This window comes from Sphingobium sp. JAI105, from assembly GCF_015752145.1.
GTDB classification, from domain to species: Bacteria; Pseudomonadota; Alphaproteobacteria; order Sphingomonadales; family Sphingomonadaceae; genus Sphingobium; species Sphingobium xenophagum.
On sequence record NZ_JADOUC010000001.1, the window covers coordinates 1,952,501 to 2,008,524 of the forward strand.

The 56,024-nt window shown below is 64.9% G+C and carries 57 protein-coding genes (2 of these 57 running past the window's edge); 24 read left to right on the plus strand and 33 right to left on the minus strand.

Annotation, left to right across the window (positions count from 1 at the left end; all coding sequences use genetic code 11):
• Positions 1-867, plus strand: the 3' portion of a protein-coding gene (locus IWY39_RS09355; RefSeq protein ID WP_019053484.1) for a lipopolysaccharide biosynthesis protein. 621 nt of this gene lie to the left of the window's left edge; the window shows 867 of its 1,488 coding nt (coding positions 622-1,488); its start codon lies beyond the left edge, outside the window; it ends in the stop codon at positions 865-867.
• 46 nt (positions 868-913) lie between these two features.
• On the opposite strand, the gene IWY39_RS09360 is transcribed toward IWY39_RS09355, so the two are convergent.
• The gene (locus IWY39_RS09360; protein WP_017182995.1) at positions 914-1,342 is read right to left on the minus strand and encodes a CBS domain-containing protein; all 429 of its coding nucleotides are present in this window, start codon (positions 1,340-1,342) and stop codon (positions 914-916) included.
• Between the two features lie 71 nt (positions 1,343-1,413).
• Between IWY39_RS09360 and IWY39_RS09365 the strand changes: the two genes are divergently transcribed.
• Together IWY39_RS09365 and IWY39_RS09370 are read left to right on the plus strand one after the other, a co-directional pair.
• Positions 1,414-1,725, plus strand: a complete 312-nt coding sequence (locus IWY39_RS09365; protein ID WP_019053483.1) for a hypothetical protein — start codon at positions 1,414-1,416, stop codon at positions 1,723-1,725.
• Positions 1,706-2,083 carry an acyl-CoA thioesterase gene (locus IWY39_RS09370; protein WP_017182993.1) on the plus strand — a complete coding sequence of 126 codons (378 nt, stop codon included), beginning with the start codon at positions 1,706-1,708 and terminating at the stop codon, positions 2,081-2,083. The genes IWY39_RS09365 and IWY39_RS09370 overlap by 20 nt, the downstream gene beginning before the upstream one ends.
• A gap of 4 nt (positions 2,084-2,087) precedes the next feature.
• On the opposite strand, the gene IWY39_RS09375 is transcribed toward IWY39_RS09370, so the two are convergent.
• From IWY39_RS09375 to hisS, 6 genes are all read right to left on the minus strand, one after another.
• Positions 2,088-3,596, minus strand: a complete 1,509-nt coding sequence (locus tag IWY39_RS09375; RefSeq protein WP_107125883.1) for a DUF4139 domain-containing protein — start codon at positions 3,594-3,596, stop codon at positions 2,088-2,090.
• 95 nt (positions 3,597-3,691) lie between these two features.
• Positions 3,692-5,092, minus strand: coding sequence for a DUF4139 domain-containing protein (locus IWY39_RS09380; RefSeq protein ID WP_107125884.1), 1,401 nt, complete (start codon positions 5,090-5,092; stop codon positions 3,692-3,694).
• 129 nt (positions 5,093-5,221) lie between these two features.
• Entirely contained in the window at positions 5,222-6,160 is a 939-nt protein-coding gene (locus IWY39_RS09385; protein WP_107125885.1) for a DUF4167 domain-containing protein, read from the minus strand.
• 291 nt (positions 6,161-6,451) lie between these two features.
• Positions 6,452-7,294 carry a peptide chain release factor N(5)-glutamine methyltransferase gene (gene prmC / locus IWY39_RS09390; RefSeq protein ID WP_107125886.1) on the minus strand — a complete coding sequence of 281 codons (843 nt, stop codon included), beginning with the start codon at positions 7,292-7,294 and terminating at the stop codon, positions 6,452-6,454.
• 23 nt (positions 7,295-7,317) lie between these two features.
• Positions 7,318-8,409, minus strand: coding sequence for a peptide chain release factor 1 (prfA, locus tag IWY39_RS09395; RefSeq protein ID WP_017182988.1), 1,092 nt, complete (start codon positions 8,407-8,409; stop codon positions 7,318-7,320).
• Positions 8,409-9,701, minus strand: coding sequence for a histidine--tRNA ligase (hisS, locus tag IWY39_RS09400; protein WP_229380739.1), 1,293 nt, complete (start codon positions 9,699-9,701; stop codon positions 8,409-8,411). The genes prfA and hisS overlap by 1 nt, the downstream gene beginning before the upstream one ends.
• A 138-nt stretch (positions 9,702-9,839) precedes the next feature.
• Here hisS and IWY39_RS09405 point away from each other — a divergent pair, with 138 nt between their 5' ends.
• The 3 genes from IWY39_RS09405 to ggt all read left to right on the plus strand — a co-directional run bounded on the left by IWY39_RS09405 (position 9,840) and on the right by ggt (position 14,286).
• Positions 9,840-11,771 carry a M61 family metallopeptidase gene (locus IWY39_RS09405; protein WP_107125887.1) on the plus strand — a complete coding sequence of 644 codons (1,932 nt, stop codon included), beginning with the start codon at positions 9,840-9,842 and terminating at the stop codon, positions 11,769-11,771.
• A gap of 35 nt (positions 11,772-11,806) precedes the next feature.
• Complete coding sequence (ppa, locus tag IWY39_RS09410) at positions 11,807-12,346, plus strand: inorganic diphosphatase (protein ID WP_017182985.1); 540 nt, start codon at positions 11,807-11,809, stop codon at positions 12,344-12,346.
• Between the two features lie 239 nt (positions 12,347-12,585).
• Positions 12,586-14,286 carry a gamma-glutamyltransferase gene (ggt, locus tag IWY39_RS09415; RefSeq protein ID WP_107125888.1) on the plus strand — a complete coding sequence of 567 codons (1,701 nt, stop codon included), beginning with the start codon at positions 12,586-12,588 and terminating at the stop codon, positions 14,284-14,286.
• 86 nt (positions 14,287-14,372) lie between these two features.
• On the opposite strand, the gene IWY39_RS09420 is transcribed toward ggt, so the two are convergent.
• The 10 genes from IWY39_RS09420 to IWY39_RS09465 all read right to left on the minus strand — a co-directional run bounded on the left by IWY39_RS09420 (position 14,373) and on the right by IWY39_RS09465 (position 18,237).
• On the minus strand, positions 14,373-14,864 hold the full coding sequence (locus tag IWY39_RS09420; protein WP_107125889.1) for a hypothetical protein: 492 nt from the start codon (positions 14,862-14,864) through the stop codon (positions 14,373-14,375).
• 54 nt (positions 14,865-14,918) lie between these two features.
• Positions 14,919-15,335: a SufE family protein gene (locus IWY39_RS09425; RefSeq protein ID WP_017182982.1), complete on the minus strand. Its 417-nt coding sequence runs from the start codon at positions 15,333-15,335 to the stop codon at positions 14,919-14,921.
• A gap of 147 nt (positions 15,336-15,482) precedes the next feature.
• Complete coding sequence (locus tag IWY39_RS09430) at positions 15,483-15,716, minus strand: hypothetical protein (RefSeq protein WP_017182981.1); 234 nt, start codon at positions 15,714-15,716, stop codon at positions 15,483-15,485.
• A 28-nt stretch (positions 15,717-15,744) separates the two neighbouring features.
• Positions 15,745-15,996, minus strand: a complete 252-nt coding sequence (locus IWY39_RS09435; protein ID WP_017182980.1) for a hypothetical protein — start codon at positions 15,994-15,996, stop codon at positions 15,745-15,747.
• A gap of 26 nt (positions 15,997-16,022) precedes the next feature.
• On the minus strand, positions 16,023-16,334 hold the full coding sequence (locus tag IWY39_RS09440) for a hypothetical protein (protein WP_017182979.1): 312 nt from the start codon (positions 16,332-16,334) through the stop codon (positions 16,023-16,025).
• 24 nt (positions 16,335-16,358) lie between these two features.
• Positions 16,359-16,649, minus strand: coding sequence for a hypothetical protein (locus IWY39_RS09445; RefSeq protein WP_017182978.1), 291 nt, complete (start codon positions 16,647-16,649; stop codon positions 16,359-16,361).
• 36 nt (positions 16,650-16,685) lie between these two features.
• Positions 16,686-17,066, minus strand: a complete 381-nt coding sequence (gene pspC / locus IWY39_RS09450; RefSeq protein ID WP_006953513.1) for an envelope stress response membrane protein PspC — start codon at positions 17,064-17,066, stop codon at positions 16,686-16,688.
• Between the two features lies 1 nt (position 17,067).
• Entirely contained in the window at positions 17,068-17,349 is a 282-nt protein-coding gene (pspB, locus tag IWY39_RS09455; protein WP_017182976.1) for an envelope stress response membrane protein PspB, read from the minus strand.
• A 4-nt stretch (positions 17,350-17,353) separates the two neighbouring features.
• Positions 17,354-18,022, minus strand: a complete 669-nt coding sequence (gene pspA, locus IWY39_RS09460) for a phage shock protein PspA (protein ID WP_017182975.1) — start codon at positions 18,020-18,022, stop codon at positions 17,354-17,356.
• Positions 18,023-18,063: 41 nt separating this feature from the next.
• Positions 18,064-18,237 (minus strand): hypothetical protein, encoded by a 174-nt coding sequence (locus tag IWY39_RS09465; RefSeq protein WP_167539642.1) that lies wholly within the window; start codon positions 18,235-18,237, stop codon positions 18,064-18,066.
• Between the two features lie 185 nt (positions 18,238-18,422).
• Here IWY39_RS09465 and pspF point away from each other — a divergent pair, with 185 nt between their 5' ends.
• Positions 18,423-19,442: a phage shock protein operon transcriptional activator gene (gene pspF, locus IWY39_RS09470; RefSeq protein ID WP_107125891.1), complete on the plus strand. Its 1,020-nt coding sequence runs from the start codon at positions 18,423-18,425 to the stop codon at positions 19,440-19,442.
• 112 nt (positions 19,443-19,554) lie between these two features.
• Here pspF and IWY39_RS09475 read toward each other — a convergent pair whose 3' ends face one another.
• Positions 19,555-20,433, minus strand: coding sequence for a 3-hydroxyacyl-CoA dehydrogenase NAD-binding domain-containing protein (locus IWY39_RS09475; RefSeq protein ID WP_107125892.1), 879 nt, complete (start codon positions 20,431-20,433; stop codon positions 19,555-19,557).
• 169 nt (positions 20,434-20,602) lie between these two features.
• On the opposite strand from IWY39_RS09475, the gene IWY39_RS09480 reads away from it, so the two are divergent.
• From IWY39_RS09480 to pal, 6 genes are all read left to right on the plus strand, one after another.
• Complete coding sequence (locus IWY39_RS09480; protein ID WP_019053468.1) at positions 20,603-21,073, plus strand: YbgC/FadM family acyl-CoA thioesterase; 471 nt, start codon at positions 20,603-20,605, stop codon at positions 21,071-21,073.
• Positions 21,070-21,777, plus strand: a complete 708-nt coding sequence (gene tolQ, locus IWY39_RS09485; protein WP_107125893.1) for a protein TolQ — start codon at positions 21,070-21,072, stop codon at positions 21,775-21,777. The genes IWY39_RS09480 and tolQ overlap by 4 nt, the downstream gene beginning before the upstream one ends.
• Positions 21,778-21,880: 103 nt before the next feature.
• Positions 21,881-22,339 carry a protein TolR gene (gene tolR, locus IWY39_RS09490; protein ID WP_017182968.1) on the plus strand — a complete coding sequence of 153 codons (459 nt, stop codon included), beginning with the start codon at positions 21,881-21,883 and terminating at the stop codon, positions 22,337-22,339.
• A gap of 6 nt (positions 22,340-22,345) precedes the next feature.
• A complete protein-coding gene (locus IWY39_RS09495) occupies positions 22,346-23,326 on the plus strand; it encodes a cell envelope biogenesis protein TolA (protein WP_107125894.1) in 981 nt (326 codons plus the stop codon).
• On the plus strand, positions 23,323-24,657 hold the full coding sequence (tolB, locus tag IWY39_RS09500) for a Tol-Pal system beta propeller repeat protein TolB (protein ID WP_107125895.1): 1,335 nt from the start codon (positions 23,323-23,325) through the stop codon (positions 24,655-24,657). The genes IWY39_RS09495 and tolB overlap by 4 nt, the downstream gene beginning before the upstream one ends.
• Before the next feature lie 118 nt (positions 24,658-24,775).
• The gene (gene pal / locus IWY39_RS09505) at positions 24,776-25,285 is read left to right on the plus strand and encodes a peptidoglycan-associated lipoprotein Pal (RefSeq protein WP_107125929.1); all 510 of its coding nucleotides are present in this window, start codon (positions 24,776-24,778) and stop codon (positions 25,283-25,285) included.
• 111 nt (positions 25,286-25,396) lie between these two features.
• Here the strand turns inward: pal and IWY39_RS09510 are convergent, their stop codons facing one another.
• The 3 genes from IWY39_RS09510 to IWY39_RS09520 all read right to left on the minus strand — a co-directional run bounded on the left by IWY39_RS09510 (position 25,397) and on the right by IWY39_RS09520 (position 29,288).
• The gene (locus tag IWY39_RS09510) at positions 25,397-25,891 is read right to left on the minus strand and encodes a MarR family winged helix-turn-helix transcriptional regulator (RefSeq protein WP_107125896.1); all 495 of its coding nucleotides are present in this window, start codon (positions 25,889-25,891) and stop codon (positions 25,397-25,399) included.
• Between the two features lie 100 nt (positions 25,892-25,991).
• Positions 25,992-26,294 (minus strand): hypothetical protein, encoded by a 303-nt coding sequence (locus IWY39_RS09515; protein ID WP_026002359.1) that lies wholly within the window; start codon positions 26,292-26,294, stop codon positions 25,992-25,994.
• Positions 26,295-26,405: 111 nt separating this feature from the next.
• Positions 26,406-29,288: a M16 family metallopeptidase gene (locus tag IWY39_RS09520; protein ID WP_196871425.1), complete on the minus strand. Its 2,883-nt coding sequence runs from the start codon at positions 29,286-29,288 to the stop codon at positions 26,406-26,408.
• A gap of 333 nt (positions 29,289-29,621) precedes the next feature.
• On the opposite strand from IWY39_RS09520, the gene clpB reads away from it, so the two are divergent.
• Positions 29,622-32,201 (plus strand): ATP-dependent chaperone ClpB, encoded by a 2,580-nt coding sequence (gene clpB, locus IWY39_RS09525; RefSeq protein WP_107125898.1) that lies wholly within the window; start codon positions 29,622-29,624, stop codon positions 32,199-32,201.
• Between the two features lie 37 nt (positions 32,202-32,238).
• Here clpB and IWY39_RS09530 read toward each other — a convergent pair whose 3' ends face one another.
• Both IWY39_RS09530 and IWY39_RS09535 read right to left on the minus strand, forming a co-directional pair.
• On the minus strand, positions 32,239-32,490 hold the full coding sequence (locus tag IWY39_RS09530; protein ID WP_017182960.1) for a hypothetical protein: 252 nt from the start codon (positions 32,488-32,490) through the stop codon (positions 32,239-32,241).
• Positions 32,491-32,565: 75 nt separating this feature from the next.
• On the minus strand, positions 32,566-33,873 hold the full coding sequence (locus IWY39_RS09535; RefSeq protein WP_231377502.1) for an aspartyl/asparaginyl beta-hydroxylase domain-containing protein: 1,308 nt from the start codon (positions 33,871-33,873) through the stop codon (positions 32,566-32,568).
• A 66-nt stretch (positions 33,874-33,939) separates the two neighbouring features.
• Between IWY39_RS09535 and IWY39_RS09540 the strand changes: the two genes are divergently transcribed.
• Complete coding sequence (locus IWY39_RS09540; protein WP_231377503.1) at positions 33,940-34,992, plus strand: hypothetical protein; 1,053 nt, start codon at positions 33,940-33,942, stop codon at positions 34,990-34,992.
• Between the two features lie 82 nt (positions 34,993-35,074).
• Here IWY39_RS09540 and IWY39_RS09545 read toward each other — a convergent pair whose 3' ends face one another.
• A complete protein-coding gene (locus IWY39_RS09545; RefSeq protein ID WP_107125901.1) occupies positions 35,075-38,074 on the minus strand; it encodes a TonB-dependent receptor domain-containing protein in 3,000 nt (999 codons plus the stop codon).
• Between the two features lie 395 nt (positions 38,075-38,469).
• Here IWY39_RS09545 and IWY39_RS09550 point away from each other — a divergent pair, with 395 nt between their 5' ends.
• Positions 38,470-39,012, plus strand: a complete 543-nt coding sequence (locus IWY39_RS09550; RefSeq protein WP_107125902.1) for a hypothetical protein — start codon at positions 38,470-38,472, stop codon at positions 39,010-39,012.
• Between the two features lie 5 nt (positions 39,013-39,017).
• On the opposite strand, the gene IWY39_RS09555 is transcribed toward IWY39_RS09550, so the two are convergent.
• Genes IWY39_RS09555 through xseA form a run of 3 tightly spaced genes read right to left on the minus strand, consistent with a single transcriptional unit; the run spans position 39,018 to position 41,580 of the window.
• Positions 39,018-39,857, minus strand: a complete 840-nt coding sequence (locus tag IWY39_RS09555) for a M23 family metallopeptidase (RefSeq protein WP_107125903.1) — start codon at positions 39,855-39,857, stop codon at positions 39,018-39,020.
• Positions 39,854-40,066, minus strand: coding sequence for a DUF2093 domain-containing protein (locus IWY39_RS09560; RefSeq protein WP_107125904.1), 213 nt, complete (start codon positions 40,064-40,066; stop codon positions 39,854-39,856). Before IWY39_RS09560 ends, IWY39_RS09555 begins: the two co-directional genes overlap by 4 nt.
• 20 nt (positions 40,067-40,086) lie before the next feature.
• Positions 40,087-41,580 carry an exodeoxyribonuclease VII large subunit gene (gene xseA, locus IWY39_RS09565; protein WP_026149768.1) on the minus strand — a complete coding sequence of 498 codons (1,494 nt, stop codon included), beginning with the start codon at positions 41,578-41,580 and terminating at the stop codon, positions 40,087-40,089.
• A gap of 7 nt (positions 41,581-41,587) precedes the next feature.
• On the opposite strand from xseA, the gene purD reads away from it, so the two are divergent.
• Entirely contained in the window at positions 41,588-42,865 is a 1,278-nt protein-coding gene (gene purD, locus IWY39_RS09570) for a phosphoribosylamine--glycine ligase (protein WP_107125930.1), read from the plus strand.
• 65 nt (positions 42,866-42,930) lie between these two features.
• Positions 42,931-43,470: a hypothetical protein gene (locus IWY39_RS09575; protein WP_019053454.1), complete on the plus strand. Its 540-nt coding sequence runs from the start codon at positions 42,931-42,933 to the stop codon at positions 43,468-43,470.
• A gap of 33 nt (positions 43,471-43,503) precedes the next feature.
• On the opposite strand, the gene IWY39_RS09580 is transcribed toward IWY39_RS09575, so the two are convergent.
• The 5 genes from IWY39_RS09580 to IWY39_RS09600 form a co-directional block, all read right to left on the minus strand.
• A complete protein-coding gene (locus IWY39_RS09580; protein WP_231377504.1) occupies positions 43,504-44,415 on the minus strand; it encodes an acyltransferase family protein in 912 nt (303 codons plus the stop codon).
• 328 nt (positions 44,416-44,743) lie between these two features.
• Positions 44,744-45,538 (minus strand): 3'(2'),5'-bisphosphate nucleotidase CysQ, encoded by a 795-nt coding sequence (locus IWY39_RS09585; RefSeq protein ID WP_017182949.1) that lies wholly within the window; start codon positions 45,536-45,538, stop codon positions 44,744-44,746.
• Positions 45,525-46,871, minus strand: coding sequence for a TldD/PmbA family protein (locus IWY39_RS09590; RefSeq protein ID WP_107125905.1), 1,347 nt, complete (start codon positions 46,869-46,871; stop codon positions 45,525-45,527). The genes IWY39_RS09585 and IWY39_RS09590 overlap by 14 nt, the downstream gene beginning before the upstream one ends.
• Positions 46,872-46,913: 42 nt before the next feature.
• Entirely contained in the window at positions 46,914-47,831 is a 918-nt protein-coding gene (nudC, locus tag IWY39_RS09595; RefSeq protein WP_181316827.1) for an NAD(+) diphosphatase, read from the minus strand.
• The gene (locus IWY39_RS09600) at positions 47,818-48,900 is read right to left on the minus strand and encodes an A/G-specific adenine glycosylase (RefSeq protein ID WP_107125907.1); all 1,083 of its coding nucleotides are present in this window, start codon (positions 48,898-48,900) and stop codon (positions 47,818-47,820) included. The genes nudC and IWY39_RS09600 overlap by 14 nt, the downstream gene beginning before the upstream one ends.
• 26 nt (positions 48,901-48,926) lie before the next feature.
• Between IWY39_RS09600 and IWY39_RS09605 the strand changes: the two genes are divergently transcribed.
• The 6 genes from IWY39_RS09605 to IWY39_RS09630 all read left to right on the plus strand — a co-directional run bounded on the left by IWY39_RS09605 (position 48,927) and on the right by IWY39_RS09630 (position 55,140).
• Complete coding sequence (locus tag IWY39_RS09605; protein ID WP_107125932.1) at positions 48,927-49,469, plus strand: DUF721 domain-containing protein; 543 nt, start codon at positions 48,927-48,929, stop codon at positions 49,467-49,469.
• A gap of 45 nt (positions 49,470-49,514) precedes the next feature.
• A complete protein-coding gene (locus IWY39_RS09610) occupies positions 49,515-50,180 on the plus strand; it encodes a thioredoxin domain-containing protein (RefSeq protein ID WP_017182944.1) in 666 nt (221 codons plus the stop codon).
• Between the two features lie 45 nt (positions 50,181-50,225).
• Positions 50,226-50,960 (plus strand): thioredoxin domain-containing protein, encoded by a 735-nt coding sequence (locus IWY39_RS09615; RefSeq protein WP_026002353.1) that lies wholly within the window; start codon positions 50,226-50,228, stop codon positions 50,958-50,960.
• A gap of 116 nt (positions 50,961-51,076) precedes the next feature.
• Complete coding sequence (locus IWY39_RS09620; protein ID WP_107125908.1) at positions 51,077-54,520, plus strand: chromosome segregation SMC family protein; 3,444 nt, start codon at positions 51,077-51,079, stop codon at positions 54,518-54,520.
• Between the two features lie 109 nt (positions 54,521-54,629).
• Complete coding sequence (locus IWY39_RS09625; RefSeq protein WP_017182941.1) at positions 54,630-54,902, plus strand: BrnT family toxin; 273 nt, start codon at positions 54,630-54,632, stop codon at positions 54,900-54,902.
• Positions 54,883-55,140: a BrnA antitoxin family protein gene (locus IWY39_RS09630; protein ID WP_107125909.1), complete on the plus strand. Its 258-nt coding sequence runs from the start codon at positions 54,883-54,885 to the stop codon at positions 55,138-55,140. Before IWY39_RS09625 ends, IWY39_RS09630 begins: the two co-directional genes overlap by 20 nt.
• Here the strand turns inward: IWY39_RS09630 and IWY39_RS09635 are convergent.
• Positions 55,137-56,024 carry the 3' portion of a phospholipase D-like domain-containing protein gene (locus tag IWY39_RS09635; RefSeq protein ID WP_107125910.1) on the minus strand. 588 nt of this gene lie beyond the right edge of the window, so only the last 888 of its 1,476 coding nucleotides appear in the window; its start codon lies off the right edge, out of view — the gene reads right to left on this strand; the stop codon is at positions 55,137-55,139. The genes IWY39_RS09630 and IWY39_RS09635 overlap by 4 nt on opposite strands.

Here is a 56,024-nt window from a genome sequence, read left to right on the forward strand (position 1 = left end):
ACATTCGATTTTCGCGGCACTGGCGCGATGGTCGCCTATGGTGCTTCGCTGCTGGGCGGCCAGCTCTTCTGGATCATCCAGAGCCAGGCGGATATTTTCATCGGCGGGCGCGTGCTGGAGCCGCACCAGCTGGGCCTTTATGCCGAAGCGCTGTTCCTGACCCAGATTTTCGTCAGCAAGTTCATCCCGCCGCTCAACGACGTCGCCTTTCCCGCCTATGCGCGGATGCAGAAAGACCCATCGCGTGTCGCCTGGTCCTTTTGCAAGGCGGTGCGGCTGCTGCTGCTCATATCCTGCCCGGTCTATCTGGGCATGGCCGTGACCGCAGAGCCTTTGGTCGAAACATTGTTCGGGGCGAAATGGCTGGAGATGGCCCCCTTCGTCGCGGTGCTGGCGCTGGCCATGCCGTTCATGACGTTGCAGGTGATGTTCGCGCCGGTCAGCAATGCGCTGGGCCGCCCCGGCACGACCGCGCGAATCGCGGGCGTCGGCGCGGTGCTGATGCCGGTCGCCTTCCTCATCGGCATCTCCTTCGGCGCGATCGGCCTTGCCTGGGCGTGGCTCGGCGCGTTTCCGATCCTGACGATCGTGACGGCGCGGCTGGCCGGGGCGCCAATGGGCCTGCGCCTGATCGATCTGGTGCGGGCCGCTGCGCCGGGGCTGGGCTGCGCGATCCTGATGGCGGGCGTCGTGCTGGCGGTCGATCGCATCCTGCCGCCGCTGGCTGCGCCGGTGCGGCTTGCCGTGCTGGTGCCGACGGGGGGCATAGCTTTCCTCGCCGCGTTGATGCTGTGCGCGCGGGGCACGCTGATGGAACTGGTCGCGCTGGTGATTCGCCGCGCGCCGCCGGTTCAGGCGCCCGCCTGAGAATGTGGCTCGACAGGCGCGCAAGAGCGCGTGTCGAGCCCGTCTTTCAGGCGGTCTGGATATAGTCGCGCAGCGCAGCCGCTTCCGCCTCGATCCGGTCGATGCGGAACTTGACGAGATCGCCGATCGAAATCAGCCCGATCAATTCGCCGCCGACGACGACCGGCAGGTGGCGGATGCGCCGCTTGGTCATCAGCGACAGGCCCGCCATGACCGGCGTGTCGTCGTCAATGGTGATGGCAGGGGCGGTCATCACTTCCGCAACGGGACGCTCCAGCGCCGCCGCGCCTTCGGTCGCGACGCGATAGACCAGGTCGCGCTCGGAAAATATCCCGACTACCTGCCCGTCATCCACCACCGGCACGCAACCGATCCGCTGTTCCGCCAGCAGCGTCACGACGGACAGCACGCTGTCGGTCGATCGCACCTGGATGACGTCACGCCCCTTGCCCTCCAATATCGCCGCGATGGTCATGACCGCTCTCCTTTCCTGGACATTATGTCTCAATGCTTGATGATCACATTTTCGTAAGCCAAAGAAAAGAGATGACACGCAAACAAGCCCTCGACGATCCACAAATTGCCGCAGCCGCATGGACGCGGTTTCGCCGCATCATGCTGTGGATGGCCGCGGGGGGCGCGGCCTGCGTGGCGGCTTCGCTCATCTTCCTGCGGCTATGGGCCGGGCCGATGCCGATCCACATGATCATCGCCACGATTTTGGGCGTATGGTTGACCTTCATGCTGGGAACCGGCCTGATGGCGCTGGTTTTCCTGTCCAGCGGCACCGGGCATGATGAACAGGTAATCGACCGGATCAAGGATGAGGTGCCAGAGCATGACCAAGACGCGCGGTGATGTCGTGTTGCGCGTGATGCCGCGGCTGGCCGACATCAACGCCAATGGCCATATTTTCGGCGGCTGGGTACTCAGCCAGATGGACATTGCGGGCGGCATCATCGCCCATCGGATCGCGCAGGGCGCGGTTGCGACCGTGGCGATCGAAAGCATGAAGTTCATCACCCCCATATTGCTGGGGGATGTCGTGTCGGTCTACGCCCATGAGGAGCGGCGAGGCCGCACGTCGGTCGCCATCCGCATCGACGTGGTGGCGGTTCGCGGACCGCAGGAGGAGCAAGTGGATCTGACCAGCGGACTGTTCACCTTCGTCGCGCTGGACGAAAATCACCGGCCCCGCCCCCTGCCCGACGCCTGAAAGCTCAGCGCGGCAAACGCCGCGTATAGGTCAGGTCGGCCTTGCCATTGGCGGGGACTGTGACTCGCCAGATCCATGCATTGCCGCGCCGCTCCATGTCCTTCGGGCGGGGCTCTATGTCGTGCGGGATGGTGACTTCGGCGGTCACATCGAACGGCCGGGCGTTGCTGAGCGCGATCGTCCAGTCCGGGCGCTCGCGCGTCGAACCCGTCGGCCGCACCGCGATGCGGACGTCCGCGCTTTCAGCGAGGTCATAGTCGATCCGCTCGTCCGCCGCCTTGTCGCCAATGTCCGCCTCCCCGGCCAGCAGGCGCATATCGTCCACCTGCTCGAAAACCGCGACGCGCCCTGACGGCATGGGCAGGCCAAGGCCATCATCCTTGCGATTCTGTAGCCGCAACCGCAGCGTCATCGGCCGGGATTCGCCCGCGTCCAATGCCCCGCTGACCGTCGCTGCGTAAAGGCGCTCGACCTTGACGCCGGGCTGGCGCAGCAGCGCGACCTGCTTCTGGCTGCTGGCGGCGACCGTCACGGACACGGGCACGCGGTAGAATTTCAGATCGCCCAGATCCTCCTGTTCCGCCACGACAGGCGCGGGCGGCGGCGGAGCGGCAACAGCCATCGGCGAAAGGACCGCTCGGGTCGTGCGCTGCGCCGTCACCATGATCTCCTGCGCGCCGTCCGCCATCATTGCCGGGGGCATCTCGACCGGAAACAGGTTCCAGCGCGGATGGGTGCTGGTAATGTCCATCGGCCAGCAGGTCAGGCGCAGCGGGCCGCCGGTGGGCCGTGGCTGATCCCCGCGTGGCTGGCGATGGGGCTGTCCGGCAATGACGTTGAGCTGGGCGCCGGCAAAGCCGGTGACGCCGCCATTGGCGACCGTCAGCCACGCCATCAGGTCCAGCCTGCTGCCATCCCCCTGCATGTCGGCGACATAGGAAGCGGACCAGTCGAACCCTTCGGCCAGATAGGTGAGTTGCAACGTCGCGCGGGTCGCCCGGTCGCTGGTCGCAATCACCGACAGCGTCGGACGCGGCGACAGATCCTTGGGTGCCTGTGGGTAGAACATCCTTTCGGGCAGGCCGCTGCACCCCAGCGCTTCATAGCCCTGTGCTGTGTGGACAATCACACCGCCGGTCGGCCCGGCGCTCAGTATCGCCTCCTGCTCGGTCACCTTGCCGGTGGCGCGGTCGGTGCGGCGCAGCGTGACGCGGCGCTTGAGATAGGCGTCGACCAACCCCGCGGGCGACAGCAGCCGCGCATCGCGATTCTTCTCCCGCACGCCGTGCGGCATGCCGGTCAGGATGGCGGTTTCGGGCATCAGCCCTTCGGCCACCCCTTCGAACCGGACCACCGATTCGCCCTGCGGCAGATCGACCGTGCGGGTTTCGGTGACCAGTGCATAGCCGCGCGGCCAGTCACGATCGATCGCGCCAGCCGCGCGGCCCGGCGCGCGATAGACGGTGACCGATACCGAATCGATCCGGGTGGAAATGACGGTATCGGCCTGCACCGATGGAGCAATGGCACAAAGAGACAGCGTCAAAAGCCAACCCGCGAAGGCCGGAACAGGCGCCCAATATCGCAAAAGCCGCACTACGACCCGCTTCAGTAGCGCGATTCGAAAGTGACGGTCAGGTCGACCGACCCGTTGGCCGGGACCGGCACGCTCCATTCCATCCGGTCGGCCGACACGCGCCGCCCTTCCACGCTCTGCGCGGTGACGCGGGTGTCGCCCCACAGCCCGCCCTGCGCCAGATCGATCGTGATCGCTTCGGGCCGGGCGTTGGTCAGCGTATAGCGCATCCGTGTTTCCCAGCGCGATCCGCCCTTTTTCATGCGCTGTTCGACCGTTGGCCGGACCTTGACGTCGAACGCCTCGCCCGTGCGCAGCGCCATCGACGATCCCATCGGCGTATGGTCGATGCTGTTTTCGCCGATGAATTGCGGATCGCCGCGCGCGTCGCGCATATAGACGCGGATCGTGCCCGCGGGCAGTTGATCGCCAAGCCCGCCCTGTTTGGATGTCGAGAATTTCAGCACGCTCGACGCACTCAGCGGTTCGGCTGAACTGCCGAGCCAGGGGTTGAGATATTCATAGGTCGCCCGCGCCGGCGCGCCCTTCACGTCCAGAAAACTCACCTGTTTCTGCTGCGCGTTGGCAATCGTCGTGCGGCGCTCCAGCGGATAGAGATAATAGTCGCCCAGCCGTTCGCGCGGGCCGCTTTCCGTTCCCGCCTGGTCGATCGCGCCGCTGCCCGATTGCCACCAGTTGCGGCGACCGCCCCCATTGGCGGGATTGCCTGCGACCAGGATGGTCCGCGCATTGTTGAAGGTCGTGCCGGTATTGTTGGTCAGCGTGACCCAGCCCTGCATGTCCATCGCGCCCTTGGCCGCGTCGAACAGCGCGACATAATCGGCGGTCCAGCCCATATTGGGGGTCAGGTAGGACAGGCGGGTCGGCACCGTGCCACCGCGCGCCGCATCGACCGTGACCGACAGGGTCGGCTTGGCGCGCAAATTGGGCGGCACCCGATCGAATATCACCCGCACCGGCAGGCCATCGTCGCGCAGCACCTCGATCCGTGCGCCGATCTGGAGCACGATGCCGCCATTGGCCGCGAGTATCTTGGCCCGCTCGCGCGTTTCCGCGCCGGTCGCGGGATTGGTGCGCACCAGCGTCACCTCCTGCCCGACGGCCTTGTCCATCAGCTTGTCGGGCGACAGCAGATCATAGTCGAAATTCTGTTCGACGATCGCGATGCCCGGCCCCGACAGGGTGACGGTTTCAGGCCGGATGCGCGCCGACACATCGGGAAATTCGATGCGGTTGCGCCCCTGCGTCATCGCCAGTTGCCGGTCATCCTGCACCAGCGACTGGCCGCCATTATAGATGGTGACCGCAACATCGCCCTGGGCCGAAGCCCCGGTCGGATCGGCGGCGTCCTGCGCCAGCGCGGCAATGGGGAGGGCACATAGAAGCGGCACGAACAGGCGAAGGGTAGTCATGGGGCCAAGTCTCTCCCAACAATGTCGTCGCCTTGTGCCGCAAGCGGCCCGACTTGGGAAGCGGGCATGAAAAAGGGGACGGCGCGCTTGGCGTCGTCCCCTTTTTCATGCCGGATGCGGCGAAGCGGCTTATTCGGCCGCCTGCGTCGTCGTGGCGCGGGGGCGGCGGGTGCGCTTCTTGGGCGCCTCCTCGCTGGCTTCGCTGTCATTGTCGGCCCGCGCGATCGAGGGCGGCAGGATCGCCATGTCCAGACCCTCGGTCGCTTCGGCGGCTGCCGGTTCGACGATCTTGCGCGGACGGCCACGGCGCGGACGGGGCGCTTCTTCGCTCTGCGGCGCGGGTGCCTGCTGGACGGGCGCAGCCTCTACGACCGGCGCTGCGACAGGAGCAGGCGCGGGCTGTTCGACCTGCGGCTGCGCTTCGGCAAAGACGGGCCGGTCGCGACGCGGACGGTCACGGCGCGGGCCGCGATCTTCACGCCCACGATCGTCGCGCCCACGATCCTCACGACTATCGCGTGATTCGTCCTGACGGCGATTCTGGTCGCGCTGCGGACGATCGCCCTGATCGCGCGCGGCGCGGTCATTGTCGCGCGGGGCACGATCCTGATCGCGCGGCGCGCGGTCATTATAGTCCCGCTGGCCCCGGTCGGGCTGTTCGCGCGGGGTGCGATCATAGGAGGCAGAATCGGTGCGGAATTCGTCGACACCGTCGGCGACGCCGTCGAAATCGTCGCCATCCTCGTCGAAATTCTCGTCCGGGCGGCGGTGACGCTGCGGCTGATTGGCCTGCTGCTCTTCCTGCCGGGCGCGATTGTCGGCCAGGACGCGGAAATAATGGTCGGCAAATTGCAGATAATATTCCGCATTCACCCGGTCGCCCGCCATCTGGGCATCGCGCGCCATATTCTTGTATTTCTCAAGAAGCTGGGCCGCATTGCCCCGCGCGCGGTTGTCGATGCGGTTACCGCTATCGCCCCCGCCGCGATTGCCACCATTATTGGGACGTCCATTGTTATTATTGTTCCGGCCGCGATTGCGGCGACCGGCCTGCCGGTTGTTGATCAAGACATGATCCTTGCGTTCGCTGTCATCATATTGGCTGAAAACTCTGTTCCGTCGCCATCCCCAAGCACGGCCCGCACATCAGGCCGGATACGGCTCCGCAGGGCATGGCCGGTTCAAAGGGCCAGTGCCTCAAGATGCCAGCGGCGCCGGGCAGCAGCGCCGTCATGACTGTCAGGAGCGTAGAAAATGGCTTTTTCTATCAATGGCCTAAACTAACCATATCACGATATAGTGCCATCCCTGCTGTCGATGTAGAGACTTTCGCTGGAGAAACCAAGCAATTTCCGCTTGTCACGGCGTTAATTGCATTGCGCCTGTCCCTTTGGACATGGTTGCGACCAGACAACGATCATGCCCGGCAAGGTCTTGCAGCGCCCGGACGGCCAGGCCCACGTCGCCCAGCAGCGCGGAAACCGCATCCTTCTGATCATAGCCGATTTCGATCGCGGCCATGCCGTCCGGCGCGATCAGGCGGGGCAGGTCGGGCACGATCCGGCGATAATCGTCCAGCCCCTCAACCCCCGCGAAGAGCGCGCTGTCCGGCTCATGCAGCACATCGCCCGCCAGCGCGAGGCTGCGCGCGATATAGGGCGGGTTGATCAGGATCAGGTCGAAGCGCCCGTCAATGCCCTGCGCCCAGTCGCCGGGGCGGAAGGTCGCGCGGCCCGCCAGCCCCAGCCGTTCCGCATTGCCTTGCGCCACCGCCAGCGCGCCGGGCGACGCGTCGATGCCCAGGCCATGGGCATCGGGCCATTCGCTCAGCGCCGCCAGCAGCAACGCGCCGGAGCCTGTGCCAAGGTCGAGGATGGATCGCGGCGCGCGCGCCGTGAAATGGGCGACCGCCGCCTCGATCAGCGTTTCGCTGTCCGGGCGCGGGATAAGGACGTCGGGGGTGACGGCCAGGCTGATCGTCCAGAAATCGCGAAAGCCCGTAATATAGGCAACCGGCTCCCCCGCGACGCGGCGATCCGTCAGCGCCGCAAAGCCGGGCGGGACGCGCAGGTCGCGCTGGCGCAGCAGCAACGCGTTGCGGGAAAGACCCAGCGCATGGGCCATCAGCAATTCCGCGTCCAGGCGCGGCGTGTCGCTGGCGGCGCTGATCCGGGCAGTGGCGGCGCGCAGGGCGTCGGCCATGCCCCCGTCCCCTGCGATGCCGCTCAACCGATCCCGTCCAGTTGCGCCAGCCGGGCGGCTTCATCCTCCGCAATCAGCGCGTCGATCACTTCGGCCAGCCCCGGCCCTTCCAATATTTCCGGCAGGCGATGCAGCGTCAGGTTGATGCGATGGTCGGTGACGCGCCCTTGCGGGAAATTATAGGTGCGGATGCGTTCGGATCGGTCGCCCGATCCCACCATCGCCTTGCGCGCGCCGGCCTGCTCGCTCTGGGTGCGTTCGCGTTCGGCTTCGTAGAGGCGCGCGCGCAGCACCTGCATCGCCTTGGCCTTGTTCTTGTGCTGGGACCGTTCGTCCTGCTGGATCACGACCAGACCGCTGGGCAAATGGGTGATGCGGACCGCCGAATCGGTGGTGTTGACATGCTGACCGCCAGCGCCCGACGCCCGATATATGTCGATCTTCAGGTCGCTGTCGGCGATCTGGACGTCGACCTCCTCCGGCTCCGGCAGCACCGCGACGGTCGCCGCCGATGTATGGATGCGCCCGCCGCTTTCGGTGACGGGCACGCGCTGGACGCGGTGGACGCCGCTTTCAAACTTCAGTTTCGCGAACACGCCGGTGCCGGTGACGGACGCGACGACTTCCTTATACCCACCCGCTTCGGAGGGGTTGGCGGACATCAGCTCCATCTTCCAGCCGACCGAATCGGCATAGCGCTGATACATGCGGAACAGGTCGCCTGCGAACAGGGCCGCCTCGTCCCCACCAGTGCCGGCGCGGATTTCCAGCATGGCCGGGCGCGCATCGGCCGAATCGCGGGGCAGCAATTGCAGCGCCAGCGCCCGTTCGGCGGCAGGCAACTGGCTTTTGAGGATCTGCATCTCCTCCTGCGCCATTTCGCGCATCAGCGGGTCCGCGTCCGCATCCGCGCCCCCCGTCATATAATCGAGCGCAGCCAGTTCCTGCCGCAAACGGCGCACTTCATGCGCGGCGCGGGCCACCGGCTCGATCTCGGCATATTCCTTGGACAGGCGCACAAACGCATCGGCGGGCAGATCGGCCCGCGTCATCGACGCCTGCACCTCATCCCGGCGCGCCTCGATCTGCGCAATGCGTTCGGCGGAGATGTGCATTAACGAGCGCCAGTCCCGCTCATCAATTGCTCCAACTTCAATGCAAGTTGAACACGATCGCTGATAGCTCTCAAGCCACCGATATCAGCGCCATTATATCTCAAATAATATTCTCCCCCCGAAGCGTCAGGCGCACGGACGAACAACAGCGCTTCAATGCCTGCCTTTACTGCACGTTCAGTTTGCTTTTTAGCGTTTCCTCGAACGGCAAGTTCGGTAGCAATGCCAGCCGCTCGAAGGCGACCAGCTATTGCAATGCTAGCTAGTTGGAGTTCGGGATTGTCGGGTATGACTGCGATCTCCGGCCGCTCGCGCTCCGGCGCATCCACCAGCATCGCCAGCCGCTCGATCCCCGCTGCCCATCCGACCGCAGGCGTCGCGGGGCCACCCAGATTCTCGATCAGCCCGTCATAGCGCCCGCCACCCAGCACCGTGCCTTGCGCGCCCAGCCGGTCGGTGACGAACTCGAACGCGGTGTGGCGATAATAATCGAGGCCGCGGACCAGCCGGGCATTGCGTTCCCATGCCACGCCCGCCGCATCCAGGCCGCTCGTCACCTTCTCGAAAAAGCTGCGCGCTTCATCGGTCAGATAGGCGTCGATGTCGGGCGCACTGTCGGCGACGGGGCGGTCGCGCGGGTCTTTGCTGTCAAGGATGCGCAAGGGATTCTTCGCCAGCCGATCGACGCTGTCCTCCGACAAGTCCCCGCGATGCGCCTCGAAATGCGCGATCAGCGCGGCGCGCCAGGCTTCCCGGCTGGCCGCGTCGCCCAGCGTGTTGAGCGTCAGCGTCACGCCCTCGTCAATGCCCAGTTCCTTGAGCAACTGGTCCGCGAACACCAGCAATTCGACGTCCGCGCCCGGCTCGGCCGCGCCGATGATTTCGGCGTCGAGCTGGTGAAACTGGCGGAAGCGGCCCTTTTGCGGCCGTTCGTAGCGGAACAGCGGGCCATGCGTCGCCACCTTGAGCGGCGCATATTGCTGCCAGCCCTCGGTAATATAGGCGCGGCTGATCCCGGCGGTAAATTCCGGGCGCAGCGTGATGGAATCGCCGCCGCGATCCTCGAACGTGTACATTTCCTTCGACACGACGTCGGTGGATTCGCCCAGCGACCGGGCGAAAACGGCAGTGGATTCGAATACCGGCACCTCTACCCGCTGAAAGCCGTAAAGTTTGCGCACCCGGTCAAAGGTCGCGACCACATGCGCAAAGCGTTCTGCAAACGCTTCTGCTGTGCCGCCCAACATGTCTTGCGTGCCGCGAACCGGGCGCGGGGTTTCGATTTTCGCCATATGCCGGGCCTTTAGCTTCATTTCAGGCCGGGTGAAATGAATATTTGGGTCAGCGCAAGGGGTGGACGAGGCCAAGAGACAAGGCCATTGTGACGGCATGAGGGCCGTCCGGCCCAGCCTGTATTTTCGGAGACGTTCATGATCCGCAGCCTTGCTGCCGCCCTTTGCCTGACAACGGGCATTTCCCTGGCCATCGCCAGCCCGCTAGCCGCCCAGGAAGCGATCCGGTCCAAACCCACCGCCCTGCCGGTCAACGACGCAACCCCCGCGCCAAAGGACATTCCCTATCCCGGCGGCACCATCAAGCTGGAGGTTGACGCCAGCGACACGACCCAGCGCATCTTCCGCGTGAAGGAGACGATCCCGGTCGCGACCAGCGGGCCGATGACGCTGCTGATGCCCGAATGGTTGCCGGGCAATCACGCCCCGCGCGGCCAGCTGGAAAAGCTGAGCGGCCTGACCTTCACCGCCGATGGCAAGCCGCTGAGCTGGAAGCGTGATCCGCTGAACGTCTACGGCTTCGTCATCGACGTGCCGCAGGGGACGAAACAGGTCGTCGCCCAGTTCCAGTTCCTGTCCGCGACCGCGGGCAATCAGGGCCGCGTCGTGGTGACGCCCAAGATGCAGAATATCCAGTGGGAAGCGGTCTCGCTCTATCCGGCGGGCTATTATACCCGCCAGATTCCGGTGCAGGCGACCGTCACCTATCCCGCCGGCTGGCAGGCCGCGACCGCGCTGCGGGGCAAGCGGACCGGCGATACCGTCGCCTATGACGTGATCGACTATGAAGCGTTGCAGGATTCGCCCGTCTTTGCCGGCGAGCATTTCAAGGCGGTGGATCTGGGCAACAACGTCACGCTCAACATCGTGGCCGATGATGCCGACGAACTGGTCTATACCCCGGAGCAGATCGCCAAGCACAAACGCCTGGTGGACGAAGCGGGCGCGCTGTTTGGCAGCTATCATTTCGACCATTATGATTTCCTGTTGGCGATCACCGACGAAATGGGCGGCATTGGCCTGGAGCATCATCGCAGCTCGGAAAATCAGGTCGAGCCGGGCTATTTCAAGAAATGGAGCGATGGCGAGGCGTTGCTGGACCGCAACCTGCTGCCCCATGAATTCACCCATAGCTGGGACGGCAAGTTCCGCCGCCCCGACCTGCTATGGACCCCCGATTTCCGCACGCCGATGCAGGACAATCTGCTGTGGGTCTATGAAGGGCAGACGCAATTCTGGGGCTATGTGCTGGGCGCACGGTCGGGCCTGTTCACCAAGCAGGAAACGCTCGACGCCTATGCCCAGATCGCGGCCAAGCTGGACACCACGGTCGGTCGGCAATGGCGGCCGATGGAGGATACGACGCATGATCCCATCATTTCCGCCCGCCGGCCCAAGGGCTGGGTCAGCTGGCAGCGGTCGGAGGACTATTATAATGAAGGGCTGATGATCTGGCTGGAGGCCGACGCGATCATCCGCAAGCAGACCAGGGGTGCCAAGGGGCTGGACGATTTCGCCAAGGCCTTTTTCGGCGTGAAGCCGGGCGACTGGGGCGAACTTGTCTATAACCGGCAGGATGTCATCAACACGCTGAACGGCATCGCGCCCTATGACTGGGCCGGTTTCTTCCAGACCTATGTGGACAGCCCGACGCGCGAAACGCCCAAGGGCGGCTTTACCATGGGCGGATATAAGCTGGTCTATGGCGACACCCCCAATGCCATTACCAAAGCGGCCGAAGGCGCGAACAAGATTGTCGACCAAAGCTATGGCATCGGCCTGATCGTCAAGAATGACGGCGAAATCAGCAGCGTCATCTGGGACAGCCCGGCGTTCAAGGCGGGCCTGCTGGTCGGTGCCAAGATCGTGGCAGTCAATGGCGATGAATATTCGGGCGATGTGTTCAAGGCGGCGATCAAGGCCAAGGCGCCGTTCCAGATCATCCTAAAGAAGGACAAATATTACCGCACTTTGTCACTCGATTATTCGGGCGGGCTGCGCTATCCGCGCCTCGAAAAGACAGGAGAGGGTGAGGGCAGCCTCGACAAGCTGCTCAAACCGAAAACATAAACACCCCGAAGCCAAGTGCAACAAAAGGCGTATCCATGAATATCGAACTGATTCCGGTTGGCGATGATCCGCCCAACAGCCTGAATGTCATCATCGAAGTTCCGGTCGGCGGCGAACCGGTGAAATATGAGTTCGACAAGGCGTCGGGCGCGCTGTTCGTGGATCGCATCCTGCACACGCCGATGCGCTATCCGGCCAATTACGGCTTCGTGCCGCACACGCTGTCGCCCGATGGCGATCCGCTGGACGCACTCGTCATCGCGCGTTCGCCCTTCGTCCCCGGTTCGGTCGTCCGCGCACGCCCGATCGCGGTGCTGAACCTGGAAGATGAAGCGGGCGGCGACGAAAAGCTGGTCTGCGTGCCGGACAACAAGACCTTCCCTTATTATGCCGACGTGGGTGAAAAGGATGACCTGCCCGGCATCGTGATGGAACAGATCGAACATTTCTTCACCCATTACAAGGACTTGGAAAAGACCAAATGGGTGCGGATCGGCACCTGGGGCGGCGCTGAGGATGCCCGGCAGATCACGCTGGAAGCCATTGCCCGCTATCAGGCGACGAAGAAGGACTGAAACGTCCGCTTGTCCGACCGAATCGAAAAGGCCGCGCGGTGCAAACTGCGCGGCCCTTTTTGTGGCAATGCAGTCCCGCAACATCCTCCCCTGCAAGGGGGTGGGGACCGTTCGCGAAGCGAATGGTGGAGGGGTATCCCCTCTGCAAGGGCAGGATTGTCATGAAGCGCAGTCCGCCTGCCTGCTATTGGCATCGTCAAAGGGTTGCGGCAGGCAACGCAATGCGTAGGGTAGCGGGCATGAGATTCCGCCCGCTCGGCCTGCTGGCCCCCATCGCCCTTATCGCCACCCTGCCGCTGCCCGCCATGGCACGCGAGCCGGTATCGACCAACGCCACCGTCTCCGCCGCCGATCCGCGCGCCGCCGCCGCCGGGCAGGAGATATTGCGCAAGGGCGGCAGCGCGACGGACGCGGCGATCGCGATGATGCTGACGCTCAATGTCGTGGAACCGCATAATAGCGGCATCGGCGGCGGCGGTTTCCTGATGCATCATGACGGGCAGAGCGGCGTGCTGGAATCGATCGACGGTCGCGAAACCGCGCCCGCCGCCGCCCGGCCCGATCGCTTCATGGGCGCCGATGGCAAGCCGCTGTCCTTCCGCAACGCCTGGCCCGGTGGCTATTCGGTTGGCGTGCCGGGCAATCTGCGCCTGGCGTGGGACGCCCACAGGAAATGGGGCAAGCTGCCCTGGGCCGACCTGTTCCAGCCCGCGATCCGCGCGGCGGAGGACGGATTTGAGGTGCGCCAGCGGCTCGACACGGCGATGAAGGCGGTGGCGGGGGTCTGGGCCGACTTCCCCGAAATCCAGAAATATTTCTGGATCGACGGCAAGCCCGCGCCGATGGGCACGATCCTCAAAAATCCGCCACTCGCCGCACTGTTCAAACGGATCGCGGCGGAGGGGCCGGACGCCTTCTACACCGGCGAAAATGCCCGGCTGATGGCGCAGGCGGTCACCAACGCGCCCAAAAACCCGGTGCCGATGACGCAAGCGGACATCGCCGCCTATCAGGCCAAGCCGCGCAAGCCGGTCTGCGGGACATATCGCGTCTATACCGTGTGCGGCATGGGACCGGCATCGGGCGGCGGCATAACCGTGCTCCAGATATTGGGCATGGTGGAGCGCTTTCCGCTTAGCGCTTGGGGCAAGGATGATCCGCGCTCCTGGCACGTCATCGGCGAAGCGATGCAACTGGCCTATGCCGATCGCGGCACCTGGCTTGGCGATCCCGATTTCGTCGCCGTGCCGATCAGCGGCCTGATCGATCCGACCTATCTCAAGCAACGCTCCGCCCGCATCCGCCTCAACAAGGCGCTCAATGACTATCAGCCCGGCACCCCGCCCGGCGCGCAGCCGCGCACCGCGTCGCTGCCCCAGCCCGAAAGCGGCACCAGCCATTTCGTCGCGGTCGACCGCAATGGCGACATCGCCGCCTGGACCTCCACCATCGAAAGCTTTTTCGGCAGCCAGCTGGTCGCCAATGGCGTCATCCTCAACAATGAACTGACCGATTTCAGCTTCACGCCGGAAAAGGATGGCGCGCCGGTCGCCAACGCCGTGGGGCCGGGCAAGCGGCCCCTTTCCTCCATGTCACCCACCATCGTCTATGATGCCAAGGGGACGCCCATCTTCACCGTCGGCGCGGCGGGCGGCAAGACCATCATCATGCAGGTGGCCAAGGCGCTGATCGCCCATTTCGACTGGGGCATGTCGGCGCAGGATTCGATCGCGACGGGCCTCATCTTCTTCAACGGCGACGGGCTGGTGCTCGAACAGGGCACCGGGCTGGAAGCGATGCAGGCGCCGCTGGAGAAGCTGGGCCACCGCGTCACCGTCTCGCGCCTTGGCCTGAAAGCCAACGCCGCCGAACGCGCGCCCGATGGCCACTGGATCGGCGCCGCCGACCCGCGCAGCCCCGGCGTGTCGTTGCAGGAGTGAAACCTAACCGTCACCCCAGCGAACGCTGGGGTCTCTCTGCCTTCTTTGCCTGAGCGCCGAAGAAAGGGATGACGACTATTGTTGCATCACCCCTTCAAATCCAGCCCGGCGACGTTGAAGGCAAAGGGCGCGCTCTGATCCTTCGGCCCGGTCACCAGATTGACCGATACCGTCTGCGCCTTGGCGATCGCCTCATAGGCGTTTTGCGACGGCAATATCTCGATCCCGTCCTTGGCGTCGGTCATCCGCCCCTTCCAGCGCAGCGGCCGACCGCCATCGGCCGTCGCGGTCACGGCGCAATCGGACAGGTCGCACTGGAACGGCGCGCCGACCAGCTTCACCGTCACCGACTTTTCGGCATTGTCCATTGGCTGGACCAGCATGACCGCGAACGTGTCCGCCGCCGTCATCGTCGGCACCGCATTGGCGCTGCCGATATAGGCCAGCTTGGGCTTGCCGCCCGACCCGGCCTCATATTTCCACGTCTGGCCGATCGTGTCGCGCTGGGTCGGCCCCTTGTCGCCCGACGAACAGGCCGCGAGCAGCCCGATGGCTGTAATGGCGATGAAATGGCGCATGACTGAATCTCCTTGTCGGGACATTCAACGCCGCAACTTGATGCAGGTTTCCCTTTAAGCGCTGTACCGCGCCGCTGTGTCGCGGATCAGGGCGATCATATTGGGGATGCCCTGGGTCCGGTTGGAACTCAGCTGATTCTTCAGGTCGAACGGGGCCAGCGCCCCCTCTATGTCCGCAGCGCCGATCGTGGCGGGGCTTTTGTCCTGCACGGTCAGCAGCACCAGCGCGATGATCCCCTTGGTGATCGCGGCATTGCTGTCGGCCAGGAAATGCAGCCTCCCATCGTCCAGCACGGTGGGATAGACCCACACAGCCGCCGAACAGCCACGCACCAGCGTCGCATCGGTCTTGAGCGCGTCGGGCATGGGTTCGAGCGCCCGGCCCAGATCGATCAGCAGACGATAGCGGTCGTCCGCGTCCAGAAATTCATATTCTTCGTAAATATCGGCCAGGGCGCTTGGATCGGTCATGGCCGCCCATATAGGGGGATTATCGCGGGGGGAAAGCCCTCAAACCGTTCGCCCTGAGCCTGTCGAAGGGCCGTACTTCTATTGAAAGCAAGCGCTAGGCTTCGACAACCCCGGATCACGTCCGGGGCCGAACGGGGAAAGAGCAGCTTACAAATCCACGCCCGCCGCGATCGCTTCCAGCTTGCGGATGCGTTCTTTAAGGTCGGCGACCTCGATCCGCGCGGCGGCAGACGGGGGCGCGCTCGCTTCGCCGCGATGCCCCAGTTCCGCGCGCTTCAATTCCAGCCAGCCGTTCCAGCCGCGCAAAGTGGCCATGGTCACGATGGAAAGGCCGGCCAGTCCGGCCAATGCAATCGTCAGATAGAGAGCGGGGTCCTGCATGATAGCCTCCCTGGGCTTTGGGCCGCGTTCAATCGCGGTCCCGCAATTTCTCGAATTCGCGTTCCAGTGCGCTGGTGCCATCGGTCGCCAGACGCTCCAGCACCGCGACGCGGTCCTTCAGCGCCTTCACCTCGGCACGCAGCCGTTCGGCTTCCGGGTCCGGCCCGCGGGCGATGAATTCTTCGCCCTTGTGCCGGCGCACGACGCCATATTTGGCGCGCAGGACGCTGGCGATGGCGGTGATCGCAATGATGGCGACGACCATTTCAAACGGGTTCATGATGATTTCTCCCTTTGACCGCGCGCTCAGTTGGCCGGGCTGCGCAGCCGTTCGATTTCGCGATTGAGCTGGTGGCTTTCGTCGGTGACGATCCGCTCGACCACGGCCAGCCGATCCTTCATCGATCCGATTTCGGCGCGCAGCTGAGCATTTTCCTGGCTGAGCAGCTTCACCCGCTCGACCATTTCCTCATTCTTCTGCGGATAGACCGCCTGCCCCCATGCGCCGTCCAGCGGATAGCCGTTCTTGACGCGCAGCCAGGTCGTGAACACCCAGCCAACGATCGCCAGCGATCCGACGGCAAAGACGACCGGCGCGAAATCTGCAAATGGAAACATGATCTCTACTCCCTTGCACCGCGCTCAGCGCAGCCCCTCGATTTCGCGCGCGGTGCGGATGGCCGGATCGGTGGCGATCCGTTCCAGCACGGCGATGCGTTCCTCCAGGCGGCTGATGCGGCCCATCAGCTTTTCGTTTTCACCCGACAACAGGGCGATTTTTCGACCAGCGTCGCCGTCCGTTCGATCAACGGTGCCGGTCCATTCATTTTCCACCGGATAACCGTGGCGGGCACGGACCCAGGTGGTGAACATCCAGCCCAGGGTCGACATGGCGATGATCGCCAGGACAAAGAAAGGTCCACCGAAATTCATGGGTTTAACTCCCTGTTATTCTGCCCCGAAACCTGCTCAGCGCAAGCTGTCGATCTCGTCCGCCAGGCGCGTGTTGCGGCTGGTATAGTAGATTTCGATGTCAGCCAGGCGGCGGTCGATGTCGCGGAACTTGGACCGGACGTCGCGGGTGGAGCGGGTCGGATTGGTCCGCACGCCCTGCCAGAATTTCTCGTCATCCCGGTCCGAATAGAGGCCCTTGGGCTTGTCATCGGCGAAATAGACGGCGGCGAAATAGGCGATCAGCGTCCAGGGAAAGGCCCCCATCAGGGTGATCAGCACCGCGCCGACACGGACCCAGACGACGTCGATCCCGCTATAGTCGGCGATGCCAGCGCACACGCCCGACCATTTGCCATTGGCCTTGTTGAGGTAGAATTTGGTGCGGCGGGCGGTCATCTCAGTTCCTCCGGTCGAAGCTGTAATCGTCGTCGCCCAGGTCGGCATCGGGTGCCGGGCGGCGCGGACGGAAATCGGGGTTGTCGGCGGCGACGATCCGTTCGACCGTCATCAGCCTTTCTTCCAGGCGGCGGGCGAGAAGGTGGAGTTCGTCCAGCAGCTTCTCATCCTCGTCGGTGATCTTGGGCGCCTGCTTCCATTTGGTGACATAGTGGAAGATCAGCCACGGCATGCCGATGAACAACATGCCGCAGATCATGATGGGCAGGAATATGTCCTCCATGATATCAGGCTCCCTTGTTCATGGACGCCTTGAGCGCAGCCAGATCGGCATCCACCTTGTCGGCGGACTTCAGCTCGGCAATCTCTTCCTCCAGCGTCTTGGGCGTGCCGCCCAGCGCCATCGCATCGGCGCGGCCTTCGGCCAGATCGACCCGGCTTTCGAGCATGTCGAAGCGCGCAAACGCCTCGTTCACCTTCTCGCCGGCATAGGCTTCGCGCACCCGCAGGCGGTTTTCCGCGCTCTGCATCCGGGTGACCAGGCTGTTCTGGCGGGCGCGGGCTTCGCGCAGCTTGCCCTGCAGCTTGGAAATATCCTCTTCGGCGGCTTTGAGCGCTTCGTCCAGGGTTTCGATCTCATGGGCCAGATGCTCGGCCATGTCAGTCGCCTTCTGGCGTTCGACCAGGGCCGCCTTGGCCAGATCCTCTCGATCCTTGGACAAGGCCAGCTGCGCCTTCTCGGTCCAGCTGTCCTGCAGGGCCGTCAGCTTGGCGATGTGGCGGCGCATTTCCTTCTGGTCGGCGATCGTGCGGGCGGCGGACGCGCGCACCTCGACCAGGGTTTCCTCCATTTCGAGGATGATCATGCGGATCATCTTCGCCGGGTCTTCGGCCTTGTCGAGCAGGTCGGTGACGTTGGCGGCGATGATGTCGCGGGTGCGGGAAAAAATACCCATCTGAACTTCACTCCTTATCTTATGCTTTGGGGGCGGCGACCTTAGGCCAGATAGCACAGGGCCATGGGGGCCGCCTGACTGGCGGACGTGGGCGCTTCGCTGGCGCGGGCCGGGCCGACCGCTGACAGGATCAGGGTCGATCCGAACAGCAGCGCAGCGACGGCGACCGACATCAGCTGGCCGATTTCGCGAATGCTGTTGTTGTTCTTTTCCATGATATAACTCCCTGAACCTTGGCCTTCGTGACGTTCCGCTTGTGTCTGTGCGGATTGCCTGTAGCTTTGCAGGGGCCGTGCCAATTTCGGAAAAGCGCGGATTTGCGCCATTTTTCCGCCCTTTCCCCGGCCCGTGCCAGAATATTCCTTGCCAAAAGGTGGGAAATTTCACCATAAGTTGGGACATGGAGAAAAATACCCAATTTGTCGGCCAGTCCTTCGCCTTTCTCGACGCGGTCGAACTGGCGGGCCGCGCGGCCGAACTCAACCGTCCGGTGCTGGTGATCGGCGAGCGCGGGACCGGCAAGGAACTGATTGCCGAGCGGCTCCATCACCTCTCCCCGCGCTGGGGCGAACCGCTGATCGTCATGAACTGTGCCGCCCTGCCCGAAACCCTTATAGAAGCCGAACTGTTCGGCCATGAACAGGGCGCGTTCACCGGCGCGAACCGCGCCCGGCCGGGCCGGTTCGAGGAAGCCGATGGCGGCACGCTGTTTCTGGACGAATTGGGCACGCTCTCGATGGCGGCGCAGGAAAGACTGCTGCGCGTGATCGAATATGGCGAAGTCACCCGGATCGGCGCGTCGAAACCGCTGCGGGTGGACGTGCGGATCGTGGCGGCGACCAATGATGATCTGCCCGCCGCCGCCGATGCCGGGCGCTTTCGCCCGGATCTGCTCGATCGGCTGAGTTTCGAAGTCATCACCCTGCCACCCCTGCGCGCGCGCGAAGGCGATATTCCGGTGCTGGCCGACCATTTCGGGCGGCGCATGGCCGCCGAACTCAACTGGCCGCAATGGCCCGGCTTCTCCCCCGTCTGCGCCGCGCAACTCGAAGCCTATGGCTGGCCCGGCAATGTCCGCGAACTGCGCAATGTGGTGGAACGGGCCGTCTATCGCTGGGACGAACCGGGCAAGCCGATCGACCGCCTGACCTTCGATCCCTTCGCCTCCCCCTGGAAGCCCAAGCCACTGATGCCCGGCGCGCCCGCGCCGTCGGGCGACAGCACCCCCGCGCCAGCGCCAGCCCCCGCCATTGAAACCATCAGCGACCTGAAAGCTGCCGTCGACGCGCACGAAGCCGCCATCATCCGCGCCGCGCTCGACCGCCACCGCTACAACCAGCGCGCCACCGCCAAGGGTCTGGGCCTGACCTACGACCAGCTACGCCATTGCATGAAGAAACATGGACTGGGCGCGGGATAACCTCCCCGACCCTCCACCATCGTCATCCCAGCAAAAGCTGGGATGACGGAGAAATGGAAGATGATGCCCTGAGGAAGGCAGCCCGACTATAGCACTGCCCTCCTCACGCCCCTCACCGCGTCGGCACAGGCTCCGCGCCCGAATAGTCGTAAAACCCCCGCCCGGTCTTGCGGCCATACCAGCCCGCTTCGACATATTTGACCAGCAGCGGCGCCGGGCGATATTTGGGATCGCCCGTCGTGCTCAGGAACACGTTGAGGATTTCCAGCGCCGTATCCAGCCCGACGAAGTCCAGCAGCGTCAGCGGCCCCATGGGATGATTGAGGCCCAGCTTGCACCCCATGTCGATGTCGACCACGCTGCCTACGCCCTCGCCCAGCACGAACACCGCCTCGTTCAGCATCGGCAGCAATATGCGGTTGACGACGAAGCCCGGCGCATCGAACGCCTGCACCACCGTCTTGCCGATCCGGCCCGCAAAGCCCTCGACCGCCGCGACCGTTTCGGGCGTGGTGGCCAGGCCGCGAATGACCTCTACCAGCACCATCACCGGCACGGGATTGAAGAAATGCACGCCGACAAAGCGCCCCGCATCCGGCGCGGCCTGCGCCAGGCGGGTGATGGGAATGGACGATGTGTTGGTCGCCAGGATCGCGTCAGCGGCCAGCAGCGGCCCGACATTGGTGAAGATCGCGCGCTTGACCTCCTCGCGCTCGGTCGCCGCCTCGATCACCAGCTGCGCGCCCGCCAGCGGCGCGATCTCGCCCACAGGGGTGATCCGTGCGATCGCCTCATCCGCATCGCTCTCAGCTATCTTGCCCTTCTCCACGCCCTTGGCGAGCAGGCGAATGATGCCGTCGCGGCCCTTTTGCGCGCGCGGCAGGTCGACGTCCGACAGGATCACCTCATACCCCGCCTGCGCCGCAACCTGCGCGATCCCCGCGCCCATCTGCCCTGCGCCGATCACACCTACCGTTTGAATATCCGTCATCCTGGCCTTCTCCCACATTCTGACTCGCGCCCACTCCCTAGCCTTCGTGCCGTCCGGGGACCAGAGGCGTGCGCGCGCCAAAAAGCACAGGCGACAAAATGCGCTACCAGCGCGAGAAACAGACGTTTCCGCCTTTGCCTGAACGGTGCGCCATGGTTAAAAGCCGCTCATGCCCGTTTCAGACCAGATGCCCATGCCGGCGACCGGACGCTTTGTCGCTGCCGTGCATCACTTCCCGCTGCGCATCTATTTTGAGGATACCGACCTGTCGGGCCTGGTCTATCACGCCAATTATCTGCGCTATATGGAGCGCGCCCGGTCCGACATGCTGCGTGCTGCCGGCATCGACCAGCGCGCCGCGCATGACAGTGGCACGGGCGTCTATGCCGTCACCGACCTCACGATCCGCTACCGCCGCCCCGCGCGCTTGGACGATGACCTGATGGTCGTCAGCCGGGTGGTGCAGGTGGGCGCGGCGACCTGCGCCATTCATCAATCAGTCATGCGCGCCGAAGAACAGTTGACCGACGCTACCATATCGGTCGCCTGGTTGACGCCGCAGGGTCGCCCGCAACGGCAACCCAAAGCCTGGACCGATATTTTCAGCCGCCTTTGCCAAGGGGAAGATTTCCACCCATGACCCTCAACCTGCCAGACGTCGCCGCGGTGGCCGACGCCGCGACCATTTCCCCGCTAGCCCTGTTTCTTCAGGCCGACATCGTCGTGAAGGGCGTGATGCTGGGCCTGTTGCTGGCCAGCATCTGGACCTGGGCGATCATCATCGGCTTTTCCGTGACGCTCCGCCGCGCCAGCAAGCATAGCAAGAGTTTCGAGCAGGATTTCTGGAAGGCGGAGGATATTGACCGCTTCTACGAAGCGCGCGGCAAGGCGGACTATCCTGCGGCCAAGGTGATGGCCGCCGGCGTCACCGAATGGCGTCGATCGACCGCGCAGAAGGTGATCGACCGCGACGGCACGCGCGACCGGCTGGCGACGACCATGTCCAGCACGATCGCGGCGGAGGTTGACCGGCTGTCCGACCGGCTCAACATTTTGGCGACGGTCGGATCGGTTGCGCCCTTCGTCGGCCTGTTCGGCACCGTCTGGGGCATCATGCGCGCCTTCACCGCGATCGCGGCGGAACAGAATAGCTCACTCGCGATCGTAGCGCCGGGCATTGCCGAAGCGCTGTTCGCCACCGCGATCGGCTTGTTCGCGGCGATCCCGGCGGTCATCGCCTATAACCGCTTCAGCCATGGCATCAACCGCATGGAATCGCGCCTGACCCGCTTTGCCGACGGCTTCTACGCCACCCTCAGCCGCGAACTGGAGGCGCAGCGGTGATGCACCCCACACATACCGTCACCCCAGCGAAGGCTGGGGTCTCGTGCGTTTGCGCGCCAACGCCTGAGATGGCTGGCATGACGGTGAAGGGGAGCGCCCGCTAATGGCCATGTCCGGCCCTCCCTCCAGCCGCCGTGGCCGTGGCCGCGCGCCGATGGCGGACATCAACGTCACGCCGCTGGTCGACGTCATGCTGGTGCTGCTGATCATCTTCATGGTCACAGCGCCGCTGCTCGTGACCGGCGTGCCGGTCAACCTGCCCGAAACCCGTGCCAAGGGGCTGGATCAGGACGCCAAGCCCACAGTCGTGTCGATTGATCGCGACGGCGCGACCTATGTCGATGAAGATGCGGTAAGCGACGCCGACCTGCCCGATCGCCTGGCGGAGATCGTCGCGGCCAATGCGGGCAAGGCGGACGCGCCGCAAATCTTCCTGCGCGCCGACAAGGGGCTGGATTATGGCCGGGTCATGCGGGTGATGGCCGAACTCAACCGGGCTGGCCTGAACAAGGTGTCGCTGGTTTCCTCGCCCGATGACACGGCCAGCGACGGGACGGAATAGACAGCGATGGAGCGCACGGAGAAAATCGGCCTTGGCGTCGCGACAGCGGGGCATGTCCTGCTGTTCGGGCTGCTGTCGGCCGGCTTCCTGGCCACCCCCAACCCGTTGAAGCTCAAGACCCCGCCGATGGAAGTCTCCATGGTGGATGAGGTCGCGCTGCAATCGACCGCGCCCAAATTGTCGGCCGAACCCCCGCCGCCCAGCGTCGCGCCCGAACAGGGACCGACGCAGGACGCCGCCCCCGCGCCAGAACCGGAACCCGCGCCCGAACCGGTGCCGGTCCCGCCAAAGCCCCAGCCGAAGCCCACGCCTGCGCCCCCCAGGCCGCAGCCCAAAGCCGCGCCGGCAAAGCCCAAGCCCGCCCCGCCCAAGAAGGAAGTGGCCAAGGCCGCGCCCAAACCCAAGCCCGCGCCGGAAAAGCCCGCGACCCCAAAAAAACCAGCGCCGAAGCCCGCGCCCGAAAAGCCCAAGGCCGCAGCGCCATCCAAGCCCGCCGCCAAGGCATCGACCAAGCCTGCGGCCAAGACGCCCGCTCGCGCATCGGGCCAGGGCAAGGCGGACAAGCCCAAGGGATCGCTGCTGGGCGATGATTTCCTCAAGGGCATAGACACCAGCGCCGACGCGCCGCGCAAACCGCCCGCCCCGGCACCCGCCACCGCGATGGGCCCGGCGCAGAAGGCCGCGCTCGACGCAGAACTGCGCCGTCAGTTGAAACCGCACTGGCGCCCGCCTTCCGGCGCGGACGCGGACCGGCTCGTCACCCTGCTTGAGGTGCGGCTCGACAAGAGCGGCGCGGTGATCGGCACGCCGGAGGTGATCGACCAGCTCGGCGTCACCGCCAGCAACCGGCCCCAGGCCAAACTCCATGCCGAACGGGCGATTCAGGCGGTCAAACTTGCCTCCCCCTTCCGCAACATGCCGCCCGAATTTTACGACCAATGGAAATGGCTCCGGCCACTCCGCTTTGACGCGAGGCTGAACCGATGAAACCCACCCTTTTGCGCCGTTTGAGCGTAGCGACCGCCGCGTTGCTCGCCCTCACCGCCCTGCCTGCCATGGCCCAGCTCTCGGTCGACGTGACCGGCGAGATTGACAGCAATGTGAAGGTCGCTGTCCCTCCCATGCCCGCCCAGCAGGAAGTCGATACGCCAGCCGGGTCGGCCACGGAACTTGGCCGCAAGATCGCCGAAGTCATCGCCTCGGACCTGAAAGGCTCCGGCCTGTTCGATCCGTCCGGCCCCGCCGGCCTGCCGCAAATCCCCTTTGCCGAAGTCACCTTTCCGCAATTCGACAAATGGGGCGCCTATCAGGCGCTGGTGCAGGGCTTCGTCCGCACCAGCGGCGGGGAAGCCGACATTACCGTGGGCTGCTACCTCTATGATGTGGCGCTCAAGCAGGAGCTTACCCGTCAGGGCTATGTCGTCGCTCCGCGCGACTGGCGGCGCGCCGCGCATAAATGCGCCGACGCCATCTATGCGCGCCTGTCGGGCGAAAGCCCCTTCTTCGACAGCCGCATCGCCTATATCGCCGAAAGCGGACCGAAGGGCGCGCGGGTCAAGCGGCTCGCCATCATGGACAGCGACGGCGCGAACCATCGCTTCATCACCAATGGCCAGTCGATGGCGCTCACCCCGCGCTTCTCGCCCGACTATAAATCCATCCTCTATGTCAGCTATCTGGGCAGCCGGGTGCGCCTCTATATCTACGACATTGGCGCGGGCCAGCAGCGGCTGGTGACCGAAAGCAACAACCCGACCTTCGCCCCGCGCTGGTCGCCGGACGGGCGCAACATCCTCTTTTCGATGGCGATTGCCGGCAATACCGACATTTATCGCGTACCCGCCAGCGGCGGCACCCCCGTCCGCCTGACCACTTCGCCGGGCATCGACGTGGGCGGCAGCTATTCGCCCGACGGCAGCCAGATCGTGTTCGAAAGCGACCGGTCGGGCGGCCAGCAAATCTATGTCATGAACGCCGATGGCTCCAACCAGCGCCGGATCAGCCATGGCGGCGGCCGCTATGCGACGCCCGAATGGTCGCCGCGCGGCGACCTTATCGCCTTCACCAAGATGGCGGGCGATTTCAAGATCGCGGTGATGACGCCCAATGGCGACAATGAGCGGATCTTGACCAATGGCTGGCAGGACGAACAGCCGACCTGGTCGCCCAATGGCCGGGTGCTGCAATTCTTCCGCACGTCGCCCGGCAAGCAGGGGACGAGCCAGGTGTGGCAGGTCGACCTGACCGGCGTGAACGAACGCCGCATCCCCACCCCTCTCAGTGGTTCCGACCCTGCCTGGGGACCATTGCTGCCCTGAAAATAGCGCGCTCTTGGCGGTCGGGATGGAACCCAATCGTCTTGACAGCGTAACGAACATCACGGACCCTGACACCGTCCCGGCGGGCGGTGCCCGGATCAACCAAAGGAGACCCCCGATGAAATTGTCTAGAACGCTGGTCATGGCTACCGCCATCATCGCGCTGGCCGCCTGCTCGAAAAAGCCGCCTGCCGAATTGCCGCCCGCGCCCGGCCCGGCCACGACCGAACCGGTCGGATCGACCGGACCCACCGGCCCGGTGAAGGGCAGCCAGGAAGATTTCGTCGCGTCGGTATCGTCCGACCGGATTTTCTTCGGCCTCGATCAATATGATATCGATGCGGAAGATCAGGCGACGCTGCAAAGCCAGGCCGCCTGGCTGCAACAAAATCCCACCGTGCGCGTCACGGTCGAAGGACATGCCGACGAACGCGGCACCCGCGACTATAATATCGCGCTGGGCGAACGCCGCGCCAATGCGGCGAAAAATTATCTCGCCTCACTCGGCATCGACCCCAGCCGCATCACCACGGTCAGCTATGGCAAGGAACGCCCTGCCGCGCTCGGCTCGGACGAAGCCTCCTGGGCGCAGAACCGCCGTGCCGTGACGGTGACGATCCAATATTGATCGCCCGTCGCCCAATATGATCGAAAGGCCCGCCAGTCCCCGACCGGCGGGCCTTTTTTCTGTTGGGCCCGCGCCATCAGGGCATGGCAGGATATGCGCGCCCTTCCCGCGTCACTGTCGGGCGTCGACGCCGGGATCGTCGCGGTTATCGGCCAATAGCTGCGCCAGCTTTTCTTCGGCGATGCGCAACCGCATCAACCCCAGCAGTTCAGCCCCGATCTCGATCGCCCCATCCGGCAGGCCGCTCAGCAATTCGCCGCCCAGCCTGTCCAGCCGCGCCTGTATCTCGCCTGCCAGGGCCTTGCCCGCCGGGGTCAGCGCCACCCGGTTGGACCGTCCGTCATCGGCATCGGCCACGCGCTCGATCCAGCCTGCTTTCTGCAATTGATCCAGCGTCCGCACCAGCGACGGCGCGCTGACGTCCAGCCATTGCGCCAGTTCCGCCTGTCGCGGCGGCGTGCCCTCCATGGCCAGATGTACCAGGCACCAGCCTGCGCTGCCCGACACGCCCAGCCCCGCCAGCGCCCCGTCGGCAGCCTGCCGCCACCCCCGCGCCACTGGCCCCAGCAAATGCAACAAATCCCGTCGGGCATCCCGCTTCTTCATATCGATTAGTTAGCTAACTAACCACAATCGGGCAAGGTCGTTATGAGTGTCCAGCTTAGTGTCGGCTTCATGGGGTCCGGCCAGGCCGGACCCCGCAGGCTCAGGCCCGCCGCGTCCCGGTAAAGGCCGACGCCCCGAACGCGCCCAACTGCATCGTCCCGGTGATGGCGTCGCCGCTGACTTCCGCCTCGCACTCCAGCGTCATCGGCATCGGCATCGTCATTTCCATCTTCCAGGTCAGGCTGTTGCCCGCGACCTTGCCATCGACCACGTCGAGCGATCCCATCATGCCCGCAAAGGTGCCGTTAAACCGGTCACCGCTGCTGACCACGGTGAACACACCCTTCTGGTCGCCCATCGGCGTCTTGGCCACGCAGTCATAGGCGCCATCGACACTTGCCATCATCATCACTCCATCAAAGCATCATTCAACGATGCATACCCTCAAATCCCGATTGATCGCCCATCAGTCCAGACGGAACGCTTCTGCAGGCCCGTCCGCACTGAATGCCGGTCAATCGGCCAATGTTCCCACCTCGACCGGCAGGCCGACCGCGTCAAGCTGCGGCCGAACCAGTTTCGCGTCGCCGACCACGACCCAGATCAGCCCGTCGGCATTGATCGCCTCCCGCGCCGCCTTGTCGAAATCGGCGGCGGTCATCGCGCGATAGATATTGGGCAGCGTCTCGTAGAAATCGTCCGCCCGCCCGATCAGGCTGTTGCGCATCATCGCGCCCAGCAGGTCGGACGATGTCTCGAAGCTGCCGGGCAGCGACAATATCTGCCCGTTGATCGTCTGGTTGCGCTCCGCCTCGGTCGTGCCCTTGGTCGTCAGGAAATCCTTGATGTCCTGCCGCGCGGCAATGATCGATTCGCCCGTCTTGTCGGTCTGGACCGGGGCATAGACCAGCAGCGGGATCGTGTCCTTGACGCCGGGCAGCGAAGTCCCCGCGCCATAGGCCCAGCCCTTCGTCTCGCGCAGATCCATCGTCAGGCGCGACGTCGTGCTGCCGCCCAGCACTTCGTTGGCCGACTGGAGCGTGACCGGATTGTCGGTCCCCTTCTTGGCTGTCAGCACGCCCGCCAGGATCATCGACTGCGGGCTTTGCGGCTTGTCGATCAGGATGATCCGCGGCGGACGCGCCATCCGGTCCATGCGGAACAGCTTGCTGCCCTTGGGCGTCGCGGGCACCTTCCAGTCGCCAAAGCGCTTTTCCAGCAGCGGCAGCAATTCGGCCAGGCTCGTGTCGCCCGTGACGAAGATCGTCGCATTGTCCGGCCGCAGCCAGCGATCGTGGAAGGCGGTCAGGTCCGCCCGCGTCACCGCCTTGACCCCGCTTTCGGTGCCTGACCCGGTGAAGGGGATGCCATAGGGATGCAGCTTGCCATAGAGCAGCGGCGGCAACATGCGCTGGGCGATCGCCGTCGGCTCGGTCTTTTCCGCCGCGATCCGGGTCAGCATCTGCCCGCGCAGCCGCTCCACCTCGCCCGGCGCAAACGCCGGATTGCGCACCACATCGGCCAGCAGCCCCAGCGATGCGTCCAGATTGGGCTTGAGCGCAAACAGGCCCACCGTCGTCCGGTCCATGCTGTTGCCCGCACTCACCGACGCGCCCAGCCGCTCCTGCTCTTCCGCGATCTCCAGGGCGCTGCGCGTCGTCGTGCCTTCGTCCAGCAGCGCCGTCGTCAACGCCGCGGTCCCCAGCTTGGCCCGGTCATCCGCCGCATTGCCCGCGTCGAACGCCACGGACACACGCACGACCGGCACCGTCGCCCGGCGCGCAAACTGCACCGCAATCCCGTTCTTCAGCCTGGCATGTTCGACCGCGGGGAAATCCAGATCAGCGACCGGCTCGATCGGCGGTTCGGCAATCTTCGTGGGCGCAGGCGGCGTCGCCGCGGCCGGCGCGGGCGCAACGGGATCGCGGAAATGGGCCGGCTTGTTGGTCGCCCCTTCGGCCTGGACATTCCCCGCCAGCGCATTGTCGGCGGCCGATCGCTCGCCCGGCGCCACCGTCAGGCGGAACACTGGCCGCCCCAGCCATTTGCGCGCGGCCTCGCCCACCTGCGCTGGCGTCGCGGCGGCATAAGCGGCCAGATCCTTGCGATATTTGTCCGGATCGTTGGAATAGACCGCCCCTTCGGCCAGCGTCACCGCCTTGCCCGAAAAGCCGCCCACCTGTTCCAGCCCCGATATCGTCCCCGCCAGTTGCCGGGTCGCGGCCCGCTGTACCTCGTCGGCGGTCGGTCCCTTGGCCAGATAGTCCGCCAGCAGCGCATCGAGCCGCTTGCCCACCGCAACCGCATCCGTCCCCGGCTTCACATCGACCGTGATCTCGGCAATGCTCAGCTTCTCGAACGGCTGGACATTAGCCTTGACGCCCACCGCCACCTTCTCGTCGCGGACCAGCGTGTTGTAGAGGCGAGAGGATGCCAGCCCGCCAAAGACCGACAGCGCCAGATCGATCGCAGGCAGGTCCGCGCCATTGACGCCCGGCACCACCCAGTTGCGATAGAGACGGGTCGCCGCGACATTGTCATGCATCACCTTCTCGACATCCTTGTCGAGCGTCGGGACGGTCGCTTCCACATCCTGCGGCGGGGGACCGGCGACGATATTGCCGAACCAGCGTTCGACCTTCTTCTTCGCGGTCGCCACGTCAATATCCCCCGCCAGCACCAGCACGGCATTGTTCGGGCCATAATGCGTCTTGAACCAGGTCTGCACATCGCCCAGGCTGGCGTTGTTAAGGTCCGCCATCGACCCGATGGTAGAATGGCGATAGGGATGCCCTTCGGGCAACAGCGCGGCCAGTTGCGCATATTCGACCAGCCCATAGGGTTCATTTTCCCCCATGCGCTTTTCATTCTGAACGACTCCGCGCTGGGTATCCAGCTTCAGCTGCGTCACCGCGCCTAGCAGATGCCCCATCCGGTCGGACTCCAGGAACAGCGCCCGGTCGAGCGCTCCGGTCGGCACCGTCTCGAAATAATTGGTGCGATCGAACCAGGTCGTCCCGTTCCAGTCGGTTGCGCCAATATCTTCCAGCCGCCCGAAAAACGGCCCGTCGGCATTTTCGGAGCCATAGAACATCAGATGTTCGAACAAATGGGCAAAGCCGGTCTTGCCCGCCGGTTCGAACCGCGACCCGACATGATACCAGACGGAAACCGCGACGACCGGCGCCTTGCGATCGGTATGGACGATGACCCGCAGGCCGTTCTTCAGCGTGAACTGTTCATAGGGAATATCGACCGCCGCCACCAGGCTGGACAGCGGCGCTGGCGCGGCGCTGGATGCACTGGTCTGCGCCACCGCCTGCGTCATCGGGGTCAGCGCCATGGCCGACAGGCCGATCAGCAGGGGCAGGCGACGCGACAGGGGGGAAAGGGTCATGGACAACCTCAGAGAAAATGCAGCAGGACGAAGCGCCCGCGAAGGGCGCTAGAATAGCGGGGCGTTTTAGCAGCGCAATACGCATGACGCTGGACAGCGCGGCTGGTCGCGATAGGTTCCCGACGATCAATCGACTATAAGGGCTGTACCGACTCCGCCGCCCGCCCCTGCTCGCTTCGGTGCCTAGCCCGCGCGCATCCATTACGCCCTCGCCCGCGCGCCAGACTGATAAGGATTTGGGTGGAAATTGCGTAGCGCCTCTTGTGTGGCCTTTTGGCAACACCACATGAGCCGCAGTTTGATAAAGAGCCCAGGGCTTCAAGAAGGTAAGTCATGAACCTCGAAAAATTCACCGACCGCGCCAAAGGCTTCCTCCAGTCGGCGCAAACCGTCGCGATCCGCATGAGCCATCAGCGGATCAGTCCGGAACATCTGCTCAAGGCATTGCTGGAAGATGAGCAGGGCATGGCGTCGGGCCTGATCAAGGCGGCAGGCGGCGCACCCGACATCGCGCTGCGTGATACCGATGCCGCATTGGCCAAGGTGCCGTCGGTCTCCGGCAGCGGCGCGCAGCAAACGCCGGGCCTCGACAATGATGCCGTTCGCGTGCTGGATTCGGCCGAACAGGTCGCGACCAAGGCCGGGGACAGCTTCGTCACTGTCGAGCGGCTGCTGCTGGCGCTGACGCTGGCTAGCACGACGGCTGCGGGCAAGGCGCTCGCCGCCGCCGGGGTCAAGCCCGAAGCGCTCAACGCCGCGATCAACCAGTTGCGTCAGGGCCGCAGCGCCGACACGGCCGGCGCTGAGGATCGCTATGATGCGCTCAAGAAATTCGCCCGCGACCTCACCGAAGCGGCGCGCAGCGGCAAGCTTGATCCGGTCATCGGCCGGGACGAGGAAATCCGCCGCACCATCCAGATCCTTGCCCGCCGCACCAAGAACAACCCGGTGCTGATCGGCGACCCCGGCGTCGGCAAGACCGCAATCGCCGAAGGCCTCGCGCTGCGCATCGCCAATGGCGACGTGCCCGATACGCTGAAAGATCGCACGCTGATGGCGCTCGACATGGGCAGCCTGATCGCGGGCGCCAAATATCGCGGTGAATTTGAGGAACGGTTGAAGGGCGTGCTGGACGAAGTCAAAGCCGCCGAAGGACAGATCGTCCTCTTTATCGACGAAATGCACACGCTGATCGGCGCGGGCAAATCCGAAGGGGCGATGGATGCGGGCAATCTGCTCAAGCCCGCTTTGGCGCGCGGCGAACTGCATTGCATCGGCGCGACGACGCTCGACGAATATCGCAAGCATGTCGAAAAGGACCCTGCGCTCCAGCGTCGTTTCCAGCCCGTGTTCGTCGGGGAACCCACGGTAGAGGATACCATCTCGATCCTGCGCGGCCTGAAGGAAAAATATGAACTGCACCATGGCGTGCGGATCACCGACAGTGCGCTGGTGTCCGCCGCGACGCTTTCCAACCGTTACATCACCGACCGCTTCCTGCCCGACAAGGCCATCGACCTGATGGACGAGGCCGCGTCGCGCCTGCGGATGGAAGTGGAATCCAAGCCCGAAGAGATTGAAAATCTCGACCGCCGCATCATCCAGCTCAAGATCGAGCGCGAGGCGCTCAAGAAGGAAACCGACAAGGCCTCGGCCGATCGGCTGGCGACGCTGGAAACCGATCTTGCCAATCTGGAGGAGCAATCCGCTGCGCTCACCACCCGTTGGCAGGCGGAAAAGGACAAGATCGCCGGCGAAGCGAAGATCAAGGAACAGCTCGACGCCGCCCGGCTCGAACTGGAACAGGCACAGCGCGCCGGCGACCTCGCAAAGATGAGCGAACTGTCCTACGGCACGATCCCCAGCCTCGAAAAGCGCCTGGCGGAAGCGGCGACCGCGTCCGAAGGCGCGATGCTGCGCGAGGAAGTGACCGCAGAGGATATTGCCGGGGTCGTCGCCCGCTGGACCGGGATTCCGGTCGAGCGGATGATGACCGGCGAGCGCGAGAAGCTGCTGGCGATGGAAGAAACGCTGGGCAAGCGCGTCATAGGCCAGGCCCACGCGGTCAGGGCCGTATCCACCGCCGTGCGCCGCGCCCGCGCAGGGCTACAGGACCCCAATCGCCCGCTTGGCTCCTTCCTCTTCCTTGGCCCCACGGGCGTCGGCAAGACGGAGCTGACCAAGGCGCTGGCCGGTTTCCTGTTCGACGATGAAAACGCCATGGTTCGCATCGACATGAGCGAATTTATGGAGAAACATTCGGTCGCCCGCCTGATCGGCGCGCCTCCGGGCTATGTCGGCTATGAGGAAGGCGGCGTGCTGACCGAAGCCGTCCGCCGCCGCCCCTATCAGGTCGTGCTGTTCGACGAGGTGGAAAAGGCCCATGGCGACGTGTTCAACATCCTGCTCCAGGTGCTGGACGATGGCCGGCTGACCGACGGGCAGGGCCGCACGGTCGATTTCACCAACACGATCATCGTGCTGACATCGAACCTGGGCAGCCAATATATCGCGGCGCTGGGCGATGATGATCCGGTCGAAAAGGTCGAGGAACAGGTGATGGAGGTCGTCCGCGGCCATTTCCGCCCCGAATTCCTCAACCGCCTGGACGAGATCATCCTGTTCCATCGCCTCGGCGTCGCCCATATGGCGCCGATCGTCGATATTCAGGTCGCCCGCGTGCAGAAGCTGCTCAAGGACCGCAAGATCATGCTCGACCTGACCGACGGTGCGCGGGCATGGCTGGGACGGGTCGGCTATGACCCGGTCTATGGCGCGCGACCATTGAAGCGCGCGGTCCAGCGTTACCTGCAAGACCCGCTGGCCGACCTGATCCTGCGCGGCGAGGTGCCGGATGGATCGCAGGTGCGGGTCGAGGATGGCGACGGCGCGCTGGTTTTGAGCGTCGCTTGAGGCGATAGGGCGGGAGGGGCAATGCTCCTCCCGCGCTTCAACCGTTGGGGTTCATACCGGCGCGGCTGCGGGTGATGATGTCATCGGCATCCCGGTTCTGCTGCTCGGAAATCGCCCGCCATTCGGCGTTGGTCTTGCAGATGCGTTCCTTCTTCACCAGCGAACCTGTGACCTGAAACCGCTTGCACCGCACTGCATTGGGATCATTCTTGTCCAGCGGAGCCTTGTCCTGTGCCACTGCGGGCATCGCCAGAACGATCAGGCTGGACGCAATCACTGCCTTCAACATATGCACTCTAATTCTCCCAGAATGACGACAGTGCGAATCCCCTCTCTCCGAATGGGCCAGCCTCCATGTCGTCGATCAGATGCGCGGCGGGACGTTATTCGTCTTGCTCGCATCAGCCGTGGCATAGAATTGCTTCAATAGTTGCTGCTCCGCAAGCGACAAATGCGGGTTCCATACGTCGAAAATCAGCACGACCCGCAAATGATCGCTGTCATTCCAGGCTTCATGATCGATCGTATCGTCAAAGCCGAAGGCGACCCCTTCTTGCCACGCCCGCGTTTCACCCCCAACGCGAAAGAAGCAGCCCGGCGGCACGATCAGCGGCAGATGAATGATCGCGCGCGTATTGGTGACGCCGGTATGCGCCGGAATCCGGCTGCGCGGCTTGAGCAGGGAAAAGAAGGCCGACGGCGCCCGCCCCGGAATGTCGGCGCGCGGCAACGCCTCCAGCGCCGCGACGGTCTGCGGGCAGGCGGCGCACACCGCTTCGTTTCGTACGCCATATTCCCACAGGAACGCCGCCCCCCAGTCCAGCGACCCGTCAAGCGCGGTCCACTTATTCTGCGGCGTTCCTGCATCCTGCCGCACATAGGGACGGATCGCGTCGCCACGCTTTTCCACCAGGGCGAGAAATTCGGCACGGATCACGTCCGTCTGCGCCTCCAGCGCGTCCATCCAGGGGAAATGCTGCCGGTCGAAATATTCGTCGGCGGGCAGGAACGGGTAATGCAAACCCGAACAGTGATTCTGGTAGATGGTCCGGCGGCCAAACTCCCGGTCCAGGCAAGCCTGAAAGCGCCGCTGCGTCACCCCGTCCGATGCCTTCAACTGGGCCGCGACCCCCGCCTCGACAAAAGCGGCGAATTGCGCCTGATGGGCTGTAACGAAGTCCCGTGCCTGCGCCAATATGTCTGCCAATGCAGGCGGCAGGTCGGTCAGTCCCGCTGACAGCGCCAGCGCCTTGCTCCAGCTGTCGGCGGCCCCTTGCCTTTCTTCCAGCCGTTGCTGGAGTTGCGCCATGCGGATTTGCGCCATCAAATTGCGCTGGTCGATGTCGATCGCCGCCTGCAGCGCTGCCCGCTCCGCCTCCGCCGCGCCAAGGCCGCGCTCTGCCGACGCCACGTTCATCCACAGCGCCGCCTCCTTGGGATCAGCCGCGGCCGCGCCACGAAAATGCACGCTTGCCGCTGCAAAATCGCGCCGGTCGAGCGCAATCATCCCCAGCAGGTTGAGCGCCTGCGGCTCCCCTGCCTGTCGCTTCAATGCGTCGCCCAGCAATTGCTCGGCCGCCGCGATGCGCCCCTGTCGCCGCGCCTCCGCCGCTTGCTGCACTAACCCACCAACAGCCCCGTCCATAAAGCCCCCCAGCTTCCTGTCCATCATCGCTACCATAAGCGCTCGCAGAGGCAAGTAAGGGAAAGTCCTGCGGCTTGAATGCCCCGAAAAGCCATGCGAAGGCTGGTCGTCATGAACTCCCCCGATCCTGCGATCCGCGACATCGTGCGCGACGCCCAATGGCTGGCCCATCGCTACGATCCTGGGCATGACGCAGTCCATATGCGCTTTGTGCCACGCGCGCGGCATGGCGATATCCCCTTCCTGACCGACGAGTATCTGGGCGCGACCGACGCGCCTCTCGTGCTGCGGCTGGGCGACGCCATGGAGCAGGCACCGCCTCGTGCGCCGATCCATTTCCTGTTTCATTCGGCCTATTGCTGTTCGACCTTGCTGGCCGCCGCGATGGATATTCAGGGCGTCGCGATGGGCCTGAAGGAACCGGTGCTGCTCAATGACCTGATCGGCTGGCGACATCGCGGCGCGAAGGGGCCGGAGGTTGCCCGCGTGCTGGACGCAAGCCTGCACCTGCTGGCCCGCCCCTTCGGGCCAGGCGAGGCCGTGGTCGTCAAACCCTCCAACGTCATCAATCCGCTGATCCCCGCGATCATGAGCTTGCGCCCCGATGCGCGCGCCCTCCTGCTCCATGCCCCGCTCGAACCCTATCTCGCCTCGATCGCGCGCAAAGGGATGTGGGGGCGGCTGTGGGTGCGCGATCTGTTCCAGAAGCTGGCGCGTGAAGGGATGATCGCCCCGTTGGGCATCGCCCCGTCCGACTATCTGGGACTGACCGATATTCAGGTCGCCGCCGTCGGCTGGCTGGCGCAGCAGCATCAGTTCCACACGCTATGCGATCAACTGGGAGCGCGGGTCGCCACGCTGAACAGCGAAACGCTGGTCGCAAGGCCGACCGAGAGCCTCGCTGCATTGGCGCTGCTGTTCGGGCTGCAACTGGACGATGCGAGGGTTCGCGCAATCGCAAGCGGTCCGGTCTTTGCCCGCGACGCCAAAAATGGCGCGGCCTTCACGCCCGGCCAGCGCGCCGAGGCTGCCCAGCGCGGTCTGGAGGCGCATGCCGACGAGATTGCCAAGGTGATCCATTGGGCGACGGTGATGGCCGACAATGCGGGCATTGCGCTGCACCTGCCCCGATCATTGATCGCCTAACTCGCCCGCCTGACTTTCGCCCATGAAAAAGGGGGCCGGTGTCGCCACCGGCCCCCTTTCCTTATCTTGACTGATCGAAGGATCAGAAGCGCAGCTTGGCAGCGACCGTGTAGCGGCGGCCCAGCGCGTCGTAGGTCGACGGATAGACGTTACCGCTGTTGTAGCTGGTCGAACCGATCGAGTTGCCAACCACCTTGGGCTGGTTGTCCAGCAGGTTCTGCACGGTCATGGTCAGCGTGACTTCGTCAGAGACGTGGAAGCGGCTGGTCAGGTCGAAATAATGTTCAGCCGGGATACGGTTGAAATCGACTTCCTTGCCGTTCAGCGTACCGACGAAGGCATCGCCATCCTCATATTTCACGCCGTCGATATAGCGCCACAGCAGCGACAGATCGACCGAGTCAAACGAGAGGGTGTTGCGCACCGACCAGGAGAATTCCGGCTGGATCGAGGCGCAGTTGACGCTGTAGAGACCAACGCATTCGCGGTTGAGCGACGTCGGGGTCGCCTGGAACGTCGCGCTGTTGGTCCAGTTGCCGTTGGCGCTCAGCGCCCACTTCGCGAAACCGACATCCTTCTGATAGTTCAGCTGAACGTCGATGCCGTCCGTGGCCAGCTTGCCCAGGTTCGACAGCGTCTGCGGCAGACCGCCGACGACAGCGGCTTCACCAAACAGTGCGCCCGTGCCCGGATCGCGGCGGATGCCGGTGCAGGCCGGGTCCGAAGCGCTGGCGGCGGTGATGTTGTCGAAACAGGCCGAAATCACGTCATCAGGCGTCGGGCTGGTGATCGCACCCGTGATCTTGATGTTGTAATAATCGACCGTCAGGCTGAAGCCCGGCAGGGCTGCTGGCTGGAGCGACACGCCCAGACCCCAGCTGTTCGACTTTTCCGGGCCGAGGGCGAGGTTACCGCCGCCGGTGGAGTTCACCTGGCCAGCCGGATCATTGATGATCGAGCCGAGCTGGGCTGCTGTTGCGCCCTGGGCGATACAGACAGCCGCCAGGTTGGCGTTCTGGGTCGGCGCAGCGCCGGCGCAGGGATCGCTATCCAGGTTGGTCAGCGTGGTGTTCACCGGAGCGAACAGTTCCGCGATGTTCGGCGCACGAACGGCGCGCGAATAGTTGCCGCGGAACTTGATGCCGTCAACTGGCGTCCAGTTGCCGGCCACCTTCCAGGTGGTCGTGTTGTAACCCGAACCGCCATCGACCGAATAGTCGGAGTAGCGGATGCCCGCTTCCAGAGTCAGATCCTGGAAGAAGGGCTTGTCCTGCACCAGCGGCAGGATGACTTCGCCATAGGCTTCATAGACGTCATAGCCGCCGTCGATGTTCGGTGCAGCACCACCGGCGCCGCCCAGATCGCCCGACTGCGACAGCAGATCGGATTCCTGGCTGGCACCATATTTGCGATATTCGCCACCCAGCGCGAACGCCAGGCTGTCGGTGCCGAAGGGCGAAGCGACGCCAAAGTCACCGCTGATCGTGCCCTTGACCTGCGCCAGCGAGGTCTTGGTGGTGACCTGGCTGTTGGCCGTCAGATAGGCATTCTGCGCAGCCGTGATCGAACCATCGGGACCGAACACGTTGAGCGGGACGCAGCCATTGGTGTCGGTCAGGCAGGTCGCGGTGTTGGTCGCGAGAAGCGCCTGACGGACGCGCGAGTTCAGCCAGTAGCCCTGCTGGGTCTGGACGTTCTCCGATTCACCGTAGCCACCCGACAGATCCCAGTCGATCGAGTCGGTGATGCCACCGCGCGCGCCGATGCGATAATCGAAGAAGGTGGTTGTGAAGTCGGAAATACGCGGACCCAGTTCGGTCGCACGACGCGACAAGGTCGTCGTAACGGTGCGATAGTTCGGGTCGGTCGGGCTGGTCGCCGTCGCCGCGGCGGCGCATTCAGCCGCCGAGAAGCGGGCGGTGTAGCCAACGCCAGGCGTGGTGTCGAAGGCGCAGAAGGCATTACGCTGGGCAGCCGACAGATAGGGGTTGCTGAGCGGAACCACAACCGAAATGCCGAAGGCACCCGACGGCGCGATGATCGTGCTGACGGTGTTCTTCGAGAAGATGCCGCGCGAATAGACTTCTACAGCATCGCTGACTTCGTAGCGGCCAGCGCCGTACATGTTGAAGCGTTCAAACGGCGTCTGGAAGATGTTGAACGGGTTGAAGTTATACGCATCGAACGCAGAGGTGCCGCGGAAAGCGCCACCAGCGGCCGTCACCTGACGGTTGCCCTGCACGGCGTTACAGGCTGGCTGTCCATCGAGGCCGCAACCGGTCGTGATCGAATCGGCGCCGGTCGTGTTGACGTTGGTGAAACGCGACGGGGTCGACGTGCCCGAACCGCCGCCAAGGCCGGTGAAGGAATCGATCGAGACATTCGAGAACGGACGATCGCCCTGATAGACCGGGTCGGACTGCTGATAGCCAACCGAGAAAACCACGTTACCGCGGCCATCATCGAAATTGGCGCCCAGCGTCACGTCGGCGCGGACATAATGACCATCGGCTTCTTCGGTCAGCTGGTTGGCGATATTCGCTTCCAGACCGGCAAAGTCGGACTTGGTCACGAAGTTGACGACACCCGAAATGGCGTCCGCACCATAGGTGGTGGAAGCGCCGCCGGTCAGCACGTCGACGCGGTCGATCAGTGCCAGCGGGATGTTGTTAAGGTCGAAACGGCCGTTCAGTTCGGCAGGCACCAGACGGTTGCCGTCGATCAGGACGATGTTGCGGTTGGAACCCAGGCCGCGCAGGTTGACGAACGAAGCGCCGCCATTGCCGTTGTTGACGGCCGAACCGATGCTGGGAACGATGCCCGGAATTTCACGCAGAATTTCTTCAGCGGTGTTGTTCTGCTTCAGTTCGATCTGGTCGGCGGTGGTCGCCGTAACCGGGGTCGAACGCGCCAGATTGGGGTTCTTGATCAGCGACCCGGTAACGATGATGGTGTCGCCCATTTCGGCATCGGCAGCCTGCGGCGCGTCCTGCGCGATGGCGGCGGTCGCGATCAGCGACGCGCCCAGAATCGCGGGTGCGACGCTGGCACGCAAAAGTGCCCTTTTGGAAAATGTCTTCACGGTCCAGTCCCTTGCTCTGGAGGTTGGCAGATGGCCTGCCACTCTAATGCACCTACAGGGGGACATGGTGCCCGACAGCGATCCCCCCATATGGATAGGGGGAAACTGCGCGGGGCGAACGGCGCTGTAAAGCCGGGGAAAAGGGCATTCACCGCTTTTGAACGCCCCTGTATCATAAATGCAACATGAACGTGGCATGACTGTTTTACAGGTGGTTAGCAATATAGTTGCACGGCGGTCCTACGTCATGCAGCAATCATGCCGCACGACCAAACAAGGCAGCCCTATTGTGGCGTTGCTCACGCCCTGATGGCGTTCGCAGGCGCATATTGACCTTGTCTCTGGCGGGTGCATTGTAGAGGAACAATGTGTCCGACGCGATGGAGAGACGATTTATGGCGGGCTTGCGCGCACTGTTTTTGCTGGTCCCGCTCTGTATCGCGGCCCAATCTTCCGCTGCGCCGCAACGGCAACAGCCCCGACCCGAAATTTTCAATGACCTTTTGAAATGCCGGACGATCACAATTGATTCGGAACGGCTTGCCTGTTTCGACCGGCAGGTCGGCGCAATGGATGCTGCGGCGCAACGCGATGAAGTGGTGGTGCTGGACAAGGGCGAACTGAACAAGACGCGCAAGACCCTGTTCGGCTTCTCCTTCCCCAAATTGCCCTTCCTTGGCGGTGGCGACGACAAGGAAGATGCGCCAGCCGAGGAAGGCGTCACCCATATCCAGGCGGTGATCGCATCGGTCCGCAGCCTGGGCTATGGCAAATGGCAGATCGGGCTGGACGACGGCGCGCAATGGATCACGACCGAAGCGATCACCGCGCGTGATCCCAAGGTCGGCCAGTCGATCGAGCTGAAACGCGCCGCCATGGGCAGTTTCATGGGCAAGGTCGATGGCGGTCGTGCCGTTAGGATGAAGCGGATAAGCTGACGAGGCTATTGCCCGCTGGGCATCGGCCCGGCGAGCAAGAGCGGATCGATCCGCGCGTCATTCCACTTCATTCCCCAATGAAGGTGCGGGCCGGTAGCCCGCCCCGTCGCGCCGATCGCACCGATACGCTGTCCCTGCGATACATGATCGCCAAGCTTCACATCAATGCGCGATAGATGCAGGAACGCGCTGTTCAGGCCATGGCCGTGGTCGATCATCAGCAAATTGCCTTCCAGCGTGAAAGGCTTGTCGGCGGCCAGTATCACCACGCCGTCGGCCGGGGCCACGACCGGCGCACCGGTCGCCCCGGCCACGTCGACCCCGCCATGATAAGCGCCAGCCGTCCCCTGATAGATGCGCTGCGACCCGAACAGGCCCGATACACGCCCCACTCGCGGCCAGACGAACCGCTGCCGCCAACCCGTGGCGTCAGTCACCACCGCGCGCGCAGCGGCGATCTGTTCCAGTTCCGGCTTGCGCAGCGCCAGAAACGCCTCGCTGCTTTTGGTGGGCCGCATCGGCGCATTGATCCGCTCGATCCGCCATGCACGCGGAGCGATGGCAATCGGGTGATCAAGCGTGCGGCCATCGGCCAAGCGGGCAGTCAGTTGCCCGGTCGGCCCGGCGTCGCGATCAAACGCGATCAGGAAACGGCCATCGCCATCGACCGGGACCAGCTTGCCATCCAATGTCAACGCCACCGTGCCCGCAGGGGCAGTGCCCAGCAGCACGCCACCCTGCGTCGCCGCCCCCTCGATCGTGAAGTCGGCGCGGTCGGGCAAGGGCGCGGCAGGTGCGGAAACGCCCGCCAGCGCAATCAGCAGTACCGCCACCCAGTGCCTCATCGGCCGCCATTCGCCTTGATTTCGGCCCGCGCAGAGGCTTCCGCATTGGCGTAGGGTTCCTGCCGCGCGATACTCCAATAGCGCAAATCCTCAAGCGCGATCTTCTGGCCGGTCACCGCGCACAGCACATGATCGCCCGACTGCAGCACGCGGAAACTATAGGCCATATAATGGAGCCGGGCGACACGATCGCTGTTGGACATCAACATGGGTCAGACCTTCTGGCGCTTCACGAAAACAGATCCTTCTGCGGCTCTTCCACCCCGCGCGGTTTGCGCGTCGGGCGTGGTGGAGCAGATATAGCGGCTGGGGCGGGCTTCTCAAGCGATGCCCCGCTATCCCCGACCGTCGCATCGACCGTCCCGTCCCGGAAATGCAGCGTCACCGCGCCTGCGGCCTGTGCCGCCGCGACCGACTGAACCAGCCGCCCGTCGGCCATCACCCGCGCATAGCCGCGCGCCAGCGGCAGGTCAGGATCAAGCGAGGCGAAATGGCGCGACACCCGGTCAAGCGCCGTCGCCCGGTCGCGATAGACGCGCGCCAGATAGTCCGGGCGTGGCCGCAAACGGTCCAACCGTTCGCTCGCCCGCTGGAGATATTGCTGAAGCAGCGCCGGTCGCAGCGCCCCGCCTGCTTGCCCCAGTTGCGCGCGCGCATCCGCAATCCGGTGGCGCAAGCCGCTGCCCAGCGCGTCGGACAGCTGGTCCAGCCGTTGCCGCTGCGGCGCCAGCAACATATCGGGCGTCGGCATCAGCCGTGCCTGCATTTCCAACCTTTCCCTGGCCTGCCCCGCCCCGCGTCGCACCGCGCGCCCGGCACGCAAGCCCATCTCGCCCAGCATCGCCAGCAGGTCCGCCCGTACCGGCACCGCCAGTTCCGCCGCCGCCGTCGGCGTGGGCGCGCGCATGTCGGCGGCATAGTCACACAGCGTGGTGTCGGTTTCATGCCCGACCGCGGAAATGATCGGAATCGAGCAGTCAGCGACCGCGCGCACGACGATTTCCTCGTTGAAACTCCACAGATCCTCGATCGATCCGCCGCCTCGCGCCACGATCACCAGATCGGGCCGGGGCAGCCGCCCGCCTGCTTCCATCGCACTGAATCCGCGCACCGCACGTGCAATCTGTTCGGCAGCCCCCTGCCCTTGCACCAGCACCGGCCAGACCAGCACATCGGTCGGGCAGCGATCCGCCAGCCGGTGCAAAATATCGCGAATGACGGCGCCCGTGGGCGATGTCACGACGCCGATCGTGCGCGGCAGAAAGGGGAGCCGCCGCTTGCGCTCCGCCGCAAACAGCCCTTCGCCCGCGAGTTTCGCTTTCAGCTTCTCCAGCAGCGCCATCAGCGCGCCTTCGCCCGCCAACTCCATCCGGTCGATCACGATCTGATATTTCGACCGGCCGGGATAGGTGGTCAGCTTGCCGGTGGCGATCACCTCCACCCCATCCTGTGGCGCAAAGGCCAGCCGCTGGGCCCCGCCCTTCCACATCACCCCGTCCAGCACCGCATTATCGTCTTTCAACGCCAGATAGAGATGCCCGGACGCCGCCCGCTTGAACCCGGAAATCTCGCCGCGCAGCCGCACATGGCCGAAACGATCCTCCACCGTGCGCTTGAGCATCCCCGACAATTCGCTGACCGATAGCGGCGGCGCGTTGTCGCCCGCCCGTTCCTCCGCTAACAGGCGGCCCGAACTGTCATAGGCATCATATTCCGGGGACATGGGCGACATGAACATCCTTTTGCTTGGCGGCGGCGGCCGCGAACATGCGCTGGCGTGGAAGCTGGCGCAATCGCCCCGGCTCGATACGCTCTATGCCGCGCCGGGCAACCCCGGCATAGCCCAGCATGCGACATTGGTCGACCTTGCCGCGACCGATCATCGCGCCGTGCTGGATTTCTGCACCCGCCATTCGATCGGGCTGGTGGTGATCGGCCCGGAAGCGCCGCTGGTCGATGGCCTCGCCGACAATCTGCGCACCATGGGCGTGCCGGTTTTCGGCCCCGGCAAGAAGGCAGCGCAACTCGAAGGGTCCAAGGGCTTTACCAAGGATCTGTGCAAACGCGCGAACATTCCGACCGCCGCCTATGTCCGCGTCACGTCCAAGGATGGCGCGATTGCAGCGCTGAACGATTTCGCGCTGCCGGTGGTGATAAAGGCCGATGGCCTCGCTGCGGGCAAGGGCGTGATCATCGCCGAAACGCGCGATGAAGCGCTGGACGCGCTCGACACCATGTTCTCCGGCGCGTTCGGCGCGGCGGGCGAGGAAGTGGTGCTGGAAGAGTTCATGACCGGCGAGGAAGCCAGCTTCTTCGCGCTGACCGACGGCACCGCCATCCTGCCCTTCGGCTCTGCGCAGGATCATAAGCGGGTGGGCGATGGCGACACCGGCCCGAATACCGGGGGCATGGGCGCCTACAGCCCGGCGCGCGTCCTGACCCCGGAACTCGAAGCCCAGGTGGTCGAAACGATCATCAGGCCGACGGTCGCCACCTTGGCCGCAGAAGGCATGCCCTACTCAGGCGTGCTCTATGCCGGGCTGATGCTGACCGATCAGGGGCCGAAACTGATCGAATATAATGCCCGCTTCGGCGATCCCGAATGTCAGGTGCTGATGATGCGCTTCGACGGCGATCTGGTCGACCTGCTGCTCAGCGTCGCCCAGGGCACGCTGGCGAGCCAGGGACCAGTCGCGCTGGCCGATCGCACCGCTCTCACCATCGTCATGGCTGCCAAGGGCTATCCCGGCACCCCGGAAAAGGGCGGCGCGATCAGCGGCATCGACGCGGCGCAGGCTGGCGGCGCGCTGGTGTTCCACGCTGGAACCGCCGATCAGAACGGCACGCTGGTCGCCAATGGCGGCCGCGTCCTCAATGTGACCGCCACCGGCGATACGGTCGGCGCGGCGCAGGCGGCAGCTTACACCGCAGTCGACGCCATCGACTTCCCCACCGGCTTTTGCCGCCGCGACATCGGCTGGCGCGAAGTCGCCCGCGAACAGGCATGAAGCCTTGCCGTCCGGGGCGACACCTATTTACATAGGCACGGCATAATCACGAAAGGCAGCGCGCGATGCAGGAATTTTTCATGGACTATGGCCTGTGGCTGTTGATCGGGCTGCTGGTGATCATCGGCCTCGTCTTTCTGCTGTCCGGCAAGGACAAGGCGCAGGACGCCCCGCAAGACATCGCACCCACGCCGCCCGCCCAGACCCCGCCTGCCGCTCTGGTAGAGCCGACACCCGCGCCCCCCATCGCCGCGCCGGTCGAACCCGTGGCCGCGCCGACAGCACCGATAGCCCCGATCGCGACTGCCCCCGAACCAGCGCCGGAACCCATGCCGGTCTCACCCGCCGCCACGGCTGCACCGGAAGCCGACGACGATCTGCTCCGCCTCAAGGGCGTGGGACCAAAGCTCAAGACATTGCTGATCGAACTCGGCGTCACCCGCTTCGCCCAGATCGCCGCCTGGACCGACACGGACCTCGCCGCGATCGACGCCAAACTCGGCAATTTCAAGGGCCGCCCGGTCCGCGACCAGTGGATCGACCAGGCCAAATATCTCGCCGCAGGCGACATCGCCGGCTTCGAAGCCAAATATGGCAAGCTGTAAGAATCGTTCTAGTAACGCGCGCCTGATCTCAGTCTAAGCGGCGCGGGCCGGAACAGTGTCCGGCCCGATTGGCGCTGACGCAGAACGCATCGCCGCTCTACTGCCGACGAATCGCTGGACCAGCGCATGGCGTGCCGTCAACTTGCTGGCAACCGCCAGCAGCAGAAGCGACAGGACAAACATGGGGAGAGTATCAGCCCCCGCCATCATCAACACCGCCATCACAAGGGGATGCCACAGATAGAAGAACAAACTGTCCCGCCCGAGCGCATTGAGGGGCGCAAACGACAGTCGCAAGGCTGACAAGCGCGGCAACAGTGCGATCAACCCCAGGCACATCAGCAACCGCGCAGGCACGAAGGCCAAGTCGTTGTCGCTACCTTGGAGCGTGCTCCACCATATCATGCCCAACGCACCCGTCAGCAATACCACCCCCAGATAACGGCTCGGCAACCCTCGCTCCGCCACCAGCATTCCGAAGAAGAAATAGACAGGAAAGCGCAGGAAGCGATTGTCGGGCGACAACAGACTGTCGCCGATCGCGCCATGCCCCAGTCCAAAACAATACATGATCGCCAGGCTGATCGGCGTCCCGACGGCAAGCAACTGGAGCGGCGAGAAAGGCACCAGTCGCGTCACCAGGATCAGGAAGAACAGGACCGGTATGTACCAAAGGTGAAATGGCGGACGCAGCAGTAACTCGATCGGCAGGGTCCAACTCACTGTCCAGCCGCTAACCAGTATATATATGAGTAGTGCGACCATCCATGGCAGCAGAATGCGATTGGCATAGCGACCAAAAATTCGCTCTGGCGGATCATGTCGCGTGCGGATGACATTGAGCAGATAGCCCGAAATGCCTATCATCAACGGCATGCGAAAACCCGCACCGACCCACATCGCCAGATGCGCCTGATGGGTCAGTTCCATGGCATGCCCTGCCATGACGAATAGAATCAGCACCCCTTTAATCAGGTCCACAGACGGATTTTTCGTCACCTGATAGCCCTGTGTCCCCGATAATCTGGATAGAAACTGGCTACCGCCCATGTCTTAAACATCCCGTTAAACGACACGCACAGACCAATTCTTCCGATGGCTTTTGCCCACCTGCAAATGCGTTCAAGACCGCCAGGATGGCCCTGAAGCGTCCCCTGAATTGGACGTTGGATGCGCGTCACACGCCCTCTGGTTCGTGGGGAGCAGTTCCGTCGACCGCGCGATCATCCTCTATGCGGGGCAAAATGACATCGCCAATGGTCAGCGCCTGCACTTAACCGCCCAATATCTCCCGCGCGCGCGGCGCAAGCCGTTCTGTTGCGGCTGCGTGGATGCCGGGCGCGGCGCATAGCAGGCCAAAGGCGGTTGGCCGGGGCCGGTTGAACAGCAACGGATCGCCCAGCGCATCGGTCACCATCGCGCCGGCCTCCTGACAGATGATCGCGGCGGCCGCTATGTCCCATTCATTGCCCCAGCGCACCGTGGCGACCAGATCAGCCTCATCGGCGGCAACCATCGCCATGCGCAGCGCGATGCTGTTGGGCTTTTCGACCATCACCAGATCATTGTCGTTACGCGGCAATTGTTCGGCTGGCACCCGCGCGCCGGTGAGAAGCGTGCGCGATCCCGCGCGCAACGTCCGCCCATTGCGGGTCGCCCCATGCCCGGCCTGCGCGATCCAATATTCGTTGCGGGCAGGCGCGGCCAATATCCCCAGCCGCACCGCGCCATCCTCGACCAGCGCGACCGATACCGCCCAGCCGCGTCGTCCGCGCAGATAGTCGCGCGTGCCGTCGATCGGATCGACCACCCACACGCGGGACACGCCCAGCCGATGCACGGTATCGGCCGTCTCCTCCGACAGCCATCCCGCCCCCGGATCGATCGCGCCGAGCGAGGCGCGCAGCAGGCCGTCGACTTCCAGATCGGCATCGCATACCGGGTGGCCCGGCACTTTTTCCCACTGGCGCACGCGCGTTTCGCCACCCGCCCATAGCGCCAGCGCATGATCGGCCGCATCCGACACGGCCCCCACGATCGCGCGCAGGTCGATATCAGCCCCCGGCAACGGTCATCCCGTCAACGCGTAGCGTCGGCACATTCATGGCATAGCGGAAATGCAGGTCATTGGCGGGTATCAGGGAACGGAACATCGCCTTCAAATTGCTGGCGATGGTGATTTCGGACACCGCGTTGGTCACCGCCCCATTTTCGATCAGGAAGCCAGCCGCCCCCCGGCTATAATCGCCAGTGACGCCGTTGACGCCCATGCCGATCAGTTCGGTGACATAGATGCCACGCTTCACGTCCGCCATCAGGTCGCCGGGGGATATGCTGCCAGGCTCCATATGGACGTTGGTGATGCTGACCCCCGGCGCGCCGCTGCCGCCACGGCTGGCATGGCCGGTCGGTTCCTGTCCCAACTGGCGTGCCGACGCACTGTCCATCAGCCAGCCGGTCAGTACCCCCTTGTCGATCAGCGCGCGCCGTTCGACCGGCAGCCCTTCGCCGTCGAACGGGCGCGATCGCAGCCCGCGCGCCAGCAAAGGATCGTCGATGATGGTGACGTTCGCGTCAAACAATGCTTCGCCCAGCGATTCGAGCAGGAAACTCGATCGCCGCGCAATCGCCGGGCCGACCATGCCGCCAATTAGATGCCCCACCAGGCTGGAACCAATGCGCGGATCGAAAATCACCGGCATGACGCCGCTATCGACCTTGACCGGATTCAGCCGCGCCACCGCCCGCTGGCCCGCCCGCACGCCGACCGCCTCGGCCTGGTCCAGATCTTCCAGATGACGCGCGCTGTGGCTGGCATAGTCGCGCTGCATGTCCGATCCGCTGCCCGCCAGGACGCTGGCCCAGGTCGAATGGCTGGTTGCGCCATAGGCGCCCGCAAAACCATGGCTGGTCGCCAGCGCAATCTGGCTACGCCCGCTCGACGCGCCCCCGCCCTCGCTGTTGGTGATGCCCGGCACGGCGCGCGCCGCGTCCTCCGCCATCATCGCGCGTTCGCGCAGCGCGGCGGGTTCCGGCTCCTCGCTGTCGGTCAGGTCCAGCGCGGGCGGGCGCTTCTTCATCAGCCGGTCCTGCGGGGCAAGGCCCGCATAAGGATCTTCGGGTGCCTCGCGCGCCATCGCCACGGCCCGCTCGACCAGCGTGCCGAGCGTTGCGGGGTTCATGTCGGACGCGGAAATGCTGGCCGACCGGTTGCCGATGAACACGCGCAGGCCGATCTCCTCGCCCTCCGACCGCTCGATATCCTCCAGCGCGCCAAGCCGCACCGATATGTTGGTGGAGGCATTGCAGGCATAGATGGCGTCGGCTGCGTCCGCCCCCGCCTTGCGCGCGGCGCTCACCAGATCCTGCGCGCGCGACTGGGCTTCTTCTAGGCTGAGCATGGAGGCAAGCTATTCCCGAAACGAAAAAACAATGGGTCGGCCTTACGCGCTTGGTTCGCGCGGGGCAACGCCCGCCAGCCAATGGTCGAGCAAGTGCCACGCCACCGCCATGCGCGGCGGCGCGATGAAGGGCGCGTCCGGCTCCCCGGCCATCGCTGCGCGCACGCCATCGGCATCGCACCAGAAAGCGTCCTCAATCTCGGTCGGGTCCAGCGTCAGCGCGTCGCCCGCTGCCTGCGCGACGCAGGCGATCATCAACGACGATGGGAAGGGCCAGGGCTGGCTCATCACATAGCGCACGCCATGGACGCGAATGCCCGCTTCCTCGAACAATTCGCGCGCCACCGCTTCCTCGATCGTCTCGCCCGGCTCGATAAAGCCCGCGAGCGCCGAATAGCGTCCCGGTGGCCAGGCATGCTGGCGGCCCAGCAGCACCTTGCCCTCATATTCCGCCAGCATGATCGACACCGGGTCCACGCGTGGAAAATGCTCCGCCTGACACGCCCCGCACTGGCGCGCCCAGCCTGCCTTGACCGGCGCAGTCCGCCCGCCGCACACCGCGCAGAAGCGGTGGCGCACGTGCCAATGCAGCAAACTGCGCGCTGTCCCGTAAAGCGCCAGTTCCTGCGCTGACACTTGCCCCGCCAATGCCCGGCTACGGGGCGTCGCCCCCGAACCGCCCGTCAATTCGACCAGCAGTTCAGCGAAGATCGGTCGTCCCTCCGGATCGACGCCCAGCAGCACATGATCCTCGACCAGCGCGCCGCCATCGATCGGCTCCAGCACCAGCGCGCCATCGACCTCGACCGGCTCCAGCCCGTCCAGCACCAGCACGCGCGCTGCCGGATCGGCAAATGTCTCCGCCAGCAATGCAGGGTTCGAGCGGATATGGTCGACACGATCGAGCGTGCCGCCGACAAAGCCGGGCGGGTCATCGAGCCGGGGGTCAGTGCCGTGCATCCGCATCCTTCTCCTTCAACACCGCCTGCGCCGCGCGGGCGAATAAAGTGGGCAGGCCCGCATCGGCAATGCGTTCGACCGGCCACCATTCGCCCTCGTCGGACGGGACATGATCCTGCTCCACATGGGTGGTATGGACGGTCAGCGCCAGTGAGAAATGGGTAAAGACATGGGCAACCGGCTCGGCCAGCGTCCGCCAGTCCCCGGCAAAGGGTGGCGCGGCGGCGGGATCGGCGCTCCAGTCGGAACTGGGCAGCGCCCGCATTCCGCCCAACAGCCCCTTGTCCGGACGGCGCACCAGCCAGACATGACCGTCCGCCCGCTCGATCCACCAGCCATGACCGTTACGATGCGGCCGCGTCTTCTTGGCCGCCTTGACCGGATAGGCGGCGGGGTCAGCCGTGCGCACTGCCGCACAATCGTCCCGCAACGGGCAGATGCCGCACGCCGGATTGCGCGACGTGCAGATGGTCGCGCCCAGGTCCATCATCGCCTGCGCAAAATCCCCCGCCCGCGCATCGGGCGTGATCGCATCCGCTGCCGCGCGGATCGCCGGGCGGGCCGCTGGCAATGGCGTATCGATGGCAAACAGCCGCGCCACCACCCGCTCGACATTGGCGTCCACCACCACCGCGCGCCGCCCAAAGGCGATCGCCGCGACCGCAGCGGCGGTATAGGCGCCCACCCCCGGCAGGGCGCGCAACCCCTCCTCCGTATCGGGGAAATGCCCGCCATGATCGCGCACCACCGCGCGCGCGCAGGCCAGCAGGTTGCGGGCGCGGGCATAATAGCCAAGCCCCGCCCAGGCCGCCATCAGATCGGCATCGTCCGCCGCCGCCAGTGCCTCTACGCTGGGCCAGCGCGCCGTGAATTTCGCGAAATAGGGGCCGACCGCCGCCACCGTCGTCTGTTGCAGCATGACTTCGGACAGCCAGACCCGATAGGCGTCGGCCGCATTGGCGCCGGGCAGCGCGCGCCAGGGCAGGCGCCGGGCATGGACATCATAATGGGCCAGCAGGTCGGCTGCTATTTTTACCCCGTCTTTTACCATGTCACCCTCGACGCGCATGGCGGCGCTATGCCATGGTGCGGCCCATGACGGAACGCCCCCCGACACCCAAAGTGAAAAGTCGCGCCATTCCAGCGGCGGAGCGGCCGCGCGTCGGCGGATCGCGGCGAATCGCCGATCTGATGCCCGACATTGGCCGCGCCGCCTTCCGCAAGTTCGGCTTCGTCCAGTCGAGCATCGTCACCCGCTGGGCGGAAATCGTCGGCAGCCATTATGCCAGCATTTCCACGCCCGAATCGATCCGCTTCCCGGTCGGGCAAAAGGCTGGCGGCACGCTGCAACTCACGGTCATGAGCGGCCATGCGCCGATGGTCCAGCACATGGTGCCGGACATCATCGAACGGGTGAACCGCTTTTTCGGCTATGCCGCCGTGGCGAAAGTGGCGATGCGGCAGGGCGAAATCATGCCCAGCCCCGCCGAGCGCCGCCCGCCGCCCCGCAATCTCAAGCCCATTCCGGTCGAACTGGGCGATTCGCTGCGCGACATTGGCGACCCGGAATTGCGCACGGTGCTGGAATCGCTGGCGCAGGGACTTGCCAACAGCAGCGGCCTGCCCAAAATCGGATAATCGTTCGGCTGGCGTTCAGCACCAGTCATTAACTGGACTTGGCTCATGAAAAAGCTGCTTTCCCTCGCCCTTCTCGCCCTGCCCGTCGCCGTCCTGGCCGCACCCGCCGCCAACTGGGTCGACCGCGTCACCGTCTCGGCGATCGGCGGCCATGCCATGGGCAATCCCGCCGCGCCTACAAAGCTGGTCGAATATGTCAGCTACACCTGTAGCCATTGCGCCCATTTCGTCGGCGAAGCGAGCGCCCCGCTCAAGGCCGATTATGTCAAAAGCGGCAAGGTCAGCGTCGAAGTGCGCAACGCCGTGCGCGACAAATATGACCTGACCGCCGCGCTGCTTGCCCGCTGCGGCGGCCCGGCGCGCTTCATGGGCAATCATGAAGCGCTGTTCGCCAATCAGGATGCGTGGATGGAACAGCTGCTTGCCTATGATCGGGACGCGGTGAAGCCGACCGAACAGATTGCGGCGCTGCGCGACATCGGCCAGAAAACCGGCCTCTACACGCTGATGGCCAAGCGCGGCTACACGCCCGCCCAGTTGAATGCCTGCATCGCCAGCCCCATGGCGATGAAGCAGGTCATGGCGATGACCGACGAGGCATGGAACAAGGTGAAGATCAACGGCACGCCCGGCTTCACCATCAACGGCGCGCTGGTCGCCGGATCGGACTGGGGCAAGCTCCAGGCTGCATTGCCCCCCGTCGCCCGCTGATCTAATAAAGCCGTCAACCCGCCCATAATCGGAGCCTTGCCCGTCGTGAAAGCCTTGTCCGGTGTCGTCCTTATCGCCCTGTCCCTCACCCTTGCCGCCTGCGGCAAGAGCGAAGAGGGGGCCGCGCCCAAGGGCGAAGCCATTGCCGCCGTCGCGCCGCCAGCGGGCACCAGCTGGTCGGAAACCATCGCGGCGACGCCAGAGGGCTATTTCGTCATGGGCAATCCGGCGGCCAAGCTGAAGCTGGTCGAATATGGCTCCTACACTTGCAGCCATTGCCGCGACTTTTCGGTCGAAGCGTCGGAGGAGATCAAGAAGCTGGTCGATACCGGCAAGATGAGCTTTGAATTCCGCACCTATGTCCGCGACCCGATCGACATTTCGACCGCGCTGCTCGCCCGTTGCGGCGGCAAGGACATCTTCTATCCCCTGTCCGAACAGTTTTTCGCGAACCAGAACGCGATGTTCGAAAAGGCGCAGGCTCTGGGCGACCAGCCCTATCAGGCGTTGATGAGCGCCCCGCCGGCACAGCGTTTCGGCCGGCTGGCCGGTGCGCTGGGCCTTATCGATTTCGCCAAGCAGCGCGGCATTGCCGAAGATCAGGCGAAACAATGTCTGGCCGATACCGGGGCAGCCGAAAAGCTGGCCAAGGGCGTCGAAACAGCCAACAGCCAATATCAGATCACGGGCACGCCCAGCTTCCTGATCAACGGCGTGCTGGTCGACAATGTCGCCAACTGGGCGACGCTTCAGCCCAAGCTCAAGGAAGCAGGCATCTGATTGCGCGTCGGGGGGCGGACATCAGCGCCTGAGCGCTTGAAGGCAGGGGCGGCCGCACGCCTCCCCTGCGCGCCCTTGTTCTGCGCCGCATTGTGGCCTTGGCGCAGACAACAGCAATGCAGATAAAGCGGCTCAAGCTTTCCGGCTTCAAAAGCTTCGTCGATGCGACCGAATTGCGCATTGAACCCGGCCTGACCGGCATTGTCGGCCCCAATGGCTGCGGCAAGTCCAACCTGCTGGAAGCCATACGCTGGGTCATGGGCGAATCCAGCGCCAAATCCATGCGCGGCGGCGGCATGGAGGATGTGATCTTCGCAGGCACCGCCACCCGGCCCCAACGCGATTTTGCCGAAGTCTCGCTCCTGACGGTGCAGGAACAGGGTGAGCTTTTTTCCGCCGTGGATATAGGCCCGGACGGCGAACTGGAGGTCACCCGCCGGATCGAGCGCGGCGCAGGCAGCGCCTATCGCGCCAATGGCCGCGACGTGCGCGCAAAGGATGTGTCGCTGATCTTTGCCGACGCCGCCACCGGCCCGCACAGCCCGGCGCTGGTCAGCCAGGGCCGAATCGCCGCCGTCATCGCCGCCCGGCCCCAGGAACGGCGCGCCATGCTGGAGGAAGCGGCCGGGATTGCGGGCCTGCATGTCCGGCGCAAGGATGCCGAGCAGAAACTGCGCGCGGCCGAAACCAATCTTGCCCGGCTCGCCGAAATATTGCTGGACATGGACGCGCGCGCCAATGCCCTGCGTCGTCAGGCCCGCGCCGCCGAACGCTATATCCGCCTGTCCGATCAGATCAGGGTCGCCGAAGCGCGCGCCCTTTTCGCCCGCTGGCGTGAGGCCCATGCCAGCGCCGAAGCCGCCCGCGCGCAGGCGAAAGAGGCGGAGGCCGCCGTCGCCGCCGCGCAGGACGCGCAGCTCGCCGCCGCCGCGCATGCCCAAGCCGCGCTGGCCGCGCTGGCCGAGCGTCGCGCCGCCGCCCAACGCGCGCGCGATGACGCCAGTGAGGCTGGCCATCGCCTCGCCACGCTACGCACCGAGCGCGACGGCGTGGTCCGGCGGCTGCATGATCTGGCCCAGCAGGCCGCCCGGCTGGACGAGGATCGCGCACGCGAAGGCACGCTCGCCAATGACGCCGCCGACGCCATCGCGCGCCTCACCGCCGAAATCGCGACGCTGAAGGCGCGCATCGCCGAAACCGAAAAGCTGCGCCCCGATTTCGCCAGCCGCATCGCCAGCGCCGAGGACAGCGCCCGCGACGCCGAACTGGATCTGGCCAAGGCGATGGCGAAGCAGGCAGGCGAACAGGCCGAACTGCGCGTCGCCGAAGCGGCGCTGGTGGCCGCGCGCAACCGGCTGGAGCGCGCGGAACGCGACGTTCAGCGCTTGAGCGGCGAAGCCGCCGCCCTGCCCGACCCCGCACCGCTGGAAGCGCAGCGCGCCGCCGCCATCGCTGCGCAGGAAGAGGCCAGCGCCGCCCGCGATGCCGCCGAAGCCGCGATCCACGCCGCCGAAGCCGCGCGTCAGTCGGCAAGTGAGCAACGTGCCGCTGCCGAAGGCGCACTCTCCGCCGCGCGCGCCGCACTCGCCGCGCTCGACAGCGAAGCGGCTGCGCTCAAACGCGCGGTAGATAGCGGGCCCGGCGGTCACACCCGTGCGCTCGATCAGCTCAAGGCCGCGCCGGGCTATGAACGCGCTTTGGCCGCTGCCCTGGGCGACGATCTGGAAGCGCCGATCGCCCCCGACGGCAAGCGCCGCTGGGCCGGCGCGCCATCGCTGACGAGCGACCCCAAACTGCCCGACGGCTGCGCGCCACTCGCCGCCCATGTCACCGCCCCGCCCGAACTCGCCCGCCGTCTGGCCCAGATTGCGGTCTCCGACAGGGATGAAGGCCAGCCCCTTGCCGTCGGCCAGCGCCTCGTCACCCGCGATGGCCAGTTGCGCCGCTGGGACGGCTATGTGGCGATGGAAGGCGGGGCTGCGGCGGCGGAACGATTGATCCGGCTCAACCGGCTGGATGCGATTACCGCGAACCGCCCCGCCGTCCAGGCGCAGGTCGATGCCGCCAGCACCGACCAGCAGCAGGCCAAGGCCCGCGAACAGGCTGCCAGCGAAGCCCTCGCCAGCGGCCGCACCCAGCTTGCCCAGGCCGATCAGAACTTGCGGATCGCGCTGCGCAGCGCTGACGAGGCGACCACTGCGCTGGAACGGCTGGCCGGGCGGCGCGAAGGGATAGAGGAGCGATTGGCCGAGGCGCGCCGCGATGCCGATGCCGCCCGCGCCGATCATGACAGCGCGCAATCGGCCCGCGCGGCCATGCCCGATGGCGCGCACACGCGCGCTCTGGCCGCCACGCTGGCGCAGGCGAGCGAAAAGGCGCGCGCCATCGTCAGCCAGCTACAGGCCGATCAGGCCCTGGCCGACCGTGCCCTGTCGAGCGACCGCGAACGGCAAGCCGCCGCCGATGCGGAGATCAAGGGCTGGCGCGCCCGCGCGGGCGAAGCGGCCAAACGCATCGCCGCGATGGTCGCACGTGGCGACGAGATAGCCACCGAACGCGCCGCCATCGCGGGCCAGCCCGACGCGCTGGCGCAGGCCATCGCCGCGCTGGACGATCAGGGCACGACGCTGACCGCCGCCGCCGATGCTGCCCGCCATGCCGAGCAGGACGCCGAAGCCGCCTTGCGCCAGGCCGAGCAGCAATCCGCCCAGGCTGGCGAATTGTTCGCCGCTGCCCGCGAAGCGCGCGCCACCGCCACGGCCCGCGCCGAATCCGCGGATGAACGGCGGATCGAAACCAACCGGCTGTCGGGCGAACGTTTCGAATGCCCACCCCCGCTCCTGCCCGAAAAGCTGGGCTTTGCCAGCGCCGACATCCGCCTCGCCCAGACCGAACAGGCCGACCATGACCGCTTCACAGCCGATCGCGAGCGGATTGGCCCGGTCAATCTCGTCGCGGCGCAGGAACTGGAGGAACTGGAGCAGGTGCAGGCCAGCAGCCGCGCCGAAAGCGAGGAACTGACCCAGGCGATCCATCGCCTGCGCGGCTCGATCGGCAGCCTCAACCGCGAAGGCCGCCAGCGCCTGCTCGCCGCGTTCGAGGCGGTCGACGCCCACTTCCGGCGCCTCTTCACCACCCTGTTCAATGGCGGTCAGGCGCATCTGGAACTGATCGACAGTGACGATCCGCTGGAATCGGGGCTGGAGATCATGGCCCAGCCGCCGGGCAAGAAGCTGGCCGCGCTCACCCTGCTGTCGGGCGGGGAACAGGCGTTGACCGCCGTGGCGCTGATCTTCGGCCTGTTCCTTACCAATCCCGCGCCGATCTGCGTGCTCGACGAAGTCGACGCACCGCTGGACGACGCCAATGTCGAGCGCTTCTGCGACCTGCTCGACGCCATGGTCGCCCAGACCCAGACCCGCTACCTCATCGTCACCCACAATGCCGTCAGCATGGCGCGGATGCACCGCCTCTTCGGCGTCACCATGGTCGAACGCGGCGTCAGCCGCCTCGTTTCGGTAAACCTCCAGAGCGCCGAAGCCTTGCTGGCGGCCGAGTGATTTTTGTAGTTACAAAAATTCTTGACGAATTTCTGTAGTTATGCAAAATGGCAAAGCGTTTTTGTCCACCCTGGAGCGCGTCGCGTAACTACGTTCTAGGGGCATGAAAATGGAATTGAGCTTCGATCCGGCAAAGCGATTGAAAACCCTACAGGAACGGGGATTGGATTTCGCTGATGCCGCGCAGGTTTTTGACGGTCCGTCCTACACGGTGGAGGACGATAGATATGACTATGTTGAGCCGCGTTTTCAGACTTATGGCCTGATGAACGACAGGCTCATTACGGTGGTCTGGACGCCGGTTGATGGTGGAATCCGGGTCATCTCCATGAGGAAATGCAATGACCGAGAGCAGAAAGCCTTTGCCCGCAGATTGGGATGATGATGACATTCCCGAATGGACGGAGGAGATATTTGACCGAGCGGAAGTTCGCATCGGCGATAGGGTTATCCGCCCCGCCACTGGCACGCTGACCCGTCCCGGCCGCCCCAAATCGGACGCCCCCAAACAACAGGTAACCCTTCGCCTCGACGCTGCCGTACTGGACGGTTTCCGCGCCACCGGGCCGGGCTGGCAAAGCCGGATCAACGCCGAACTCCGCAAGGCGCTCGGCCTTTAATCCTTAACCCGCCCTAACCAGCCCTTCATCCGCCGGAACAGGCCGCGTTCGCTGATCGGCTCGAACATTTCGTCCGGTCCTTCGGGGTCCAGCACCTCATGGTCGGCCAGCCACGCCTGTACGTCATTCAGATCCGGCGTCTCATAGGGACGCAGCGTCCGGCCGGGCTTCTGGCGCATTTCCTCTATCCCCGCGACCAGCCCGCGCTGCGCGACGACGCGCGCCACCCGCTCCACCGGCAGGTCGAGATGCTCGGCGATCAGATCGTCGCGGATCGCCCTGATCCTGTCCTGCCAACCGGCATTGGCGGGCAGCGCGGTATCAATCGTCACGTCGCATTCGGTGTCCAGCCGCATCGAGCGGTTGTTCATGTTGGATGAACCGACCCGGATCAGCCGGTCATCGACGATCAGGATCTTGGCGTGGACATAGATGGGAACGCCACGCGTCGTGAAGGGATGATAGATGCGCAGCCGCCCATGGACGTCGCGCGCCTTCAAAGCCTCGAACAGGCGCGCCCGCGCCGAATCCATCGCCTGCTGCTCCAGCCAGCCATCGGCCTGGGTCGGATTGATGATGACGATGTCCGGCCCGTCCGCTTCGTCCAGCCGATTGGCGATCGCTTCGGCAATGCGGCGCGACGCGAAATATTGGCTTTCGGCATAAATGCACCGCTGCGCCGCTGCGATCTGGTGACAATAGAGCCGCTCGATCTCGATCAGTTCCTCCTGATCGTCCATTTTGGGCGCAGAGCGGGAAATGGCCACATCGACATCGGTGAATTGCACCGGCAGATGGTCGGGCCAGCAATCCTCCACCCCCTCGACCGGTGCCAGCGCGTCGCCGCCCGCCCCGACCCAGCGATTGCGGGCATGTTCCCCGAG

Bases quoted from the DNA above. Each gene is read 5' to 3' on its own strand.
- IWY39_RS09360 (WP_017182995.1), bottom strand. From the start codon at position 1,342: ATGACCATCGCGGCGATATTGGAGGGCAAGGGGCGTGACGTCATCCAG.
- IWY39_RS09365 (WP_019053483.1), top strand. From the start codon at position 1,414: ATGACACGCAAACAAGCCCTCGACGATCCACAAATTGCCGCAGCCGCA.
- IWY39_RS09370 (WP_017182993.1), top strand. From the start codon at position 1,706: ATGACCAAGACGCGCGGTGATGTCGTGTTGCGCGTGATGCCGCGGCTG.
- IWY39_RS09380 (WP_107125884.1), bottom strand. From the start codon at position 5,092: ATGACTACCCTTCGCCTGTTCGTGCCGCTTCTATGTGCCCTCCCCATT.
- prmC (WP_107125886.1), bottom strand. From the start codon at position 7,294: ATGGCCGACGCCCTGCGCGCCGCCACTGCCCGGATCAGCGCCGCCAGC.
- prfA (WP_017182988.1), bottom strand. From the start codon at position 8,409: ATGCACATCTCCGCCGAACGCATTGCGCAGATCGAGGCGCGCCGGGAT.
- hisS (WP_229380739.1), bottom strand. From the start codon at position 9,701: ATGGCGAAAATCGAAACCCCGCGCCCGGTTCGCGGCACGCAAGACATG.
- IWY39_RS09405 (WP_107125887.1), top strand. From the start codon at position 9,840: ATGATCCGCAGCCTTGCTGCCGCCCTTTGCCTGACAACGGGCATTTCC.
- ppa (WP_017182985.1), top strand. From the start codon at position 11,807: ATGAATATCGAACTGATTCCGGTTGGCGATGATCCGCCCAACAGCCTG.
- ggt (WP_107125888.1), top strand. From the start codon at position 12,586: ATGAGATTCCGCCCGCTCGGCCTGCTGGCCCCCATCGCCCTTATCGCC.
- IWY39_RS09420 (WP_107125889.1), bottom strand. From the start codon at position 14,864: ATGCGCCATTTCATCGCCATTACAGCCATCGGGCTGCTCGCGGCCTGT.
- IWY39_RS09425 (WP_017182982.1), bottom strand. From the start codon at position 15,335: ATGACCGATCCAAGCGCCCTGGCCGATATTTACGAAGAATATGAATTT.
- IWY39_RS09430 (WP_017182981.1), bottom strand. From the start codon at position 15,716: ATGCAGGACCCCGCTCTCTATCTGACGATTGCATTGGCCGGACTGGCC.
- IWY39_RS09435 (WP_017182980.1), bottom strand. From the start codon at position 15,996: ATGAACCCGTTTGAAATGGTCGTCGCCATCATTGCGATCACCGCCATC.
- IWY39_RS09440 (WP_017182979.1), bottom strand. From the start codon at position 16,334: ATGTTTCCATTTGCAGATTTCGCGCCGGTCGTCTTTGCCGTCGGATCG.
- IWY39_RS09445 (WP_017182978.1), bottom strand. From the start codon at position 16,649: ATGAATTTCGGTGGACCTTTCTTTGTCCTGGCGATCATCGCCATGTCG.
- pspC (WP_006953513.1), bottom strand. From the start codon at position 17,066: ATGACCGCCCGCCGCACCAAATTCTACCTCAACAAGGCCAATGGCAAA.
- pspB (WP_017182976.1), bottom strand. From the start codon at position 17,349: ATGGAGGACATATTCCTGCCCATCATGATCTGCGGCATGTTGTTCATC.
- pspA (WP_017182975.1), bottom strand. From the start codon at position 18,022: ATGGGTATTTTTTCCCGCACCCGCGACATCATCGCCGCCAACGTCACC.
- IWY39_RS09465 (WP_167539642.1), bottom strand. From the start codon at position 18,237: ATGGAAAAGAACAACAACAGCATTCGCGAAATCGGCCAGCTGATGTCG.
- pspF (WP_107125891.1), top strand. From the start codon at position 18,423: ATGGAGAAAAATACCCAATTTGTCGGCCAGTCCTTCGCCTTTCTCGAC.
- IWY39_RS09475 (WP_107125892.1), bottom strand. From the start codon at position 20,433: ATGACGGATATTCAAACGGTAGGTGTGATCGGCGCAGGGCAGATGGGC.
- IWY39_RS09480 (WP_019053468.1), top strand. From the start codon at position 20,603: ATGCCCGTTTCAGACCAGATGCCCATGCCGGCGACCGGACGCTTTGTC.
- tolQ (WP_107125893.1), top strand. From the start codon at position 21,070: ATGACCCTCAACCTGCCAGACGTCGCCGCGGTGGCCGACGCCGCGACC.
- tolR (WP_017182968.1), top strand. From the start codon at position 21,881: ATGGCCATGTCCGGCCCTCCCTCCAGCCGCCGTGGCCGTGGCCGCGCG.
- IWY39_RS09495 (WP_107125894.1), top strand. From the start codon at position 22,346: ATGGAGCGCACGGAGAAAATCGGCCTTGGCGTCGCGACAGCGGGGCAT.
- tolB (WP_107125895.1), top strand. From the start codon at position 23,323: ATGAAACCCACCCTTTTGCGCCGTTTGAGCGTAGCGACCGCCGCGTTG.
- pal (WP_107125929.1), top strand. From the start codon at position 24,776: ATGAAATTGTCTAGAACGCTGGTCATGGCTACCGCCATCATCGCGCTG.
- IWY39_RS09510 (WP_107125896.1), bottom strand. From the start codon at position 25,891: ATGAAGAAGCGGGATGCCCGACGGGATTTGTTGCATTTGCTGGGGCCA.
- IWY39_RS09515 (WP_026002359.1), bottom strand. From the start codon at position 26,294: ATGGCAAGTGTCGATGGCGCCTATGACTGCGTGGCCAAGACGCCGATG.
- IWY39_RS09520 (WP_196871425.1), bottom strand. From the start codon at position 29,288: ATGACCCTTTCCCCCCTGTCGCGTCGCCTGCCCCTGCTGATCGGCCTG.
- clpB (WP_107125898.1), top strand. From the start codon at position 29,622: ATGAACCTCGAAAAATTCACCGACCGCGCCAAAGGCTTCCTCCAGTCG.
- IWY39_RS09530 (WP_017182960.1), bottom strand. From the start codon at position 32,490: ATGTTGAAGGCAGTGATTGCGTCCAGCCTGATCGTTCTGGCGATGCCC.
- IWY39_RS09535 (WP_231377502.1), bottom strand. From the start codon at position 33,873: ATGATGGACAGGAAGCTGGGGGGCTTTATGGACGGGGCTGTTGGTGGG.
- IWY39_RS09540 (WP_231377503.1), top strand. From the start codon at position 33,940: ATGCGAAGGCTGGTCGTCATGAACTCCCCCGATCCTGCGATCCGCGAC.
- IWY39_RS09550 (WP_107125902.1), top strand. From the start codon at position 38,470: ATGGCGGGCTTGCGCGCACTGTTTTTGCTGGTCCCGCTCTGTATCGCG.
- IWY39_RS09555 (WP_107125903.1), bottom strand. From the start codon at position 39,857: ATGAGGCACTGGGTGGCGGTACTGCTGATTGCGCTGGCGGGCGTTTCC.
- IWY39_RS09560 (WP_107125904.1), bottom strand. From the start codon at position 40,066: ATGTTGATGTCCAACAGCGATCGTGTCGCCCGGCTCCATTATATGGCC.
- xseA (WP_026149768.1), bottom strand. From the start codon at position 41,580: ATGTCCCCGGAATATGATGCCTATGACAGTTCGGGCCGCCTGTTAGCG.
- purD (WP_107125930.1), top strand. From the start codon at position 41,588: ATGAACATCCTTTTGCTTGGCGGCGGCGGCCGCGAACATGCGCTGGCG.
- IWY39_RS09575 (WP_019053454.1), top strand. From the start codon at position 42,931: ATGCAGGAATTTTTCATGGACTATGGCCTGTGGCTGTTGATCGGGCTG.
- IWY39_RS09580 (WP_231377504.1), bottom strand. From the start codon at position 44,415: ATGGCAGGGCATGCCATGGAACTGACCCATCAGGCGCATCTGGCGATG.
- IWY39_RS09590 (WP_107125905.1), bottom strand. From the start codon at position 46,871: ATGCTCAGCCTAGAAGAAGCCCAGTCGCGCGCGCAGGATCTGGTGAGC.
- nudC (WP_181316827.1), bottom strand. From the start codon at position 47,831: ATGCACGGCACTGACCCCCGGCTCGATGACCCGCCCGGCTTTGTCGGC.
- IWY39_RS09600 (WP_107125907.1), bottom strand. From the start codon at position 48,900: ATGCGCGTCGAGGGTGACATGGTAAAAGACGGGGTAAAAATAGCAGCC.
- IWY39_RS09605 (WP_107125932.1), top strand. From the start codon at position 48,927: ATGACGGAACGCCCCCCGACACCCAAAGTGAAAAGTCGCGCCATTCCA.
- IWY39_RS09610 (WP_017182944.1), top strand. From the start codon at position 49,515: ATGAAAAAGCTGCTTTCCCTCGCCCTTCTCGCCCTGCCCGTCGCCGTC.
- IWY39_RS09620 (WP_107125908.1), top strand. From the start codon at position 51,077: ATGCAGATAAAGCGGCTCAAGCTTTCCGGCTTCAAAAGCTTCGTCGAT.
- IWY39_RS09625 (WP_017182941.1), top strand. From the start codon at position 54,630: ATGGAATTGAGCTTCGATCCGGCAAAGCGATTGAAAACCCTACAGGAA.